This window comes from Hyphomonas sp. (assembly GCF_041689225.1).
Taxonomy (GTDB): Bacteria; Pseudomonadota; Alphaproteobacteria; order Caulobacterales; family Hyphomonadaceae; genus Hyphomonas.
On sequence record NZ_JBDNGN010000116.1, the window covers coordinates 1 to 55,347 of the forward strand.

General features: G+C 62.2%; 56 protein-coding genes, 3 tRNA genes and 1 pseudogene (1 of these 60 only partly in view). 41 read left to right on the forward strand and 19 right to left on the reverse strand.

The annotated features are described in order from the left end of the window. Positions 1-135 precede the first annotated feature (135 nt). Positions 136-666, reverse strand: coding sequence for a phosphoribosyltransferase (locus ACESNB_RS10970; RefSeq protein ID WP_373007201.1), 531 nt, complete (start codon positions 664-666; stop codon positions 136-138). Beyond that, positions 663-1,400 (reverse strand): MJ0042-type zinc finger domain-containing protein, encoded by a 738-nt coding sequence (locus ACESNB_RS10975; RefSeq protein WP_373007203.1) that lies wholly within the window; start codon positions 1,398-1,400, stop codon positions 663-665. The genes ACESNB_RS10970 and ACESNB_RS10975 overlap by 4 nt, the downstream gene beginning before the upstream one ends. Before the next feature lie 63 nt (positions 1,401-1,463). Between ACESNB_RS10975 and ftsE the strand changes: the two genes are divergently transcribed. From ftsE to ACESNB_RS11010, 7 genes are all read left to right on the forward strand, one after another. Next, on the forward strand, positions 1,464-2,213 hold the full coding sequence (gene ftsE / locus ACESNB_RS10980) for a cell division ATP-binding protein FtsE (protein ID WP_373007205.1): 750 nt from the start codon (positions 1,464-1,466) through the stop codon (positions 2,211-2,213). 1 nt (position 2,214) lies between these two features. Beyond that, positions 2,215-3,084 (forward strand): cell division protein FtsX, encoded by an 870-nt coding sequence (locus ACESNB_RS10985; RefSeq protein ID WP_373007207.1) that lies wholly within the window; start codon positions 2,215-2,217, stop codon positions 3,082-3,084. Next, positions 3,081-3,671 carry a YdcF family protein gene (locus ACESNB_RS10990; protein WP_373007209.1) on the forward strand — a complete coding sequence of 197 codons (591 nt, stop codon included), beginning with the start codon at positions 3,081-3,083 and terminating at the stop codon, positions 3,669-3,671. The genes ACESNB_RS10985 and ACESNB_RS10990 overlap by 4 nt, the downstream gene beginning before the upstream one ends. A gap of 20 nt (positions 3,672-3,691) precedes the next feature. Then, the gene (locus ACESNB_RS10995) at positions 3,692-4,453 is read left to right on the forward strand and encodes a lysophospholipid acyltransferase family protein (protein ID WP_373007211.1); all 762 of its coding nucleotides are present in this window, start codon (positions 3,692-3,694) and stop codon (positions 4,451-4,453) included. Then, entirely contained in the window at positions 4,450-5,496 is a 1,047-nt protein-coding gene (locus tag ACESNB_RS11000; protein ID WP_373007213.1) for a DUF2125 domain-containing protein, read from the forward strand. Before ACESNB_RS10995 ends, ACESNB_RS11000 begins: the two co-directional genes overlap by 4 nt. After that, positions 5,493-6,134 carry a DNA-3-methyladenine glycosylase gene (locus ACESNB_RS11005; RefSeq protein WP_373007215.1) on the forward strand — a complete coding sequence of 214 codons (642 nt, stop codon included), beginning with the start codon at positions 5,493-5,495 and terminating at the stop codon, positions 6,132-6,134. Before ACESNB_RS11000 ends, ACESNB_RS11005 begins: the two co-directional genes overlap by 4 nt. Before the next feature lie 140 nt (positions 6,135-6,274). Further along, complete coding sequence (locus tag ACESNB_RS11010) at positions 6,275-6,838, forward strand: HNH endonuclease (RefSeq protein ID WP_373007217.1); 564 nt, start codon at positions 6,275-6,277, stop codon at positions 6,836-6,838. Between the two features lie 9 nt (positions 6,839-6,847). Here ACESNB_RS11010 and ACESNB_RS11015 read toward each other — a convergent pair whose 3' ends face one another. Then, the gene (locus tag ACESNB_RS11015) at positions 6,848-7,378 is read right to left on the reverse strand and encodes a YdeI family protein (protein ID WP_373007219.1); all 531 of its coding nucleotides are present in this window, start codon (positions 7,376-7,378) and stop codon (positions 6,848-6,850) included. Between the two features lie 187 nt (positions 7,379-7,565). Here ACESNB_RS11015 and ACESNB_RS11020 point away from each other — a divergent pair, with 187 nt between their 5' ends. Beyond that, positions 7,566-8,381 (forward strand): UDP-2,3-diacylglucosamine diphosphatase, encoded by an 816-nt coding sequence (locus ACESNB_RS11020; RefSeq protein WP_373007221.1) that lies wholly within the window; start codon positions 7,566-7,568, stop codon positions 8,379-8,381. 7 nt (positions 8,382-8,388) lie between these two features. Here the strand turns inward: ACESNB_RS11020 and ACESNB_RS11025 are convergent, their stop codons facing one another. Both ACESNB_RS11025 and ACESNB_RS11030 read right to left on the reverse strand, forming a co-directional pair. Further along, positions 8,389-8,697 (reverse strand): winged helix-turn-helix domain-containing protein, encoded by a 309-nt coding sequence (locus ACESNB_RS11025; RefSeq protein ID WP_373007223.1) that lies wholly within the window; start codon positions 8,695-8,697, stop codon positions 8,389-8,391. Between the two features lie 5 nt (positions 8,698-8,702). Beyond that, positions 8,703-9,335, reverse strand: coding sequence for a hypothetical protein (locus ACESNB_RS11030; protein WP_373007225.1), 633 nt, complete (start codon positions 9,333-9,335; stop codon positions 8,703-8,705). Positions 9,336-9,619: 284 nt separating this feature from the next. On the opposite strand from ACESNB_RS11030, the pseudogene ACESNB_RS11035 reads away from it, so the two are divergent. The 6 genes and pseudogenes from ACESNB_RS11035 (at position 9,620) to ACESNB_RS11060 (ending at position 15,253) form a co-directional block, all read left to right on the forward strand. Continuing rightward, a pseudogene (locus ACESNB_RS11035) lies at positions 9,620-10,166 on the forward strand (DUF1993 family protein). Positions 10,167-10,569: 403 nt separating this feature from the next. After that, positions 10,570-13,281, forward strand: coding sequence for a helicase-related protein (locus tag ACESNB_RS11040; protein WP_373007227.1), 2,712 nt, complete (start codon positions 10,570-10,572; stop codon positions 13,279-13,281). Next, positions 13,278-13,565 (forward strand): RNA-binding S4 domain-containing protein, encoded by a 288-nt coding sequence (locus ACESNB_RS11045; RefSeq protein WP_373007229.1) that lies wholly within the window; start codon positions 13,278-13,280, stop codon positions 13,563-13,565. The genes ACESNB_RS11040 and ACESNB_RS11045 overlap by 4 nt, the downstream gene beginning before the upstream one ends. Continuing rightward, positions 13,562-14,008 (forward strand): TerB family tellurite resistance protein, encoded by a 447-nt coding sequence (locus ACESNB_RS11050; protein ID WP_373007231.1) that lies wholly within the window; start codon positions 13,562-13,564, stop codon positions 14,006-14,008. The genes ACESNB_RS11045 and ACESNB_RS11050 overlap by 4 nt, the downstream gene beginning before the upstream one ends. A gap of 97 nt (positions 14,009-14,105) precedes the next feature. Next, positions 14,106-14,447 carry a ferredoxin FdxA gene (gene fdxA, locus ACESNB_RS11055; RefSeq protein WP_373007233.1) on the forward strand — a complete coding sequence of 114 codons (342 nt, stop codon included), beginning with the start codon at positions 14,106-14,108 and terminating at the stop codon, positions 14,445-14,447. 248 nt (positions 14,448-14,695) lie between these two features. Continuing rightward, positions 14,696-15,253, forward strand: a complete 558-nt coding sequence (locus ACESNB_RS11060; RefSeq protein WP_373007235.1) for a CarD family transcriptional regulator — start codon at positions 14,696-14,698, stop codon at positions 15,251-15,253. 68 nt (positions 15,254-15,321) lie between these two features. Here the strand turns inward: ACESNB_RS11060 and ACESNB_RS11065 are convergent, their stop codons facing one another. Further along, positions 15,322-16,890, reverse strand: coding sequence for a long-chain-fatty-acid--CoA ligase (locus ACESNB_RS11065; RefSeq protein ID WP_373007237.1), 1,569 nt, complete (start codon positions 16,888-16,890; stop codon positions 15,322-15,324). 167 nt (positions 16,891-17,057) lie between these two features. Between ACESNB_RS11065 and ACESNB_RS11070 the strand changes: the two genes are divergently transcribed. The 4 genes from ACESNB_RS11070 (at position 17,058) to ACESNB_RS11085 (ending at position 20,754) form a co-directional block, all read left to right on the forward strand. Then, positions 17,058-18,344, forward strand: a complete 1,287-nt coding sequence (locus tag ACESNB_RS11070; protein WP_373007239.1) for a glutamate-5-semialdehyde dehydrogenase — start codon at positions 17,058-17,060, stop codon at positions 18,342-18,344. Beyond that, a complete protein-coding gene (locus ACESNB_RS11075; protein ID WP_373007241.1) occupies positions 18,341-18,934 on the forward strand; it encodes a nicotinate-nucleotide adenylyltransferase in 594 nt (197 codons plus the stop codon). The genes ACESNB_RS11070 and ACESNB_RS11075 overlap by 4 nt, the downstream gene beginning before the upstream one ends. Then, positions 18,931-19,668: a ThiF family adenylyltransferase gene (locus ACESNB_RS11080; RefSeq protein WP_373007243.1), complete on the forward strand. Its 738-nt coding sequence runs from the start codon at positions 18,931-18,933 to the stop codon at positions 19,666-19,668. The genes ACESNB_RS11075 and ACESNB_RS11080 overlap by 4 nt, the downstream gene beginning before the upstream one ends. An 81-nt stretch (positions 19,669-19,749) precedes the next feature. Beyond that, a complete protein-coding gene (locus ACESNB_RS11085) occupies positions 19,750-20,754 on the forward strand; it encodes an alpha/beta fold hydrolase (protein ID WP_373007245.1) in 1,005 nt (334 codons plus the stop codon). Between the two features lie 15 nt (positions 20,755-20,769). Here ACESNB_RS11085 and ACESNB_RS11090 read toward each other — a convergent pair whose 3' ends face one another. The 4 genes from ACESNB_RS11090 to sdhC are packed head-to-tail and all read right to left on the reverse strand — an operon-like array spanning position 20,770 to position 24,180. Beyond that, positions 20,770-21,552, reverse strand: coding sequence for a succinate dehydrogenase iron-sulfur subunit (locus tag ACESNB_RS11090; protein WP_373007247.1), 783 nt, complete (start codon positions 21,550-21,552; stop codon positions 20,770-20,772). Positions 21,553-21,562: 10 nt separating this feature from the next. Continuing rightward, positions 21,563-23,350, reverse strand: a complete 1,788-nt coding sequence (gene sdhA / locus ACESNB_RS11095; protein WP_373007249.1) for a succinate dehydrogenase flavoprotein subunit — start codon at positions 23,348-23,350, stop codon at positions 21,563-21,565. A 23-nt stretch (positions 23,351-23,373) separates the two neighbouring features. After that, a complete protein-coding gene (gene sdhD, locus ACESNB_RS11100) occupies positions 23,374-23,769 on the reverse strand; it encodes a succinate dehydrogenase, hydrophobic membrane anchor protein (RefSeq protein WP_373007251.1) in 396 nt (131 codons plus the stop codon). 12 nt (positions 23,770-23,781) lie between these two features. Beyond that, positions 23,782-24,180, reverse strand: a complete 399-nt coding sequence (gene sdhC, locus ACESNB_RS11105) for a succinate dehydrogenase, cytochrome b556 subunit (protein ID WP_373007253.1) — start codon at positions 24,178-24,180, stop codon at positions 23,782-23,784. Positions 24,181-24,272: 92 nt separating this feature from the next. On the opposite strand from sdhC, the gene ACESNB_RS11110 reads away from it, so the two are divergent. The 8 genes from ACESNB_RS11110 to ACESNB_RS11145 all read left to right on the forward strand — a co-directional run bounded on the left by ACESNB_RS11110 (position 24,273) and on the right by ACESNB_RS11145 (position 32,757). Then, complete coding sequence (locus ACESNB_RS11110) at positions 24,273-26,021, forward strand: DUF885 family protein (protein WP_373007255.1); 1,749 nt, start codon at positions 24,273-24,275, stop codon at positions 26,019-26,021. Then, the gene (locus ACESNB_RS11115) at positions 26,018-26,731 is read left to right on the forward strand and encodes a type 1 glutamine amidotransferase (RefSeq protein ID WP_373007257.1); all 714 of its coding nucleotides are present in this window, start codon (positions 26,018-26,020) and stop codon (positions 26,729-26,731) included. Before ACESNB_RS11110 ends, ACESNB_RS11115 begins: the two co-directional genes overlap by 4 nt. A 108-nt stretch (positions 26,732-26,839) precedes the next feature. Next, complete coding sequence (locus ACESNB_RS11120; RefSeq protein WP_373007442.1) at positions 26,840-28,354, forward strand: phosphomannomutase/phosphoglucomutase; 1,515 nt, start codon at positions 26,840-26,842, stop codon at positions 28,352-28,354. 5 nt (positions 28,355-28,359) lie between these two features. Beyond that, positions 28,360-28,788, forward strand: coding sequence for a hypothetical protein (locus tag ACESNB_RS11125; protein WP_373007260.1), 429 nt, complete (start codon positions 28,360-28,362; stop codon positions 28,786-28,788). Positions 28,789-28,884: 96 nt separating this feature from the next. Beyond that, the gene (locus tag ACESNB_RS11130; RefSeq protein WP_373007262.1) at positions 28,885-30,189 is read left to right on the forward strand and encodes a UDP-glucose/GDP-mannose dehydrogenase family protein; all 1,305 of its coding nucleotides are present in this window, start codon (positions 28,885-28,887) and stop codon (positions 30,187-30,189) included. A 34-nt stretch (positions 30,190-30,223) separates the two neighbouring features. Then, positions 30,224-30,874 (forward strand): fructose-6-phosphate aldolase, encoded by a 651-nt coding sequence (fsa, locus tag ACESNB_RS11135; RefSeq protein WP_373007264.1) that lies wholly within the window; start codon positions 30,224-30,226, stop codon positions 30,872-30,874. 8 nt (positions 30,875-30,882) lie between these two features. Then, positions 30,883-31,698 carry a bifunctional hydroxymethylpyrimidine kinase/phosphomethylpyrimidine kinase gene (gene thiD / locus ACESNB_RS11140; protein WP_373007266.1) on the forward strand — a complete coding sequence of 272 codons (816 nt, stop codon included), beginning with the start codon at positions 30,883-30,885 and terminating at the stop codon, positions 31,696-31,698. 240 nt (positions 31,699-31,938) lie between these two features. Continuing rightward, the gene (locus ACESNB_RS11145; RefSeq protein ID WP_373007268.1) at positions 31,939-32,757 is read left to right on the forward strand and encodes a PhzF family phenazine biosynthesis protein; all 819 of its coding nucleotides are present in this window, start codon (positions 31,939-31,941) and stop codon (positions 32,755-32,757) included. Positions 32,758-32,759: 2 nt separating this feature from the next. On the opposite strand, the gene ACESNB_RS11150 is transcribed toward ACESNB_RS11145, so the two are convergent. Continuing rightward, positions 32,760-33,950, reverse strand: a complete 1,191-nt coding sequence (locus ACESNB_RS11150; RefSeq protein WP_373007270.1) for an acyltransferase family protein — start codon at positions 33,948-33,950, stop codon at positions 32,760-32,762. A 166-nt stretch (positions 33,951-34,116) separates the two neighbouring features. Between ACESNB_RS11150 and ACESNB_RS11155 the strand changes: the two genes are divergently transcribed. From ACESNB_RS11155 to ACESNB_RS11175, 5 genes are all read left to right on the forward strand, one after another. Then, positions 34,117-34,893 (forward strand): polysaccharide deacetylase family protein, encoded by a 777-nt coding sequence (locus tag ACESNB_RS11155; RefSeq protein WP_373007272.1) that lies wholly within the window; start codon positions 34,117-34,119, stop codon positions 34,891-34,893. A gap of 222 nt (positions 34,894-35,115) precedes the next feature. Further along, a complete protein-coding gene (locus ACESNB_RS11160; protein WP_373007274.1) occupies positions 35,116-36,084 on the forward strand; it encodes a hypothetical protein in 969 nt (322 codons plus the stop codon). Beyond that, a complete protein-coding gene (locus ACESNB_RS11165) occupies positions 36,071-37,483 on the forward strand; it encodes an MBOAT family protein (protein ID WP_373007276.1) in 1,413 nt (470 codons plus the stop codon). Before ACESNB_RS11160 ends, ACESNB_RS11165 begins: the two co-directional genes overlap by 14 nt. 200 nt (positions 37,484-37,683) lie before the next feature. Next, the gene (locus tag ACESNB_RS11170) at positions 37,684-38,145 is read left to right on the forward strand and encodes a TonB-dependent receptor plug domain-containing protein (protein ID WP_373007278.1); all 462 of its coding nucleotides are present in this window, start codon (positions 37,684-37,686) and stop codon (positions 38,143-38,145) included. Between the two features lie 51 nt (positions 38,146-38,196). After that, positions 38,197-40,140: a TonB-dependent receptor plug domain-containing protein gene (locus ACESNB_RS11175; RefSeq protein WP_373007280.1), complete on the forward strand. Its 1,944-nt coding sequence runs from the start codon at positions 38,197-38,199 to the stop codon at positions 40,138-40,140. A gap of 169 nt (positions 40,141-40,309) precedes the next feature. Here ACESNB_RS11175 and ACESNB_RS11180 read toward each other — a convergent pair. Next, positions 40,310-40,396: transfer RNA gene (locus ACESNB_RS11180), tRNA-Leu, on the reverse strand. A gap of 89 nt (positions 40,397-40,485) precedes the next feature. Here ACESNB_RS11180 and ACESNB_RS11185 point away from each other — a divergent pair. Both ACESNB_RS11185 and ACESNB_RS11190 read left to right on the forward strand, forming a co-directional pair. After that, on the forward strand, positions 40,486-41,094 hold the full coding sequence (locus tag ACESNB_RS11185) for an exopolysaccharide biosynthesis protein (RefSeq protein WP_373007282.1): 609 nt from the start codon (positions 40,486-40,488) through the stop codon (positions 41,092-41,094). Between the two features lie 47 nt (positions 41,095-41,141). Next, the gene (locus ACESNB_RS11190) at positions 41,142-41,648 is read left to right on the forward strand and encodes a disulfide bond formation protein B (protein WP_373007284.1); all 507 of its coding nucleotides are present in this window, start codon (positions 41,142-41,144) and stop codon (positions 41,646-41,648) included. On the opposite strand, the gene ACESNB_RS11195 is transcribed toward ACESNB_RS11190, so the two are convergent. Both ACESNB_RS11195 and ACESNB_RS11200 read right to left on the reverse strand, forming a co-directional pair. Next, positions 41,645-42,829, reverse strand: coding sequence for an acyl-CoA dehydrogenase family protein (locus tag ACESNB_RS11195; protein ID WP_373007286.1), 1,185 nt, complete (start codon positions 42,827-42,829; stop codon positions 41,645-41,647). The genes ACESNB_RS11190 and ACESNB_RS11195 overlap by 4 nt on opposite strands. Positions 42,830-42,907: 78 nt before the next feature. Then, positions 42,908-44,797, reverse strand: coding sequence for a DUF885 family protein (locus tag ACESNB_RS11200; protein WP_373007288.1), 1,890 nt, complete (start codon positions 44,795-44,797; stop codon positions 42,908-42,910). Positions 44,798-44,905: 108 nt separating this feature from the next. On the opposite strand from ACESNB_RS11200, the gene hemC reads away from it, so the two are divergent. The 5 genes from hemC to ACESNB_RS11225 all read left to right on the forward strand — a co-directional run bounded on the left by hemC (position 44,906) and on the right by ACESNB_RS11225 (position 49,472). Next, positions 44,906-45,889: a hydroxymethylbilane synthase gene (hemC, locus tag ACESNB_RS11205; RefSeq protein ID WP_373007290.1), complete on the forward strand. Its 984-nt coding sequence runs from the start codon at positions 44,906-44,908 to the stop codon at positions 45,887-45,889. Further along, entirely contained in the window at positions 45,886-46,599 is a 714-nt protein-coding gene (locus ACESNB_RS11210) for a uroporphyrinogen-III synthase (RefSeq protein ID WP_373007292.1), read from the forward strand. The genes hemC and ACESNB_RS11210 overlap by 4 nt, the downstream gene beginning before the upstream one ends. Positions 46,600-46,673: 74 nt before the next feature. Continuing rightward, positions 46,674-47,876 carry a hypothetical protein gene (locus ACESNB_RS11215; RefSeq protein WP_373007294.1) on the forward strand — a complete coding sequence of 401 codons (1,203 nt, stop codon included), beginning with the start codon at positions 46,674-46,676 and terminating at the stop codon, positions 47,874-47,876. Beyond that, positions 47,876-49,315 carry a heme biosynthesis protein HemY gene (locus tag ACESNB_RS11220; protein ID WP_373007296.1) on the forward strand — a complete coding sequence of 480 codons (1,440 nt, stop codon included), beginning with the start codon at positions 47,876-47,878 and terminating at the stop codon, positions 49,313-49,315. The genes ACESNB_RS11215 and ACESNB_RS11220 overlap by 1 nt, the downstream gene beginning before the upstream one ends. An 81-nt stretch (positions 49,316-49,396) precedes the next feature. Further along, a tRNA-Thr gene (locus tag ACESNB_RS11225) sits at positions 49,397-49,472 on the forward strand. A gap of 124 nt (positions 49,473-49,596) precedes the next feature. On the opposite strand, the gene ACESNB_RS11230 is transcribed toward ACESNB_RS11225, so the two are convergent. The 3 genes from ACESNB_RS11230 to ACESNB_RS11240 form a co-directional block, all read right to left on the reverse strand. Next, positions 49,597-49,681: transfer RNA gene (locus ACESNB_RS11230), tRNA-Leu, on the reverse strand. Positions 49,682-49,841: 160 nt separating this feature from the next. Further along, positions 49,842-50,210 carry an EamA family transporter gene (locus tag ACESNB_RS11235; RefSeq protein WP_373007298.1) on the reverse strand — a complete coding sequence of 123 codons (369 nt, stop codon included), beginning with the start codon at positions 50,208-50,210 and terminating at the stop codon, positions 49,842-49,844. Further along, the gene (locus ACESNB_RS11240; protein WP_373007300.1) at positions 50,207-51,241 is read right to left on the reverse strand and encodes a glycosyltransferase; all 1,035 of its coding nucleotides are present in this window, start codon (positions 51,239-51,241) and stop codon (positions 50,207-50,209) included. Before ACESNB_RS11240 ends, ACESNB_RS11235 begins: the two co-directional genes overlap by 4 nt. Positions 51,242-51,330: 89 nt before the next feature. On the opposite strand from ACESNB_RS11240, the gene ACESNB_RS11245 reads away from it, so the two are divergent. Continuing rightward, positions 51,331-53,091, forward strand: coding sequence for a hypothetical protein (locus ACESNB_RS11245; protein WP_373007302.1), 1,761 nt, complete (start codon positions 51,331-51,333; stop codon positions 53,089-53,091). A gap of 9 nt (positions 53,092-53,100) precedes the next feature. On the opposite strand, the gene thpR is transcribed toward ACESNB_RS11245, so the two are convergent. Together thpR and ACESNB_RS11255 are read right to left on the reverse strand one after the other, a co-directional pair. Further along, a complete protein-coding gene (gene thpR / locus ACESNB_RS11250) occupies positions 53,101-53,637 on the reverse strand; it encodes an RNA 2',3'-cyclic phosphodiesterase (RefSeq protein ID WP_373007304.1) in 537 nt (178 codons plus the stop codon). A gap of 85 nt (positions 53,638-53,722) precedes the next feature. Next, positions 53,723-54,055, reverse strand: a complete 333-nt coding sequence (locus tag ACESNB_RS11255; RefSeq protein ID WP_373007306.1) for a DUF2853 family protein — start codon at positions 54,053-54,055, stop codon at positions 53,723-53,725. A 362-nt stretch (positions 54,056-54,417) separates the two neighbouring features. On the opposite strand from ACESNB_RS11255, the gene ACESNB_RS11260 reads away from it, so the two are divergent. Together ACESNB_RS11260 and mdh are read left to right on the forward strand one after the other, a co-directional pair. Then, positions 54,418-55,167, forward strand: a complete 750-nt coding sequence (locus ACESNB_RS11260) for a Bax inhibitor-1/YccA family protein (protein WP_373007308.1) — start codon at positions 54,418-54,420, stop codon at positions 55,165-55,167. A gap of 141 nt (positions 55,168-55,308) precedes the next feature. Beyond that, positions 55,309-55,347, forward strand: partial view of a malate dehydrogenase gene (mdh, locus tag ACESNB_RS11265; RefSeq protein WP_373007310.1) — the 5' portion only. The gene runs 924 nt beyond the window's last position; the window shows 39 of its 963 coding nt (coding positions 1-39); its start codon is at positions 55,309-55,311; its stop codon lies beyond the right edge, outside the window.

The following is a 55,347-nucleotide window of genomic DNA, read 5'->3' on the forward strand; positions in this document are numbered from 1 at the left end:
CCGCCACGGCACGTTCGCGAAGATCAACGGAATAGTACTTGCCCATGGTGATAAACCTCCTCTTCCAGTCCGGAAACTGAATCAGAGTTCGAAGTGTCTGGGAATCCGTCCGATTCTGTCAAAGACAGAACCGCTCTAGTCCAGCGCGCCGATATAGGGCAGGCCGCGATACTTGCCCGCATCGTCCATGCCATAGCCGACAAGGTAGCGGCCCGGGGAATCGAAGGCGCAGAAATCGACGCCATCTTCCCCTCGGGGCGCCCAGGGCTTCTGCGTCAGCGCGCAGGTGACAACTTCGCGTGCGCCCTTGGACAACAAGTGGTTCTTGGCAAAGGCGAGCGTGCGCCCGGTGTCGTAGACATCGTCCAGCAACAGGACGCCGCGTCCCTCGACTGACCGGCCAAGATCGGCCCGCACCACGACGCGGCCGGAACTCTCTCGGGCATCGCGGTAGCTTTCGAGCCAGATCACATCGAGGATCGGATGCACGCCACGCCGGGCCAGCGCTTTCATCAGGTCGGAGGTGAACGGTGTCGCGCCGATCAGGATCGACACCGCCGTCCAGTCGCCCGGCAGGCGCGGCACAAGTGCGTCGGCCAGCGTATCGATACGCGCCATCAGTTCTTTCTCGGTGACGAGGACTTCGATCTTCGGCATGTCTGTCATTCAATCGGGCTTTCAGTCTCGGACCCGGCCGTTTCCGGCGCTGGCTCGTCGGTTACAGTCTCCGTCCCGGCTTCGGGTTCCGGCTCTCGCGGAACATTGTCGCGGTCGACGAAGGACAGTTCGATCTCGAAACTTTCCATCGGTGCCTGCTCAAGCACGATCTTGAACGTCCCGGTGTCGCCTGCGTCGAGTTCGCCGGGCGTGATGGTCCCGAATTTCTGTGCGACCTGCTTGCCGCGCTCGTCCATCAGGCTGACGCGCACGGCGGGCGTTTCGACGGTGCTGCGGGCGACGTTCACGGCCTTGCCCGACACTGTGACGACGGGGATCGTGTCATTGAAGGTGCGGCTGCGCTCGATATTCCCGAACTCGAGGCCGAACCGGTTGACGGAAAAACCGGCCCGTTTGTAGGCCGTGGCCGATTCCGGCCAGAATTTCACAACATCGTTGCGGAAGATGATCGCGGCCAGGCCCAGCGTAAAGAAGACGGCAGCGGTAACGATCCACGAGACCAGCGCGGCGAACCGGCTCTTGCGTCGGCGCTGTTCGCGCACGCGTTCACGGTAGACTTCATGGGCTGCGGGTGCCGCGGCGTGCTCATGCCCGGCCACGCCTTCAGGCCGCACGAACCAGCTATGTCCGCAGGTTGCGCACTTCACAGTTCGCCCGCTTTCACCGATTGTTGAGTCATCGGCGAAATACTGGGTCTCACATGAGGGACAGGTGAGGATCATGACTTGGTCTTTCCCGCAATTCGCCCCATTGAATCAATAGCCTGAGCTGCCAGGCAGGAGCCCATGACGTATCCACGACACGACCTCTTTGACGACGTCGCCGTTCGCCTCGATTCGGTATCGCTCCGCTATGATACCTCAGAGGACATACTTAGCGATATTGATCTTGTCCTGAAACCCGGCTCGTTCAGCTTCCTGACGGGTGCGTCGGGCGCTGGCAAGACAAGTCTGCTGAAACTCCTCTACCTGGCGCTGAAGCCAAGCCGGGGCGAAGTCAGCCTGTTCGGCCGCCCCACCAGCAATCTGACGCGAGACCAGCTCTCGGCCCTGCGCCGCAGGGTGGGCGTGGTTTTCCAGGAGTTCCGGCTGCTCGAACACCTGTCGGCCTACGAGAATGTGGCGCTGCCGCTGCGGGTGTTGGGCCGCCGCGAGTCCGATTACCGCGCCGATGTCGAGGAATTGCTCGCCTGGGTGGGCCTCGGCCAGCGCCTTCATGCCAAGCCGCCGACGCTGTCGGGCGGTGAACAGCAGCGTGTTGCCATCGCCCGCGCCGTCGTGACGCAGCCCGATATCCTCATTGCGGACGAGCCAACCGGCAACGTCGATCCGGAAATGGGCACGCGGCTGATGCGCCTCTTCCTCGAGCTCAACAAGCGGCGTGGGACGACCGTGATCATCGCCACGCACGACCTTGGCCTGGTGCGCCAGGTCGAAGCGCCGGTCTACCGGCTCACCAATCGTCTCCTGGTGCAGGATGTGGAGTTTGGCGGCGAAGCGGCCCGGCGGCGCACGGATCCGGGCCTGGAGGGTTAGGATGGCAAAGGAAACACCACTTCTTCCGGTCGAGGATGTTCGCGAAGCCGCCCTGTTCTTCGTCGTCGGGGCGCTCTGCTTCCTGGCCGCGCTCGCTGCGCTGTCGGCCAAGTCGACCTATGGCGCCGCCAAGAGCTGGACAGCCGAAGTGCAGGGCGAACTCACGGTCAGCCTGCCGGATGTCGACCGGCGCGGCGCCGACGAAGCGCGCAAGATCATCGAGCAAACGCAAGGCGTCCGCACGGCCCGTGTCCTGTCCAAGGAGGAAATCGATGCCCTGCTCGAACCGAATTTCGGCAGCCGTGGCCTGCCCGACAGCCTGCCATTGCCACAGTTGGTCGCGGTCGAGGCCGATCCGGCCGTGCCCGACATGGGGCTGACCATTGCCCGCAATCTCTCGGAAGCCGGCATTGCCAGCGCCGTGGACGAACATGCTGACTGGGCCGGCGATGTGCGCCGTGTCCTCGGGGTGGCGCGCCTGACGGCGCTGATCGCCGTTGCCCTGCTGGCATCGACGGCTGTTGCGGTGATCGCCTTTGCCACCCATGCGGCGCTTCTGGCCCGGCGCGACATTGTTGACGTCCTCCACCTGGCCGGGGCCCGTGACCGGTTCATTGCAGGCCTGTTCGAGCGGCGTTTCTGGGTCCTCGGCCTGCGGGCCGGTGCAGTTGGTGCGCTGATGGCGCTTGGTGCAGCCGCGCTGATGATCTTCACCGTGCAGGTCCATGGGTCCCGCGCGGGCCTCCTGCCCGAACTCAGCCTCGACTTCCTCGATCTCGTCATCCTTGTCGTCACACCTGTCATCGCCGGCTTCGCAGCGCGTCTCGCGGCCCGGATGACGGTGATCCGGGCGCTGAAAGGCATGATGTGAAGCCTGATCGCTCCCTCTCGCGTCGCGGCTTCGGCTTTTTCCCGGCGGTGGTTCTGGTCGTGCTCGCCCTTGTGGCGTTCGATTTCCTGATGTTTGCGCGCCGCGCATCCGAATCGGTCCCGGCGACGGCGCGTCAGGCGGACGCAATCGTGGCCCTGACGGGCGGTTCGGGGCTGCGCATTGCCGCTGGCATCGATCTCATGTCGGCCGGGCGCGGGCAGAGACTGCTGATTTCCGGCGTCAATCCGGACGTGGACATGGACGACCTGATTGCCCTCGCAGGCGGCTCGCCGGATATCTATGCCTGCTGCGTCGATATCGGCTACCGCGCCGAAACCACGATCGGCAACGCCGAAGAGACCGCTGCCTGGGCCTATGAACGCGGCTATACGCACCTGATCATCGTCACATCCGACTATCATATGGCGCGCAGCCTGCTGCTGTTGCAGCGTGCCATGCCCGATATCACGCTCCAGCCCTATCCGGTCCGGACGGTGGTCGATCCCTCGGCGGTGCTGGGCGATTCCAAATCGTTTCGCGGCGTGCTGACAGAATGGGCAAAGTGGCGGGTGACGGCCCTCGGTTGAGCGGCTAAACGTGCTGGCCGATGATGCAGCTTCGCTCCCTCCTGTTTGTTGCCTACCTCTATGGCACGATGGCCCTGATGGGCTCGGTCTTCGTGATCGGGCTGGTCCTGCCGCGCCGGTTCATCATGTGGGGAATCAAGACCTATGCCGGTGCGCTGCGCTGGGGCATGCGGGTCATCGCGGGCATGGAGACCGAAATCCGCGGCCTCGAACACCTGCCTGACGGCCCCTTCCTCTATGTCGGCAAGCACCAGTGCATGTTCGACATTTTCGTGCCCTTCGTCGTGACACCGGATCCTGCCATCGTCATGAAGCGCGAACTGCTCTGGTATCCGTTCCTCGGCTGGTATGCGCTGAAAAGCGACATGATCCCGATCGACCGGGCCGGGACCACCAGGACGCTGCGCCGCATGGTTTCGGCAGCGAAAGATCGCGCCGCCATTGGCCGGCAGATCGTCATCTTTCCGGAGGGCACGCGCAAGACGCCGGGCGATGCGCCCCAATACCATGCCGCCGGAGTCGTTGCGCTCTACAAGGCGCTGGACGTGCCCATCGTGCCGGTCGCGACCAATGCGGGCCTGTGCTGGCCCGCTCACGGAACGCTGCGCCGGCCGGGCCGTATCGTCTATGAAATCCTGCCACCCATCCCGGCGGGCCTGGACCGCAAAGAGATGATGAAGCGCCTTGAAAGCGAGATGGAAACAGCGGTTGATGCCCTTCTCAAGGAGGGTCTCGCCGTCCAGGGCCGGATCCAAGCCGCACAGGAACCACAGAGCATATGAGCAATTATTGGAACAATTCGGGCCTTGTAAAGCCGCTGGCCGAGCGCCGGCGCTCCCGCTTCTGGCTGTTCTTCCCCTTCCTGCTTCTGGTCGCCCTGGTCGGCGCCTATTCGGCTTACTGGATCTATGCCCGCGCCGAGATCGGGCTGGGTGTCGACAAATGGGTCGCCGAGCAACGTGCCGGCGGCGCAGTCGTCGAATATGAGTCGCGCAAGATCGGCGGCTATCCGTTCCGCTTCGAACTCGACGTCGTCGCCCCGCACTACCAGCCGCCCAACATGGCCAGCTGGCAAGGCGAACGCCTCCAGGTCGTGATGCAGCCGTGGAACTGGCACCATATTATCGGCCGCGCGCCCGGCCACAGCGTGCTGACCGACCGGCTCGGCATCCGCCACACGTTCGATCTTGACCGCAAATCCGTCGGCAGCCTGTCCTGGACCGAAGCGGGCGTGCACCGCGCCGCGATTGAACTCCATGATGCATCGGCCCTGATCGACGGCCATATCTACACGGCGAAGGACTTCTCGCTGAATCTCGCCCCGCGTCCGGAAGCCGCCGACGACCTGCTCGTGGCCCTGCAATGGGAGGCGCTGACGCTCGATGCCGCCCCGATCGCAGCGCCGTGGCTTGGCACCGAACTCCAGGAAAGCCGCCTGATTGCGGAAGTGGACAATTTCTATCCGGCTTGGATCCGCAGCGGCGGCAATCCGGAACGCCTCTATGACTCGCTCCTCGAAACAGGCGGCGGCGTGGAACTCGGGCAGGCGCTCCTCAACTGGGGCCCCCTCAAATTCGGCGCCAAGGGCACGATCGCGATCGAAAACGGTCTCGCTAACGGATCGTTCGGTGTGCGCATCGACGATCCCGAAGGCCTCAAGGAGGCGCTCAAGGCCACAGGCAACTGGCGCCTGCAGGAACAGGCGACCGTGGCGACGCTTGAAATCGCCTCGGTGAATGGCGGCTTCCTGATGTTCACGCTGAAAGACAACCAGGTCATGGTCGGCACCGTCGTGGTGGGCCAGCTTCCCGGTCCGGCCCTGTGACAGCCCCGTCGCAGGCCCGGCTCGAAGCCGCCTGCGAGACGCTTTCCCGCGCCGATCCAGCCCTTGCCATTGCCTATGATGTCACCGGCCTGCCGGTCTGGCGCGCGGGCGAGCCGACTTATGCCATGCTCGCCCGCATGATCACGCACCAGCAGATTTCCCTCGGCGCAGCCGCCGCCATATGGGCCCGCACCGAGGCGTTGCTGGGCGAGGTTGCGCCCGAAGCGGTGCTCGCCGCCGATCCGGATGCTTTGCGTGCCTGCGGCCAGTCGCGCCCCAAGGTCGGCCACCTAACATCCATCGCGGAATCGCTCGTCACCGGCACGCTCAGCCTGCCGCGCGTCTGCACTGCGCCACTGGACGACGCGCGTCGGGAACTCATCGCGGTGAAGGGGATCGGCCCCTGGACCGCAGAATTGTTCCTGCTTTACGCGACCGGCGCGATGGACGCGTTCCCGGTGGGCGATGTCGGGCTGATGGAGGCGCACAGGCTGCTTGCCGCCCATGAAACCCGTATGGATATCAAGGCGTTCACGCAGCACGCGGAGGCCTGGCGCCCCAATCGGGGCGTGGCTGCCCACCTGCTCTGGGCATGGCTGCACAGCCACCGGGGCGACGCCGCGCCCGGTACGACCTGAGCCTCAAGAGTTGCAATCGGTCCTGACTGTCATAATCTCATGATCAGAATCGCCTAACAGACGGGCGAGCGTGCAAAGGAGTGCTGCCTTCAGCGGGTTCAAACAGGTTACAAGTCTTCTCGTGCCGCATGGGGGTCACCATGGCTGAGATCATTACTGCGCCGCCCAATGGACGGCCTGCCCTTGTTCTGAACGCTGATTTCAGGCCGCTCTCGTATTATCCGTTGTCACTGTGGCCGTGGCAGGAAGTGGTGAAAGCCGTCTTTCTTGACCGGGTCGATATCGTTGCAGAATACGATTATGTCGTGCGCTCTCCGAGCACGGAATTCCGCCTGCCCTCCGTCATCGCCCTGCGCGACTTCGTGCGCCAGGACCGCCCCCCGGCCTTCACCCGCTTCAACGTCTTCCTGCGTGACGGTTTCCAGTGCGCCTATTGCGGCACGCACGAGAACCTCACCTTCGATCACGTCATCCCGCGCTCGAAGGGCGGGCGTACGACATGGGAAAACATCGTCGCCGCCTGCAGCCCGTGCAATTTGCGCAAGGGCGGCAAGATGCTGCGCGATTGTGACGTGCAATTGCAGCACAAGCCGATCCGCCCGAACAATTACCAGCTGCAGGCCATCGGCCGCAAATTCCCGCCCCACCACCTCCACGATACGTGGATGGACTATCTCTACTGGGATGTGGAACTGGAGACGTAAGCGCCGGGCTTACCGGTCGTGCATGCCCTTGCCGTCGAGGATGCGCGGGCTTGCCTTCGCGATCCGCGACACGCGCGTTGCCGCCTGCTTTGGCTGGGAGACGTGCAGAACCCATCCGCGCTGACGGCCGGGCGTCGGCGCTTCGAACGCGTCTCTCAGGTCTGCATCGGCGTCCAGTGTGTCGATCAATTCCTCTGGACACACCAGATCGTCCTTCGCGAAGTCCACCTTCAGGCCGGCTTTTTCCACCTCCACGGCCTCGCATACATAGGCCGTCAGGGTCGGCTCCATTCGCCCTATATCCGCGACGCTGGTGAACTTCATCATCCGCACCGAGCGCGAATTCGCCCCCGGTGCCACAAGAATTCCCTCGGGGTCCTTCAGCAGCACGCCCTTGAAGAATGACAAGGCGCAATTTGCCTTGAGACCCCAGGCGGTCGCCACATTGCCGCCGCCTGCCGTATAGACGGGCGAGCGCCACTTGAACGTCTCCGTCACAGGGCACGCGAGCAGTATCTCCCGCAGCGCGCCAACTGCCACGGGCCTGGTTTCGCGAAGAACGCTTCGACCTTCGGGTTCTCCTTGCTCATCGCCTGCCTCGCATGCCGCCTGTCGCCCACGATTTTTGCGCAGGCCCGGTTGCCTGTCCAGCGTCACTGCGCCTGTCATAAATCTGCAGGCAATCTGTCATAAAAGCCTTTTCAAATGCGCGTATGGGGCGAACGTGATGACACATGCCCGGCCAAAATATCGCGCGATCTTCATCTCCGACGTCCATCTGGGCTCGCGCGGCAGCCAGGCCGAATCCCTGTGCACCTTCCTCAAGGCCAATACGAGCGAGCAGCTCTACCTTGTCGGCGACATCATCGATGGCTGGCGCCTCAAGAAGAAATGGTACTGGCCGCAGGCCCACACAAACGTCATCCGCCGTATCCTGACGGCTGCCAAGCGCGGCACGGATGTTACCTATATCATCGGCAACCATGACGAGTTCCTGCGAGCCTTCATGCATTTCCGCGTCAGCTTCGGCGACATCCATGTGCGCAACCGCGCGGTCCATCTGGGGGCGGACGGCAAGCGCTACCTCGTCGTGCATGGCGACATGTTCGACGGCATGATGCGCGCCGACCGCAAATGGATCATGCACCTTGGCGATCACGCCTATAATGGCCTGCTCTGGGTCAATACCAACCTGAACAGCGCGCGCCGCCTGTTCGGTCTGCCTTACTGGTCGCTGTCGGCGGCCCTGAAAAAGCGCACCAAGCGTGCCCTCAATTATATCCACAATTTCGAAGACCACGTCGCCGCCTATTGCCACCGCAAGGATTTCCACGGTGCCATATGTGGCCACATCCATGTCGCCGAGATGCGCGACATTGACGGCATCAAATACATGAATGACGGCGACTGGGTTGAAAGCTGCACCGCCCTCGTCGAACACCATGACGGGACTTGGGAACTCCTCGACTGCCGCCCCGACGCGGTGCGCACCTCGGAGCCCGTGGTGACGGCCGCGCCGGTCGGCGAGCTCGAACTGGCTTAGCCCGCCGTCACGTCTTCAGTTGGCCGCCGAGCACGCCTGAGAGGGCTTCGAGATAGGCCACAAACGCCGCGCGGCCTTCCGGGGTGATCCTGACCGTGGTGAGCGACTTGCGCCCCACGATGGCCTTGTCGATGGCAATGTAGCCGGCGTCCTCGAGCTTGCGCATCTGGATCGAGAGGTTTCCCTGGGTGACGTCGAGGACGGCCTTGAGCTCGGTGAGCGAGGCCGCCTCCGCATTGGCGAGATAGGCCATGACACCCAGCCGCAGCCGGCCATGGATGATCTCGCTGATTTTTTCGATACCACTGTCCGACATGGAGGTTACGCCGTTGCCCGGGTCTGCGCGGGCGATCGGATCATGATGTATCCGGGCAGCGCCATGCAGATGATCAGGGCCACGCCGAGTGCCAGTAGATAGGTCTGCGTCTGGTCGATCAGCAGGCCCAGGCAGGCAGCGGCCGCAAACCAGCCGATGGCCGTCGCGCCCTGCCACGTCCGGCGCCGCAGCGTGACAACCGTGAACCAGATCGCGCCCTGCAGCGCGCAGACGACGACCGGGTAGAGGAACCAGATTGACCAGTTCTGCCGCTGGTAGGCGACCCAGCCGAAGACGAGCGCCATGACAATGGTGGCGATGCCGGCCTCGGTGAACGCGGCCTTCACGGCGCGGCTGGTCGTGCCTGCGCCGGCAGATCTGATGCGCTTCCGCCAGCCTTGATAGAAGATCACGGCCATGAACAGGGCCGTCGGCACGATGCCGATCAGCATCCAGGCGAAGTCGGCAACCGCGATCGTGCCGCTGAGGAGGGCGCTGTTGAGGAGGCATTGCAGGCCATAGAGCGCGCCTGCGGACATGTAGATGATGCCAAAGCTACCAGTGTCGGAGCCCTGATCGTGCATCAGCGCCTTCATGAAGGCGAGGTCGTCTTCCGCTTGTCTCGGTTGATTTGTCATCTCGGTTCCTTTGCCGTGTCGTCTGTGTGTGCGTCCGCTGTGTCCCAGGATTGAGGAGTGCCCATCAAGCAGGTGGTTTACAATGCAAACAAGTTTATATTCAGCTTTGTGCGTAGGTCGATGCCATCGGATGCCCGCGCCGTGTGGACAGCCGAACCGCGCTCCACCGGGGTCCAGTCCGTTTCCGGCGGGTCGCCATTGGAAGATGTTGATCGGCGCAGGCGCGCCGGGCATTACGCAATGATACACGCCATGCTGAAGCCAAAGTCTTCGAGAGGATTCCCATGACGCTCACCGGGCTGTTGATACCCACCTACCGGCAGATGCTGCAGGCGCTCGCCGTCTGGCTTCGCAAGCCAGAGGCACAGGTGCCAAACGCCGACGCGCTGATGGCCGCCCGGCTCGCGCCGGACATGTTTCCGCTGTCGACCCAAATTCGCTTCGCCTGTGTGCTAGCCTACGAAGGCGGTTACCGCCTGCGCCATGAACCCTTGCCCCCCCGCGCTTGAGGCGCTGCTCGACGAAGGGCGCAATGGCGGCGAGCGACCCGGCACGATGGCTGCGGCGCTGACCCGCATCGACGAGGCGCTCGCCTTCCTTGACGGCTTGGCACCCGATGCGCTGGACAATCGCGCTGGGCGCCCCCTCGCGCTGGAGCTTCCCGTGGGCATCGCCTTTGATCTGGACGGCTACGGCTACGCCCGCGACTGGGCGCTGTCGCAATTCTACTTCCACATCATGACGACCTACGCGATCCTGCGAAACCAGGGTGTCGAACTCGGCAAGGCCGACTACGTCCAGCACATGTTCGCCTATCTGCGAAAACCTTGAAGCCCCCTCTCCCTCGAGGGAGAGGGGGTTGGGGGTGAAGGAGTGCGGATTATCCTGTCGAAAATCTGATCTCCAGCCGCGCCGCCATGCCCCCTCACCCCTTCCCCTCTCCCCAAGGGGAGAGGGGAGCGCCCTCATTGAGCAATACGACGGAAGCTGGAAACGCCTCGACTGCCGCCCCGACACGGTGCATCCGCCGGAGCCGGTGGCGAAGGCAGAGCCTGTGAGCGAACTGGAACTGGCTTAGGCCTCAACACCTTCGCCCCCCCTCCGTCAGACGACCGTCCCCCTTTGTCCTCCCCCGCCTGCGGGGGAGGTGGCTGGACGCGCAGCGGCCAGACGGAGGGGGGTCTATCCGCCACTCCCGCTTGACACCCCCTCCCATCCCTATCACCTGCGCCCGATGACTTCCTCCCTGAAGGCCATTCTCGGCCCCACCAATACCGGCAAGACGCATTACGCCATCGAGCGCATGATGGGCCACGGCACCGGCATGATCGGCCTGCCGCTGCGCCTGCTCGCGCGCGAGGTCTATGACCGCGTTGTCGCCGCCAAGGGCGCGTCCCATGCCGCGCTGATCACTGGCGAGGAACGCATCATCCCGCCGAACGCGCGCTATTTCATCTGCACCGTGGAATCCATGCCGGTCGACGTGCGCGCAGACTTCGTCGCCATCGACGAAGTCCAGCTCGCTGAGGACGAAGACCGCGGCCATGTCTTCACCGATCGCATCCTCCACATGCGCGGGACATCCGAAACGCTGCTGCTCGGCGCCGACACGATGCGCCCGCTTCTGCGCACGTTGAATCTCGGCATAGAGACCGACACGCGCGAACGTTTCTCCGAGCTGCGCTATACCGGCAAGACCAAGATCACAAAGCTGCTCAAGCGCACCGCCATCGTCGCCTTCAGTTCGGAAGAGGTCTACGCGATAGCCGAATTGCTCCGTCGGCAGAAGGGCGGCGCTGCCGTCGTCATGGGCGCGCTCAGTCCGCGCACGCGCAACGCGCAGGTCGCCATGTACCAGTCCGGCGAGGTCGATTACATCGTCGCCACGGACGCCATCGGCATGGGCCTCAATCTCGATGTCGACCGCGTCGTCTTCGCCTCGCGCACCAAGTTTGACGGGCGCCGCCACCGCGCGCTGACACCCGCCGAGTGCGGCCAGATTGCAGGCCGGGCAGGGCGCTTCCGCACCGATGGCGAATTTGGCGAGACCAGCGACTGCCCGCCTTTCGAGGAAGAAGTCTGGAAACGGATCGAACAGCACCGGTTCGATCCGGTCGATCATATCCAGTGGCGCAATTCGGCGCTCGACTATGCCTCGCTGAAATCCCTGATCCGCAGCCTTGAGCGCCCGTCCGGTAATCCGGTCCTGATCCACAATCCGAACGCGCTGGATGAATGGGTGCTGCGCCGCATGGGCGAGGACAGCGCCATCGGCCCGAACGTGACCGGACAGGCCAAGGTGCGCCGCCTGTGGGATCTGGCCCGCCTGCCGGATTTCCGCAAGGCCGGCCCCGAAGGCCATGCCCGCCTCGTGCTCGGCCTCGCCGAAACGCTCGCCGATCCGGACGCGCGCCTCTCCGATGCCGGTCTCGAACGACGCCTGGACGACCTCAGCGGCGCCGGCGGCGGGATCGCCAAATTGCAGCAACAGCTTGCCAATATCCGCACATGGACCTATGCGGCGCACCGGCCTGACTGGCTTGAAAACCCCGCAAGGTGGCAGGATCGAACGCGCGAGATTGAAGACTCCCTGTCTGATGCGCTACACACTGCCCTGACCGCACGGTTTGTGGATCGACGTACGACGGCCCTCTTGGCCAGCCTGAAGAAGGAAGACGCCCTCGTGACTGACCTGACGCCGGATGGCGACGTGACCGTAGAAGGCCATCTCGTCGGCCGCTTGAAGGGCCTCACCTTCGAACCTGTGCTCGATACCCGCACGCTTGAAGGCAAGGCCGTGCGCGGTGCCGCGCTCGCCGCGATCCGCCCCATGCTGGTCGAGCGCCTCGGCCAGATTGCCGGCGCGCCGTCCGATGCGTTCAAGCTGAACGATGAAGGCGACGTGGAATTCGGCGGCAATGTCATCGCCCGCCTTGCCAAGGGCCCGGACTGGATGAGCCCCGGCGTCGACCTTGTCGGTGCCTCCGAAGTCGAGCCATCAGACCGCGACTCGGCCCGCGCCCGAGTTGCCGACTGGCTTGCTGCCGAGATGACCCGCATCCTGTCGACGCACTGGAAACTGCGCCACGAGAAAGCCGGCGACACGCTCGAGGGCCTCGCCCGGGGCCTCGCCTTCCGCATTCTCGAAAGCGGCGCCAGCGTCGACCTGCGCCAGGACGATCCCGGCGGCCGTCTGACACCGGAACAACGTGAATCCCTCAAAGCCCTCGGCCTGCGCGCTGGCCGGGTTGCAGCCCATGCGCCTGACGCCCAGAAACCTGCGGCCCAGCGCATGATCGCCATCCTGCGTGCCGTACAGGCCGGCTCGCCTTTCCCGCTTGCACCGGAAGGTGCCGGTTCCTTCCCGCTCGATGGCACCTGGCCGGAAGAGGCGCTCGCCGCCAATGGCTATCTCCGCTTCGGCCGCCGCGCCGTGCGCGCCGATCTTGCCGAACGTTTGGGCTGGGAAATCGCCAAGCGCCGCAAGGATGCCGACAAGAACGCCTTCGCCATCTCGATCGACCTCGCCTCTGTCGTCTCCTGCCCGTCCGATGACTGGCCCGCCGTGCTGAAAGGCTTCGGCCTTGCACCCGCCGAGAAGGACAAGGAGACCGAGGCCGTCCTGCTCTGGCGCTATGCCGCCCGCTCGCGGCCTGACGCGCGTCCGGCCGCCCCGCGCGAGGATCGGCCCAAGGGTCGACAGGGCAAGCCGGGAGAGCGTCCGCCCCGCGTCAATGGCGGCGGTTCGCGCCCGCCGCGCACGGACGCACCACGCCCTCGCCACACCCCTGCCGCCCGCAAGGTAGACCCTGACAGCCCCTTTGCCGCCCTCGCAGCGCTCCTGCCGCCGACCCCGCCGCCGCGGGACAATCCCCGGCGCAAACGCAAGCCGAAGGGGGGAGAGGGCAAGGCCACTCCAGCCTTCGCGTACACGCCTTTCCAGTGAACGAGCCGGAGGCTGTCAGGCTGGATATCTGGCTCTGGCGGGCGCGCTTTTTTCGCACCCGCACCCTCGCCACCGATCACCTGAAGAGGAAAGGCGCCCGCATCTCCCGCAGCGGCCAGACCCGCCGCACCGACAAGCCGGGTGTAACGATTTCCGTAGGTGACATTGTGACTTTCGGCCGGGGAGAGCATATACGGACCGTGGAAATCCTCGACCTCGGCGAACGCCGCGGTCCGGCAGAAGAAGCGCGGAACCTGTATCGCCTATTGGAAATTGAGCCATGATGAATTCGGTTAAGCGCTTCTTTGCGCTCAAAACACCCGCTTTGAAGGCGATGGATCCGCAAGTTGCCGCTGCAGCGCTGATGGTCGAAGCCGCGCTGATTGACGGTGTCTACGTCAATATCGAGAGCGACATGATCGCCGAGATCCTGCTTGAGGCCTTCGGATTCGACGCCGACAAGGCCGATTCCGTGCTCGCCGAGGGCGAAGCGCTGGCTGAGGAGGCGGTCGATTCCTACCAGTTTACCCGCCACGTCAAGAAACTCGGCATGGCCGAGCGTGTCTCGATCATCGAAGGCCTCTACCGCGTCGCGCTGTCGGATGGCGAGAAGAGCCCGATCGAAGAGGCCTATATCCGGCACGTCGCCTCGCTGCTCTATGTCGACGACGTGTCCCGCGCCGGGGCGCGCCAGCGCGCCGAAGCCCGGATCGCCGGAACGACCTGACCTGTCCTAAACGCACGGCGCAGCTTGTCTCATTGACACACCGCCGCCCGAAGGCCATCTCGAGTTCATCACACCCGTTCAAGAGGCCCTCCCGATCATGACCTATATCGTCATCGATGCCTGCATCCGCTGCAAATATATGGATTGCGTCGAAGTCTGCCCGGTGGACTGCTTCTACGAGGGCGAAAACATGCTCGTCATCGACCCCGATGAGTGCATTGATTGCGGTGTGTGCGAGCCCGAATGCCCGGTTGAGGCGATCAAGCCCGACACCGAGGACGATCCGGACGGCAAATGGCTGAAGCTGAACAGCGAATTCGCCAAGACCTGGCCGAACATCACCCGATTGAAAGAGCCGCCTGCGGACCGCGAAAAATTTGCGCAGGAAACGGGCAAGTTGGAAAAATATTTCAATCCTGCGCCCGGCACCGGTGACTGAGCCTGCGCTCAATGCCGCCTGCAACGGCTATTGCAGGGACCGCCAAAGGTTAACGAACGCATTGATTTTACTGGGCGCGCGTGCCCGGCCAATATGCCGTACCCTGTTGTAAAACCTGCACGATTGTGATAGTCTTACGTCTTGAGCAATAATTGAACCAGAGCTGAAAAGTCTCCTCTCAGGCCGTGATGTACGGACTGGGCAAAGACTGATTGGCTCTGAATGCGTAGAAAAGGGCGATAAACTTCATGGCTAAAAAAGCAGACACCGCAGCACTCGCATTCGGAGTTGGTCAGAGCGTCGTATATCCTGCGCATGGTGTAGGAAAGATTACCAGCGTTGAAAAACAGACCGTCGCTGGCATGGAACTCGAAGTTTATGTCGTCGCATTCGACCAGGACAAGATGATCCTGCGCGTGCCGACCAATCGCGCCGAAGCCTCGGGCATGCGCGCCCTTGCGGGCTCGAAGCTTGTCGAAGACGCGCTGAAAACGCTCGGTGGACGCGCCCGGGTCAAGCGCACCATGTGGTCGCGCCGCGCTCAGGAATACGAAGCCAAGATCAATTCCGGCGACCTGATCTCCATTGCGGAAGTCGTTCGCGACCTGCACCGCGGCGAAGACCAGCCAGAGCAGTCCTATTCAGAGCGCCAGCTGTATGAAAGCGCGCTCGACCGGATGGCCCGTGAGCTGGCTGCCGTTGAGAGCATCGACAAGGCAACCGCCATGGAGAAGCTGGCAAAAGGCCTGGCCGCCAAGAAAAAAGTGGTTTCGGCCGCTGCAGCAGCAGCGGCGGCTGCCGCATAGCAAATACTGCTTCAGACAACAGAAAAACCCCGCACCGAAAGGCGCGGGGTTTTTTTTGTGCTTGAATGTCAACCGACCCGGCGTGTCTGCCCGGCCCAATAGGGCTCGCGCAGGTCCTTGCGCAGGATCTTGCCTGACGGATTGCGGGGCAGGACCTCGACGAAATCGACCGTTTTCGGGCATTTGTACCCGGCGATGCGTTCCTTCGCCCAGGCGATGATGTCGTCAGCCGTGGGAGTCTCGCCGGGCTTCGGAACGACGATGGCCTTCACCGACTCGCCCCATTTCTCGTCCGGCACGCCGATCACTGCGACATCGGCCACGCACGGATGCCCGAACACGGCGTTCTCGACCTCGGCCGGGTAGACATTCTCGCCGCCGGACACGATCATGTCCTTCACCCGGTCATGGATATAGAGAAAGCCGTCCTCGTCGAAATAGCCGGCATCGCCCGTGTAGAAGAATCCGCCACGTATCGCCTCTTCTGTGGCCTCAGGCCGGTTCCAGTAGCCCTTCATCACGAAGCCCGCCTTGATCGCTATCTCGCCGACCTCGCCCGTCGGCACCACATTGCCCGCAGCATCGAGGCAGCGCACCACGGCGCCCGGCCATGGCACGCCACAGCTGCGCAGCTTGCCCCAGGCCGGGTCATGCGCCTGCGGCGGCAGATAGGTGCCCGCGCCAACGGTTTCGGTCAGGCCGTACAGCTGGTTGAACCCGGCATTCATGATCCGCTTGGCATCCAGCAGCAGGCTCTCGGCAATCGGCGAGGCGCCGTAGGAGACAAGCTTGAGTGAGGAGAAATCTGTCGCGCCTACATCCTTGTGCTGCACCAGCATCATGATCACGGCCGGCACCCAGAAGGCATGTGCAATTTTGTGCTCCGGGATCAGTTTCAGGATCGCGGTCGGGTCGATCTCGCGCAGCACGACGGTCTTTGCCCCCTGCGCAGCGGCGAGGACGCCGACATTCACCCCGGCGACATGGAACAACGGCATCGCGTTCATCACGGCTTCGCCGGCGGCATAGCTCGACCAGTCGAGCATGGCGGCCTGGCGGAAGAAGGCATGGTAATTGGCATTGGTCAGCTGCACGCCCTTGGGCTTGCCGGTCGTGCCTGACGTGTACAGCTGGATGACATCGTCATCGGGCAAGGACGTCAGACCCGGCGCCGACGCAGGCTTGGAATTGCGCCAACTCGGATGATAATCCCATTCCTCACGGTCGCCGTCGATCGTGATGACGCGCATCAGGTCCGGCAGGTCGCCCCGGATCTGGTCGATGATGGAATAGAATTCCTTGCCGACAAACAGGACCCTGGCCTTGGAGTCGGCCAGGATGAACTGGATCTCGGGCGCAGCGAGGCGGGTGTTGACGCCGGTCATCACGGCCCGTGCCTTGGCGCAGCCGAACAGCATTTCGTAATAGGCGTCGGTATTCTTGGCGAGATAGGCAACCCGGTCGCCGGGCTCGACGCCATGACCGATCAGGCCGTTGGCAACCTGGTTTGACCGCGTCTCCAGTTCGCCGAAACTGGTCGACTGGCCTTCAAACCAGAATGCCGTTTCGCCGGCGCGCCGTTCGGCCTGCACGCGCGGAATATCAGCGATAAAAGGCATGGCCTGAACGTCAATCATGGTGTCCTCCGGTATTTTTCGTTTCTACCATCAACTTAAGGCTTTCTGCGTCAGAGTCAGCCAGCGAATGCGTGCAGGCGAAAGAAGTGCGCTTCAGCCCTGCTCCAACTGCCCGCCAGCCCTGCCCGGGGCTTGCAGCAGGCCAGTGTTTCCGGCACCACTGGCGCATGACTGTACAAACCCCATCGTCCGATGCCGCCCTCACCGAAACCATGCTGGATATGGGTGCTCGCGCCCGTGCCGCATCCCGCGCCCTGGGCCGCCTCGGCCCGGATGATCGCACGCGTGGCCTGAAGGCTATTGCCGTCGCCATTCGGGCTGCCGCGCCGGCCATTCTGGCGGCCAACAAGCAGGACATGGACGCGGCCCGGAAAAAGGGCCTCAGCCACGCCATGCTCGACCGCCTCGCCCTCGATGCGGCGCGTGTCGACGGCATCGCGTCCGGCGTTGATGCCATTGCTGACCTGCCCGATCCGCTTGGCCGGGAACTGGCACGCTGGCAGCAGCCGAACGGATTGGACTTTGCCCGTGTGGCCGTACCGCTGGGCGTCATCGGAATCATCTATGAAAGCCGCCCGAATGTCACCGCAGATGCGGGCACGCTCTGCCTGCGCTCTGGCAATGCCGCCATCCTGCGCTGCGGCTCGGAAAGCACGCATTCTTCGCACGCCCTCGTCGATGCCATGCGCGCGGCGCTTGAGGCGGAAGGCCTGCCTGCGGATGCGATCCAGCTTGTCGGCACCACAGACCGTGCCGCTGTCGGCCAGATGTTATCCGGCCTTGATGGGCAGGTCGATGTCATCGTGCCGCGTGGTGGCCGCAGCCTGGTCGAACGCGTCCAGAAGGATGCCCGCGTGCCTGTGATCGGGCACCTCGAAGGCCTCTGTCACATGTATGTCGATGGGGCCGCTGATCCGCAGAAGGCCGTGGACCTCGTGGTCAATGCCAAGATGCGCCGCACCGGTGTCTGCGGCTCGCTGGAAACGCTGCTGATTGATACCGCTGTGGCCGACACGTTGCTGCCAAGGATTGCGTCTGCGCTTGTCGACGCTGGCTGCGAGCTGCGCGGCGATGCGCGTGCCCGCGTGATCGTGCCTGGCATGAAGACCGCGACCGAGGACGACTGGGGTACGGAATACCTTGCGCCAATCCTGGCAATCGCCTTGGTTGATGGCCTCGACGGCGCCCTTGCGCACATTGAACACTGGTCCTCGGGCCATACGGATTCAATCGTCACCGAGGATAAGGACGTGGCCGAACGCTTCCTCGCCCGGGTCGACAGCGCCATCGTGCTGCACAATGCATCAACCCAGTTTGCCGACGGCGGCGAGTTCGGATTCGGAGCCGAGATCGGCATCGCAACCGGCCGCATCCATGCGCGTGGACCTGTCGGCGCCGAACAACTCACGATCTACAAATATGTCGTGAGAGGCACGGGGCAGACGCGTCCTTGACCCACCTGACGCTTCCGGGACCGACACTTGGCCTGCGCATCGGCCTGTTTGGCGGAAGCTTCAATCCGGCGCATTCCGGTCACCTTCACGTTGCCGAAACGGCGATGAAGCGGCTCCAGCTCGACTGGGTCTGGTGGATCGTCGCGCGCGGTAATCCGCTCAAGGCCGCACACGGCGATTTTGCCGAGCGCCTCGCCTCGGCCCGCGCGGTTGCGCAAAATCCGCGCATGATCGTCACCGACATCGAAGCCCGCCTCGGCCTGACCTATACGTCCGACACGCTGGATGCGATTGTCGCGCGCGCACCGGAGGCACACTTCGTCTGGTTGATGGGCGCAGACAATATGATCGGCTTTCATCATTGGGAAAACTGGCAGGGGATTGCCGAAATGCTGCCCATCGCTGTCATCGCGCGGCCGGGGGTGGGTCCGGGCGCGCGCAATTCGCCTTTCGCGCGGCGGTTTGCAAAGAGCCGGATTCCCTCCGCCGCCGCCCGCACCCTTGCCACCACCCCGCCACCTGCCTGGACCTACCTCACCGCCCCCCTCGACCCCTCATCCTCCACCGCCCTGCGGGCCGCCCGTTCATGACCCTCACACCCACCGATATCGACCGTCACCAACGCCATATCATGCTAAAGGAAATCGGTGGTCCGGGCGTGCAGAAACTGCGCGCGGCCTCGGTCTCCATCGTCGGGGCAGGCGCACTGGGTGGCCCCTGCGCGCTCTATCTCGCGGCAGCCGGGATCGGCCAAATCGAAATATGGGACGATGATCTGGTCGACCGCTCGAACCTGCAGCGACAGATACAATTTGGCGAGGCCGATGTTGGCCGCCCAAAGGCCGAAATCCTGGCTGCCCGCCTCCACGAGGCGCACCCTGACTCCTATATCCGTTGGCACCAGCACCGCTGGAGCGAAAGCCACCTGCTAGCGGGTGAGATACTGGTCGACGCCTCGGACAATTACCCGACACGCTACGCCGTCAACGCCATCGCGCACGCGACCCACCGCCCGATGGTGCATGGCGCCGCCGCCGGCTGGACAGGGCAGGTCAGCGTCTTTGCCTCAGGCGTGCAGGCGGACGCGCCCTGCTATCGCTGCTGGGTTCCCGAGACGCCGCCAGATGCTCAGGCTTGCGATGAAGTCGGCGTCGTCGGCGCGCTGACCGGGATTGTCGGCTCGGCCATGGCGCTGGAGGTCGTGAAGCTCGTGACCGGCGCCGGAACGCCGCTGGTCGGCCGGCTTCTGCTCATAGACGGCCTTGCAGGCACCCCAAGAACGGTCGGATTGAAAAAAGATGCAACCTGTAGGGACTGCAACTGATCTGACGCCGATTGACACGCGCCGCCGGGTCGACCCTATTGCGGCCTGAAAATGAATCAGATCCGGGGAGGGACCTATTCAATGCTGCGACGCCTGATGGCTATTTTTGTGACGGTTGCGATTATTCTGGGGGCGGGGTGGTTCGTGATGCGCCGGTCGGATATCGGCTATGACCGGCTGGAATCCATGTATGCCAATACAGACAGCCGGTTCATGCCGATGGGCGGGGACATGCGGGTCCATTACCGTGATGTCGGCCCGCGCAATGCGCCCGTCCTGGTCCTGGTGCATGGCTTCTCGGCCTCGCTGCACACGTGGGAGCCCTGGGTCCAGGGACTGCGCAAGGACTATCGCGTCGTCTCGCTCGACCTGCCGGGCCACGGCCTGTCGCGTTGCCTCGATGTCTCGGAGACGGGCATCCCCCAATTCGTCGACACGATTGATCGTGTGACGCGGGAACTCGGCATTGAACATTTCACGCTCGCCGGCAGCTCGATGGGCGGCCACACCGCCTGGAACTATGCGCTGGCCCACCCGGACAGGCTCGACGGCCTGGTCCTGGTCGATGCGTCCGGCTGGCCCAAATCCGGGGACGAGGCTCAATCAACACCGCTAGTCTTCAAACTGCTGGCCAATCCGCTGGCGCGTAGCGTCATGAAGGATCTCGACATGACGGGCATGATCCGGGGCGGGCTCGAGGACAGTTTCGTCAACCAGTCGCTGGTGACGGAAGAGATGGTCCAGCGCTATGCCGCGCTCGGACGGGCCCCCTGCCATCGCGACGCGATTCTCAACCTGATGACAGACCGGAACGGGAGAGCCGAAGCGAATGCCGGGACGCTCGCAGCGATTGCGGTGCCGACTCTGATCCTGCAAGGCGAGCAAGACAATCTCGTCCCCGCCTCGCATGGCGAGAAGTTCAATGCCGCGATCTCGGGCTCGGTGTTGAAGCTGTATCCGAATGTCGGCCACGTGCCGCAGGAAGAAGTTCCCGCCCAGTCGCTTGCCGACCTCAGGGACTTCCTGTCGACGCAGGTCTATGTCGCGTCGGAAGACGTGGCGCCGACCGAGGAAGCGGTCGACTAGCGAACGCGCCGGCGATCAGGAAACGCGTTCAACCATCATGTGCTTGATCTTCGCGATGGCCTTGGCCGGGTTCAGGCCTTTCGGGCAGACCTGCGCGCAGTTCATGATCGTGTGGCAGCGATACAACTTGAACGGGTCTTCCAGGTCGTCAAGCCGCTCGCCGGTGGCTTCGTCGCGGCTGTCGATCAGCCAGCGATAGGCCTGCAGCAGGGCGGCAGGGCCGAGATACTTGTCGCCATTCCACCAATAGGACGGGCACGAGGTCGAGCAGCAAGCGCACAGGATGCACTCGTAAAGCCCGTCGAGTTCGTTGCGGTCCTCTTCCGACTGCTTCCATTCCTTCTCGGGACTGGGCGTGACGGTCTTCAGGAAGGGCTGCACATAGGCGTGCTGGGCATAGAAGTTCGTCAGGTCCGGGATCAGGTCCTTGACCACGGGCAGGTGGGGCAGGGGCGAGATCGAGATGACGCCGCCGGGCAGTTCGTCAAAGCCCTTGGTGCAGGCGATCGTGTTGCTGCCGGCAATGTTCATGGCGCATGATCCGCACACGCCTTCACGGCATGAGCGGCGAAACGCGAGCGTCGGATCCACATTGTTCTTGATGTAGAGCAGGACGTCCAGGATCATCGTCCCGGCCCTGTCCATGTCGACCCAATACAGGTCCCAGCGCGGATTGCCGCCTTCTTCCGGGCTGTAGCGATAGATGCGGAACTGGCGCAGGTTCGTGGCGCCCTGCGGCTTCGGCCAGGTCTTGCCCTTGCCGACTCTGGAGTTCTTCGGAAGCGTTAGCTGGACCATGTGTAAACTCCTAGTAAACCCGTGCTTTTGGTTCGATATAGGCAATCTCGTTCGACATCGTGTAATCGTGCACACCGCGATAATCGATTGTTACCTTGCCGGCGTCGGAGAGCCAGGCGAGCGTGTGCTTCATCCATTTCGCGTCATTGCGCTCGGAGAAGTCCTCGCGCGCATGCGCGCCGCGGCTTTCTTCGCGATTGGCCGCTGAATTCACCGTGACGGCGGCCTGCGCGATCAGATTGTCGAATTCGAGCGCTTCGAGAAGGTCTGTATTCCAGACCAGGCCGCGATCCTTCACGTCTAGGCCCGGCAGCTTCTTGTAGACCTCGTCGATAGCCTCGACGCCTTCACGCAGCACGTCGCCGGTGCGGAACACCGCGCAATTGCCCTGCATCGCTTTCTGCATTTCAAGGCGCAGCTTGGCGACGGGCTGGTCGCCGGTTGCGTTGCGCATCCTGTCGAAGCGGGCGAGGTGGCTGTCAGTTGCGCCCTTGGGAAGCGACGGCTGCGTTGCGCCGGCGTCCGTGGTGGCGCCGCAGCGCAGGCCTGCCGCGCGGCCAAACACGACAAGGTCGATCAGCGAGTTGGAGCCGAGGCGGTTGGCGCCGTGAACCGACACGCAGGCCGCTTCGCCGACGGCCATCAGGCCGGATACAACCGAGTCGGCATCGCCATTCTTCTTAGTCAGGACTTCGCCATGATAATTGGTCGGGATACCGCCCATATTATAATGGACGGTCGGCAGGACCGGGATCGGTTCCTTGGTGACATCGACGCCGGCGAAGATGCGGGCCGTCTCGGAAATACCGGGCAGGCGTTCGGCGAGAACCGCCGCGCCAAGGTGTTCGAGGTGAAGGTAGATGTGGTCTTTTTCCGGACCCACACCACGGCCCTCGCGGATTTCTACCGTCATGGCGCGGGAGACAACGTCACGAGACGCGAGGTCTTTCGCGCTTGGCGCATAACGCTCCATGAAGCGTTCGCCTTCGGAATTGCTCAGGTAACCGCCTTCGCCGCGCGAGCCTTCGGTGATCAGGCAGCCCGAGCCGTAGATGCCGGTCGGGTGGAACTGGACGAATTCCATGTCCTGTAGCGGCAGGCCGGCGCGCAGCACCATGGCATTGCCGTCACCGGTACAGGTGTGGGCCGAGGTGCACGAGAAGAAGGCGCGGCCATAGCCGCCCGTCGCAAGGATCGTCTTCTGCGCGCGGAAACGGTGCAGCGTGCCGTCGTCAAGCTTCCAGGCGGTCACCCCGCGGCAGACGCCGTTATCGTCCATGATCAGGTCGAGCGCGATATATTCGATGAAGAATTCGGTCTCTTCGCGAACGCACTGGCCGTAGAGCGTGTGAAGCATGGCGTGACCGGTCCGGTCCGCTGCGGCGCACGTGCGCTGCACCGGGCCCTCGCCGAAGTCCCGCGTCATGCCGCCAAAGGCGCGCTGGTAGATCTTGCCTTCGTCTGTCCGGCTAAAGGGCATGCCCCAGTGCTCGAGTTCGTACACGGCAGCGGGCGCTTCGCGGCAGAGATATTCGATGGCGTCCTGGTCTCCGAGCCAGTCGGATCCCTTGACGGTGTCATACATGTGCCAGCGCCAGTTATCTTCGCCCATGTTGCCGAGCGATGCGGCGATGCCGCCCTGCGCTGCAACCGTGTGAGAGCGGGTCGGGAAAACCTTGGTGATACAGGCGGTCTTCAGGCCAGCCTGCGCGGCACCCAGCGCGGCCCGAAGGCCTGAGCCGCCCGCGCCGACAACGACGACGTCATAGGTATGGTCAATGAATTTATATTCGGTCATCTTGGTTTCTCCCGCGGCCGTCATCAGGCGCCAGCGCCAATCCAGAGTTTCAGCACAGACAGGGCCACTGTCACGAACAGGGCGATCACCGCGAAACTGTTCAGGATCAGCAGCGCCGAACGCGTGCTCGTCTTACTGATATAGTCCTCGATGACGATCTGCATACCAATCCGCATGTGATAGAACGCCGCGCCGGCCGTCAGGATCAGCAGGATGGCGTTCCACGGCTTGCCGGCCCACTCGGCGGCCCCGGCATAGCCGATCGATGACGCGTCGATCACCGAGTACAGGAACCACGGAACCAGGAAAACGAGTGCGATCGCGGTGACGCGCTGGCGGATATGGTCGGTGGTTCCGGACTTGGCTGAACCAAGGCCGCGCGTGATCTTTGCGGGGGTGATGAATTCGTTGTTTGCCATTTTGAAGACTCCTTAAAGCCAGAGAACAGCGGCCCAGATGGCCACCGATCCCAGAACGGCAAAGACATAGAGAAAGACGGAGACGGTGCTGGCCGTCTTTGGCTCGAACCCGGCATGCGGGCCGTCCCAGAGGAGGAAGCGTATCCCGCCCGCGGCGTGGAAAAGCACCGCCACGGTCCAGACAAACAGGATGATTTGGGCCGGGAGACAGGAAATCACCGCCTCGGCCTGCGCGTAGGTCTCAGGTCCGGTCGCAAGTGCAATCAGCCAGGCCGCGATCAGGAATGTTCCGAAATAGAGGCCCATGCCGGTAATACGGTGCGTGATCGACGCGAACATGGTTGCGTGGGGTCGCCAAATTTGCAGGTGGGGCGACAGGGGGCGGGAATCGGCCCGGTTGGTGCCTGACATGAAAGCTTACCTCACCTGTAATGAAATGCTTGGCTTCGCGTTCTAGGCGCCTCTATGGTCCTGTCAACGTGGAGGGCCGTAGGAGCGACAAAATGAAACCGCTGATTTTTGGTCTAGGCCTGCTGGTGATGTCGCTTGGGGCTCATGCAGAGACTGCGCCGGACCCGATGGATGCGCTCGTCGCCGAATATGAAACCTATGTTCGCGCGGTCAATCCTGACCAGGCGGCACACGACGATGGCACCGCAGCGCGCCAGTGGCGCGACGTCAGCCCGGATGCGGTAGCGGCCCAGGCTACCACGGCGCAGGACATTTTGCAGCGAATCGAGTCGGCCGAGACCTCGCGCGCGGTCGACAAGGCGATACTCCAACGGCTCCTGCGATCAGACCTCGATGATGCGCAATATGACGCGGCACGCATCCCGTTCACCGGCGACTGGGGCTTTCAGGCCGAGCCGATCTTTGCGGCAATGCAGACCAAGCTCGACTCGCAGGAAGATGCCGAAGCCTGGATCGCCCGGCTTAATGACGTTCCCCGCTATTTCGCCGAGAATATCGAAAATATGCGCCGGGGCATCGCAACCGGCTGGACGGCAAATGCCGATCCGCTCGGTACGATGACCGACCAGATTCGCGAGCAGATCGTGACGGATCCGGCAGACAGCAGCCTGTTCACGCCATTCGCCAGCCTGCCGGCGGACCTGGACCCCGAGACGGCTGAGCGTCTTCGCGCGGACGGACTTGGGGCGGTTTTCCATGCCGTAAAGGCCTACCAGGACACGTTGCGCTTCATCGTCACGGAATATGCGCCGCGTGCGCGGCCGGGCGCGGGCATTGCTGCGCTGCCGGGCGGCAGGGAAATCTATACGGCGCTGGTCGAGCACCACACCGCCGGTGCGGGCTATACGCCGGTCGAGATCCATGAACTTGGCCATCGCGAAGTCTCGCGTATCCGGGCCGAAATGGAAGACATCATTGCGGAGATCGGCTTCGACGGCAGCTTTGCCGACTTCCTCGCCTTCCTGCGCTCCGACCCGCAATTCTATGCCAGGTCTGACAAGGACCTGATGACAAAAGCCAAGGCAGTTGCCGCGCGGATGGATGCGATGCTGACGGACTATTTCGGCCGCCTGCCCAAACTTGCCTATGATGTTGAGCCTGTGCCGGATGCCATCGCGCCGGGTTACACGTCGGCCCGCTATGTCGAGGGCGATCCGGCCGAAGGGCGCCACGGCATCTATTGGGTCAACACATACGCCCTTGAACAACGACCGCTGTACGAGCTTCCGGCCCTGACGGCCCATGAGGCCGTCCCCGGCCACCACCTTCAGATCGCACTCGCACAGGAAATGAGCGACCAGCCGAAATTCCGCCAGGACTATTACGCCACCGCCTTCGGTGAGGGCTGGGGCCTGTATTCCGAGCACCTTGCCGGTGAGGCAGGCATGTATGAGACGCCCTATGAGCGCTTTGGCGGCCTGTCGATGGAGATGTGGCGGGCCTGCCGCCTTGTCGCGGATACGGGCCTGCACTGGTATGGCTGGACGCGGGAAGAGGCCGAGGCCTGTTTCAAGGACAATAGCGCGCTCGCCCCGCTCAATATCGAGATCGAAGTGACGCGCTATATCGGCTGGCCGGGCCAGGCGGTCGCCTACAAGATGGGCGAGCTGAAAATCCGCCAATTGCGGGCCGAGGCTAAAGAGGCACTGGGCGAGCAATTCGACATCAGGGCGTTCCATGACGCCGTGCTGGAGGAAGGCGCCGTGCCGCTTGATGTGCTCGATGCGCATATCAAGGCCTGGGTTGCCGGGCAGCTGCCAGAGGCGCCGCCCGCTCCATGAAACTGACGATCGTTGAGACCGGCCTCGTTCCGGAGCCTATCCGGACAGCGTTCGTGGATTATCCGGGCATGTTTCGTGCACTTATTCGTGCATCCGATCCGGCCATGGATTTTGAAACCGTATCCATGATCAAGGGCGAGACGTTGCCGGATCCGGCCTCGCTGGAGGCCATCCTGATCACCGGTTCGCCAGCTGGCGTCTATGATAACGATCCGTGGATCGGCCCCCTGATGGACTTCGCCCGCGCAGCCGCTGCTGCAGCTGTGCCGCAGGTCGGTATCTGTTTCGGGCACCAGCTCCTCGCCGAAGCGCTGGGTGGCAAGGTGATCAAATCCCCCAAGGGCTGGGGTGTCGGGCGTCACACCTATGACGTGCGGGCCTGTCCCGGCCTTGTCGCAAAAAATTGTCCAAAAACAATCTCTGTCGCGGTCAGCCATCAGGACCAGGTTGTCACCCTGCCGACGGGCGCCGAGGTGATCGCGCGGTCGGACTTTACGCCCTATGCGGGGCTCCATTATGCGAATGGTCCCGCTATCAGTTTCCAGTGCCATCCGGAGTTCGACGATCCCTATTCTGCAGCGCTCTATACAGCACGCGAGGACCGTCTCGGCCCTGCCGCAGCGCAGGCCGTCGCGTCCCTCGCCGCCCCGGGCGACAATGCCCTTGTGGGCGAATGGATTGCCGACTTCCTGAAAAGCCATGCCCGCTGAGCGATTTGGTGATTAACATGTCGCCTCTGGTGCGAAACCTGCATCCTGTTGCCAGAAACGCCAGACTTGTGTTGAACACCTGCTGAAACCCGGAGACAGCCTGCCATGATGCCGAAGCCGCTCGCCCATATTGACGACAATACGCTGGAATTCGAGATCCTGCCCCTGGTGAAGCCAACAGGCTTTCGCGAATACGATGCGCGCTGGTGGTTTAATGGCATTGGCCACGCAAAGGCTCCGGAACTGAACTATACTGGCGTCCAGGCCCTCGGCCTCGGCATGGCGACCCTGTTCCATGAGATGGGCGTGACGCTGAAAGTCGTGACCGGACACGATTTCCGCTCAATCAGCCAGCCGATCAAGAATGCGCTGATCCTGGGCATGGTGCAGGGGGGCTGCGAAGTGCTGGACGTTGGCCTCGCGCTCTCGCCAATGGTCTACTGGAGCCAGTTCGAGCTGGATGCCGCCTGCTGCGCCATGGTCACCGCGAGCCATAACGAGAATGGCTGGACCGGCGTGAAGATGGGCGCAGACCGTCCGCTGACTTTCGGGCCGGTCGAGATGGGCCGCCTCAAGGAAATCGTCATGGGCGGCCATTTCACCCCGCGTGCCGGCGGGGCGCACTATCGCGTTGACGGTATGCGCGAGAAATATATCGCCTCGGTGGCTGACGGCGTGAAACTGTCGCGTCCGATAAAGGTGATCGCGGCCTGCGGCAACGGTACGGCGGGCGCCTTTGCGCCGGACGCCCTGCGGGCGATGGGCGCTGAAGTGATCGAGATGGACTGCAATCTCGACAACACGTTCCCGAAATACAACCCGAACCCCGAAGACGCCGAAATGCTGCACGAAATGTCGAAAGCCGTGAAGGAACTCGGCGCCGATGTCGTGCTCGGCTTTGATGGCGACGGCGACCGCTGCGGCGTCGTCGACAATACGGGCGAGGAAATCTATGCCGACAAGATTGGCCTGATGCTGGCCCGCGACCTGTCGAAAAACTACAAGAACGCGACCTTCGTCGTCGATGTGAAGTCCACGGGCCTCTACAAGACCGATCCGATCCTCAAGGAAAACGGTGCGACGGTCGATTATTACAAGACCGGCCACTCCTACATCAAGCGCCGCACCAATGAACTCGGCGCGCTGGCCGGCTTCGAGAAGTCCGGCCACTTCTTCTTCCGTCCGCCCATCGGGCTTGGCTATGACTGCGCCCTGACGGCCGCAAAGGCGATCCTCGAAATGCTCGATCGCAACCCCGGAAAGACCATGGCCGACCTCCGAGACGAACTCGGCGTCGCCTTTACATCGCTGACCATGTCGCCGCATTGCGGAGATGAAGTGAAGTATGACGTGGTCGACAAGATGGTCGCCGAATACAAGGCCCTCAACGGCACTGAAATTCTCGGTCGCAAAGTGATCGACGTGAACACTGTCAACGGCGCGCGTGTGACGCTGGACGATGGCAGCTGGGTGCTTGTGCGCGCTTCGTCGAACAAGCCCGAACTGGTCGTGGTTGTCGAATCCATGGCGAGCAATGACGACATGCGCGATCTCTTCCACAAGGAAGTCAAACCCCGCCTCGGCAAGCATACCGAAGTCGGAGCCTACAACCAGGAGATCTGAGACGCATGTCGCTCAATCCGAACTATGCAGCCGTATCCGGTCGCCAGCAGGTCACCGACCGATGGGCCCTGACCCTGCCGGGTCGGTTCAATCGACGCGAAGAGGATGCCGGTCTCTGTTTCTGGCGTCCGGGCCTGACGATGTGGCTGACGGCGTATGGCGCCGAAGACGGCATGTCGGTCGACGACCGGATGCAGCGCGATCGCGCGAACGCATCGGCAGCGGCGACGGACATTTCCGAAAGCGTCGAAGGCGGCGTCAGCCGTCTTGCCTATCGTCTCTCGGAGACCCGCGCCGACAGCGTGATTGTGAACGGGCTCTACAGTTTCGCCCATGGCAGCGACGGCCAAGCGATGTTGGCCGCCTATTTCGACGATGATTCCGAACTGGAAACGGCACGTCTTGTGTCTGCTTCCCTATCCTATATCGCTTGACGGCGCCGCAGATCTGGCACGCTGACTTGACCTGGTGGCACAAAAATCGCACCCGTCGCCCGATTGGCGTCAGGGGCTTTCGAAAAGGACTATTCCATGCGCGTTGCGATGATCGGCACTGGCTATGTTGGACTGGTATCGGGAGCCTGCTTTGCAGACTTCGGTCATGTCGTGACCTGCGTTGACAAGGACGCCTCGAAAATCGAGCGCCTGAAAAATGGCATCATGCCGATTTTCGAACCGGGCCTCGACGCGCTGGTCGCGAGCAATGTCGAGGAAGAGCGCCTGTTCTTCACCACCGATGCCGCTGACGCGATCAAGGACGCCGACGCCGTTTTCATCGCGGTTGGCACGCCCTCGCGGCGCGGTGACGGCCACGCAGACCTGTCCTATGTCTACGCCGCCGCCAAGGAGATTGCCGGATTGATGGATGGCTTTACGGTCATCGTGACCAAGTCGACGGTTCCGGTCGGTACAGGCGATGAAGTCGAACAGATCATGCGCGATGCCAGCCCTGATGGCGACTTTGCGGTCGTGTCCAACCCGGAATTCCTGCGCGAGGGCGCTGCGATCAAGGATTTCAAGATTCCGGACCGTATTGTCGTCGGTACGGAAGACGAGCGCGCCCGCCAGCTGATGCGCGAACTCTACCGCCCGCTATTCCTCAACGAAACGCCCATCCTGTTTACAGACCGGCGCACGTCGGAGCTGATCAAGTATGCGGCGAACGCCTTCCTCGCAGTCAAGATCACCTTCATCAACGAGATGGCAGACCTGTGTGAGAAGGTGGGGGCGAATGTGCAGGAAGTCTCTCGTGGAATAGGGCTGGATAACCGGATCGGTCGCAAGTTCCTGAATGCCGGACCGGGCTATGGCGGCAGCTGTTTCCCGAAAGATACGCTGGCCCTGACCAAGACGGCAAACGATGCTGGCGCGCCAGTGCGGATCATCGATACGGTCGTTGAAGTCAACGCCGCGCGCAAAAAGGCCATGGCCGACAAGATCATCCGCGCCATGGGCGGCGATGTGACAGGCAAGACGATCGGTGTGCTGGGCCTCGCATTCAAACAGAATACCGACGACATGCGCGATGCGCCGAGCCTCGACATCCTGCCGGCCCTGATTGCGGCCGGCGCCAAGATTCGCGCCTACGATCCCGAAGCCATGACAGAGGCGGCGCACCTGCTCGACGGCGTCCAATTCGCCACGGGCCCATATGAGGCGATCAAGGGTGCCGACGCGATGGTGATCATTACAGAATGGGACCAGTTCCGCGCGCTTGATTTCGACCGGGTAAAGGCTGCGCTCAATAGCAATATCGTGATAGACTTGCGCAATATCTATTCGCCCGAAGACATGGCGGCCCACGGGTTTGCCTATACGTCCATTGGGCGGCCATAGTTTTTCCAAACCCCTTCAAGACCGGATCCCAGACATGAAATTCTTCGTCGACACCGCAGACACCAAGGATATTGCCGAACTCGCCGCAACCGGCCTGATCGATGGTGTCACGACCAATCCCTCCCTGATCGCAAAATCCGGTCGCCCTTTTGCGGAAGTGATCAAGGAGATTTGTGGCCTGACAGATGGTCCGGTCAGCGCCGAAGTCGTCGCGACAGATGTCGAAGGCATGTTGCGCGAAGGGCGCAAGCTCGCCAAGATCGCCGAGAACGTGGCCGTGAAGCTGCCGCTGACCTGGGACGGGCTCAAGGCCTGTCGCACCTTGTCGGACGAAGGGACAGCGGTGAATGTGACGCTCTGCTTCTCGGCAAACCAGGCATTGCTCGCCGCCAAAGCGGGCGCGGCATTCATCTCGCCATTCATCGGACGCCTCGACGATATCAATGTCGATGGCATGGAACTGATCAGCGATATTCGCCAGATTTATGACAACTATCTTTTCGATACCGAGATCCTGGCTGCGTCGATCCGCACGCCGAACCACGTCAAACTGTCGGCCCTGGCCGGCGCTGACGTTGCAACCATGCCGCCAAGCGTGATCAAGAGCCTGGTCAACCATCCGCTGACGGACAAGGGTCTTGAAACCTTCCTTGCCGACGCGAAGAAGGCGGACATCAAGGTCTGACGCGTCCCATGAAAAAGGCCGAAGGCCCCGAGGGCCGGGTCCTCATCATCGCCGGGTCGGACTCAGGCGGCGGTGCCGGCATTCAGGCGGACATCAAGACGGTAACGATGCTGGGTGGTTACGCCATGACAGCCATTACCGCGATCACCGTACAGGATACCAAAGGTGTGCACAGCGTTTGGCCGGTGCCTGTGGACGCTGTCATCGGGCAGATTCAGGTGACGCTGGCCGATATTGGCGCCGATGTGATCAAGACAGGCATGTTGGGCTCGGCGGCGCTGGTCGAGGCGATTGCCGAGTGCCTGGCAGAGGCGGCGTCAATGGCGCCGCGCGTGATCGATCCGGTCATGGTTGCGACATCTGGCGATCGGCTGGTTGATGCCAAGGCGGTTGAGGCGATCCGGTCCGAACTGGTGCCGCGCGCGCGTCTCGTCACGCCGAATGCGCCCGAGGCGGAAGTGCTGACAGGGAAGGTCGTCGAGACGGTGGACGGTCAGCGCCGGGCCGCTGAGCGCCTGTTGGAACTCGGCGCGCACGGCGCGCTGGTAAAGGGCGGGCACATTGGGGGCAACAAGATCACGGACGTGCTGCAGACAACAACGGGGGAGTGGATATTCGAAAGTCCCCGCATCGTGACGATGTCGACACACGGCACGGGCTGCACCCTCGCGTCGGCGATTGCCGCCCACCTGGCGCAAGGTGCAAGCGTCCCTGACGCAGTGGAGCGTGGCCGCGATTATTTGATCGGCGCAATTCGTTCAGCCAAGGGGTTCGGCAAGGGCCATGGCCCCGTCAATCATGGCTGGTCGTTGGACAGCGAATGAAGTGCACCATTGAAGAAAGAGCGTGCCAGGGGTGTGACCAAGGCATTTGACCGTGAGAGTCGGGAAGGCGGGCCAACCTCTGTCATCCAATGATGCGCTCCAAGAATAGCGCGTCAGGCGATGAACGGAGGCCGAACGTGCCGAGAAGCGATAGAAAAGCTGAATGCCCCGTTATTAATTCTGGTTTTTCCCGGACGCGGGACTGTGCGAGAGAGAGTGATCGCCAACGGAGATCACCCGATGCCTGCGCTGCCATTCTACCAGGTCGACGCCTTTGCTTCCCGCGCCTTCGAGGGAAACCAGGCCTGCATCATGCCGCTCGAGTCCTTTCTCACTGACGATGTCATGTTGGCGATTGCCGCGGAAAACAATGTGGCCGAGACGGCCTATATCGTTCGCACGAGCGAAACGAGTTGGAACCTGCGCTGGTTCACTCCGGCCGTTGAAGTGCCGCTGTGCGGCCATGCGACACTCGCTGCCGCCCATATTCTGTTCACGCACGAAGGCTTTACCGGAGACGCTATTGCCTTCGATACTGTCAAATCCGGTCGCTTGACGGTGCGCAAGCTGGAGGATGGGCGCCTGGAGATGGATTTCCCCTCGGCCCCTGTGAACGAAATCGTGGTGACCGATGACGTGGCCGTCGCGCTTGGCGCAAGGCCTGTCCAGGCCTGGGGCGGCATGTTCTATGCGGCCATGTTCGAGACGCCCGAGGCGGTCCGCGCGCTGGTGCCTGATCTCAAGGCGCTGAAGTCCCTCGGCGCGCCGGGTGGCGATTGGGATCGTGGCAATTTCGGCTGTTTTGCGCCGGGTGGCGATGGCGTCGACGTCACGAGCCGCTTTTTCGCGCCGGGTAGCGGCATCGACGAGGATCCGGCCACGGGTAGCTGGCACACGATGCTGGCGCGTGTCATGTCCGAACGATTCGGCAAGGATGGGCTTGGCTGCTTCCAGGCCTATCCGGGGCGGGGCGCGCGTATCGATACCGTATTAGGAGGCGGCCGCGTGAAGCTCATCGGGCGCGCGGTCACCACGATCGAGGGCCGGTTCTTCCTTTAGCCTCAGTCGGCAATGCCACCCGGGCGCGCCAGTGCCCGCCCACCCGGCAGACGCAAGAGTTGCACCTCTGCCTTGTTGAGCATCTCGCGAAGCCAGGCGCCAATGACGGGCTCTGCAATCCAGGCGATTAGCCACGCAAGCGCGATGACTGCCGCAGGCGCAAATACCAAGGCCACATAAGGCCTCATGCCAGCCTGGATGAGGATATGCATCAAGCCCGCGCCAACCACATTGTGGACAAGATACAGCGGGTAGGTTGCCTGCCCGAGTTTGCGGGTCAGGGCGCACGTCCGCAACGAGCTTGGGCGGAACGCGCCCGGCCAACGGGTGAACGTGAACATGAAGGCGAGAATGACCAACCAGACAATCATCGGCTCTTCAATCGAGAATCCTGAAGCGGCGGGTGCCTCGACCAACTGGAGCGACTCGGCTCGCAGGCCGATGCCGATCAACGCCACCCCGATCGCCGTCCCGAGGCCGATATAGTCCGGGATCAGATTACGCCGGCCACTGGATTTCCACATCCAGATTCCGATCGCGAAAAGGGGGCCGTGTTGCAGTAAAAGGACATCGGAATGGAGCCATACCCATCCGGAATCCGGCAGCACCCCAAAGCTGATTGCACCAAGATAAGCGCCGCTGAGCAGCGTCAAAACCCAAGCGTACAGAGTGAGGTGCTTGAATTGCTGGAAAACCAGCAAAAGGAAGATTGTGGCGTAGAAGCAGACTTCGACGGCCAGCGACCAGTACACACCGTCGATCCAGTTTGGCAGGGGCCAGAGTGCCATGGCGTGGAAATAGGGGCCCATGAGTTCCGACGGCGGACGGTGCGCGATGGCGAGCCACGCAATCAGCGTGATCGTCGCGCAAATCCATGCGGCAGGGTACAAGCGTAGCGCCCGGCTTTTAAGGAAGGAGATCGGCGACGCCCCATTGGCTGAATTCGCAATCACGAAACCGGATATCACGAAGAAGACGTTTACGCCGATCCAGCCGAACCAGGTGACCGATGCCAGTTTCGGTAGGGCATCGACGTGCGCAAAGATACGTGACGTTGAAGAGGTTTCCGAGGCCCAGGAATAGAAGCCGAGATGGAACAGGGCGACGGAAAGCGCTGCCACAAAGCGAATGGCATCTAGCGGGTAGTGGTGGGTGCGATCCTTCCCCTCAGGTCTCCGGCACCTTCGGAACACGCGTCGAAGGCTGCGTCCGAATGTTAGGACCCGGAATTAACCAAATACAAGAATGTTCGCGTGTCGGGAGTCTTCTCCCGGTCTCCTCGGTGCGGTTTGCGGAGATCGCCAAAGCCGGATAATACTCGAACTTGCCGACGTCGGCATCTCTATTGGATTGTTTTACATGAAAATTCGTCAGGGAATGCGTGCGTGGCAACAGGCCGGAATATTGATTGTGTGCGCCTTGGCGATCGCGGCCTGTTCCGACGCAGCGCCGACCGACCCGGCGGTGATCGCGTGCGATAATACCAAGCTCGGCGTTGAGCGGACGATCACCGTGACGGCGGATACCGGATCGATTGAAACCCTTTTGAATGACCGGGAAGTTGTCCTCACATTTGACGACGGTCCTGACCCGAGACGCACACTGCCCGTGCTCGACCAGCTCGACCTCCAATGCACCAAGGCGACATTCTTTTTGCTGGGAGGTCAGGCGGACCGGTATCCGGACATGGTTCGCGAGATCGCCAAGCGGGGTCATTCACTGGGCGGACATTCCTGGTCGCATGCCAACCTGACAACACTGACGGCTGACGCGGCGCATGACGAGGTATCCATGGGCATGGATGCGGTTAACGCTGCTCTCGCCGAAACAGGTGCGAAGGCGATCATGTTCCGATTTCCCTTCGTTGCGACGAATGCTGAACTGTCCGCCGATGTGCGCGAAATGGGATTGCTTGAAGTTGGCGTCACAGCAGACGGAGCCGATTGGACCAAAAACCGCCCGGAGGCCTCCGTGGACATGATCCTCCAAAAGCTGGACTTGGCCGGCAGGAAAGGGGTCATTCTTCTCCACGACCCGTTCGATAAATCGGATGAGCGGGTCAACCTGTTGCTGTCCCGGCTGAAACGGGATGGATACAGGATTGTGGCGCTCGGCTCGGCAGAAACCGGCCAGTAACCATTCCCACCCCATGGCATGATATGTGCAACCGGAACCGGGAATCCGGCGCCATGCCCGGTCGCGACTTTTCGCCCTGCAGCCATAGGGGAGGGCTTCTTTTTGTCGGAACGCGGAAATCTCGCGCAGGTGCGCGTTGCGTTAGTGCCGACATTGCTGATGTCGGTCACGTTTGCGTTGGTCGCCAGCGGATTCTGACTGTTTCTGCGCCATCAGGCGCCCGTGCCCGACATGAATGTGCTGAGCCCCAAACTGGCAGCCTACCACGTACATGCCGACGCATACGATACGGTGTTCATCGGCACCTCCCGCACGTTCTACCATATCGTGCCTGATGAAGTGGAAGCTGCAGTGGAATCCGCGGGTTGCCCGCGCCCCAGCGTTTTCAATTTCGGCGTCTTCGGCCTGACCGGCGCTGAGCAGGACTGGCTTGTCGATCAGGTGCTCGACGCAGGCGAAGGCACGCTTCGCACGGTCGTCATTGAGGACCCGCTTCCAGGGGCCCGGGCCCTCGACAATGCCACGAACGAACGCGCGCGGTTTTTCCATGGACCGGCCGAATACGGGCCGACGGTAAAAAGCATTACCTCCTTTCCAGAGTCCGCCCCGAAGAAGATATTCAGGCTCGGCATTTTCGGCGCCGGCGCCGCTTATGATCTTTCGGGTGTCGGGCGCGCTGCGGCGCTGTTCTTCCCGGCCCCGGAAAAGCCGGACCTGTTCAAGCTCGACATGGGGTTCGACGGGTTCGAGATCCTTGGGTCCCATCCGACGCCGGACATTGATGCGCGCAGGCAGGACTTCCTTGATCATCCTGCCAAGTTCGATGCCGCAATGGCGCGCTATGGCGCGGCGAGCGACGAGAAAGTTGCCGCTCGCGCGGTCTATCTAGAAGACCGCTTGCGGCGCATCCGGTCGCTCGGGATCAATTCAGCGTTGTTCATTTCTCCGGACCCTGAAGAACTGGACCGCACGCCGCGTGTCGGCGTGGAGCTTGCGCGCATCGCCCCAGACCTGCCGGTGTTGAATTTCAATCGGCCTGACGCCTATCCGGACCTTTTTGAACGCGGCCTGTGGTTTGATCACAGCCATTATGGCGAATTCGGCGCCCGGGCGCTCAGCCGAGTCTTGGGCGCTGAATTGTGCAGCGAACTGAAACGGTCCGATGCGGGAGCGCAGCATGCTATTCGTTGAGCCGCGCTTTTTCCTGTTCTTCGGTATCGTATTCGCGCTGTCCTGGGCGCTGCGCAGCAATCTCTGGCGCAAGCGGGTTCTGACGCTTGCGTCCTATGTCTTCTATGGCGCGTGGGATTGGCGCTTTCTCGGCCTGATCCTTTTAATTACGGTGATCAGCTATCTCGTCGGCGTGGCAGCAAACCGCTATCCACCGGGGGACAGGATCCGAAAACTTGCGCTGGCTGCTGGGATCACGGCGTCGCTCAGCGTGCTTGGTGTGTTCAAGTATTTCAACTTCTTTGCCGACAGCTTTGTCGATTTTGCCGGCCTCATGGGTTTCAGCGCCGGGTCCGTGACGCTGAACCTGGTCCTGCCGGTCGGCATCAGTTTCTATACGTTCCAGGCCATTTCCTACATGGTCGACACGCACCGCGGCGATATCGGCGCGCGGCGCTCGTTTCTGGATGTCGCCTTCTACATCGCCTTCTTTCCGCAACTCGTCGCAGGCCCGATCGTGCGGGCCTCCGAATTTATTCCGCAAATGGATACGGCGCGCAAATGGGCGGATGTCAGCGTCAGGGCGTGCCTCACACTGTTCCTGATTGGTTTCATCAAGAAGGCCTGCATCTCAGATAATATCGCGCAATATGTCGACGTCATCTTCGCCGACCCGTCATCGTTTGCCGCCTCGCAGGTTGTCGCTGGCGTACTGCTCTACGGCATCCAGATCTATTGCGATTTCTCGGGCTACTCAGACATGGCGATCGCGTGCGCTGGCCTGCTTGGGTACAAGTTTCCGGCGAACTTCGACTCGCCCTACCTGTCGCCGGACATACAGGACTTCTGGCGCCGCTGGCATATCAGCTTGTCATCCTGGTTGCGCGACTACCTCTACATTCCGCTGGGCGGCAATCGGCGCGGCAATGCGCGGAGGGACGTCAACCTGATGACGACAATGGTGCTGGGCGGTTTGTGGCACGGCGCCTCGTTCAATTTCGTGATCTGGGGGTTTCTGCACGGCATCGCCGTGATCGTGCAACGTGGCTGGAACAACCTCGTCGCTGGCCGCGTGCCGGCAATGGGTCTCATTGGCGGCTTCATTGGTGGGGCGGTGACGTATTACTGGGTGAACCTAGCCTGGATTTTCTTCCGCGCGGCCGACCTTGGCGAAGCTCTGGCGATTTCGCGTACTTATCTGACCTGGTCGTCGCCAGGCGGCAATCTATTGCCAATCGCGGTCTGGCCACTTCTGGCGGGCCTAGGCCTGGTACACTGGCTGTCGCACCGTTTCGGCGCGCAGGAAATGATCGAGCGCCTCGGGCCGAACCGTTTTGCTGTGACATATGGCGCCATCGCAGCCATCGCCATTGCCTTCGTGCCGCTTGGCTACCGTCCCTTCATCTACTTCCAGTTCTGATGAAAACGCCCTCGGCGGGAAAGGCTTGAAATGAATAATTCTCAAACACCTGTCTTCGATGCGCCTTTGTTTGTGGTCGCATGAATTTTACTTATTGCAACAAGAAATAGAATGGCCTGTCGCGTTTCTTTCACGCGAGCCTCGCAGAGAGATCACTAGCGGTCAGTCAGGCCGCTTGATTTTCTTATGGGGTAGCATTTATGCGGTATACAGTAAGTTTTCGGGCACTCACGTGTTCGCTTGGGGTCGTAGCGCTTTCGTCGGGCATGATCGCTTTTGCCGACGACTCGGCAGAGAGTGTTTCGGTCCAGGAGACGGTTGTCGTGACTGGCTCGCGAGGCGCACCAAGGTCGGTTTTTGACAGTCTTTCCCCGATCGATGTGATCTCCGACGAGGCGATTGAAAGCACACCGTCCGGTGAGCTTGTCGAAGCGATGGCTACGCTTGTCCCATCGTTCAGTGTGCAGACGCTTCCTGCGCTCGATGGGACGATATTCGTTCGCCCAGCACGTCTGCGCAACCTATCCCCAGATCAGACCCTTGTCTTGTTGAACGGCAAGCGCATGCACCGGTCTGCCATGATGATGAACCCCAGCTATGGCTCGGCTTTCCAGGCACCGGACCTTGACCAGGTGGCCCCTTCGGCCCTCAAGTCGATCTAGGTCCTGCGGGATGGCGCAGCTGCGCAGTATGGCTCTGATGCGATCGCTGGTGTGATCAACCTCAATCTCTCCGACAGCGACGAATTCAAGGCATTTGCCCAATGGGGATCACGTTTCGCAGGTGATGGCGATGGCGTTCGCATTGGTCTGCAGGGTGGTTATCGCACCGACTATGCATTCATTACGATTTCTGGTGAAACGATCAGCTCGAATCCGACATCGCGTTCCCAGAAAAGCTCGAATGTGATAGCGTCAGAAGCAGCCTATCCAGATGTCGAATTTCCTGAGGTCGCGGTACGCTGGGGGCTTGCAGAGCGGGAGGCATTCCGTATCGCTGTAAACTCTGGTCTCGGTGTCAACGGGATCAACCTTTACGCCTTTGGCACCTATGGCAAAGGTTCGGGCTCTGGTGACTTTAACTATCGCGGACCCGCGGGCTCATATGCCAGCATATTCGACACGAATCCAGCCTTTCCAGGCTGGTCGGCGCTGGACCTGTACCCTGCGGGCTTCACCCCCATCTTCCAATCAGATGATGAGGATTCGTCGGCAGTCATTGGTGCGAAGAAGGAATTCGGCAGCGGCCTGACTCTGGATCTTTCAACGGGATATGGCAGCAGCCGCATCGACTACTCGATGCGCAATTCCATAAATGCTTCGCTTGGCCCGAACAGCCCGACCTCGTTCTATGACGGTTCCGTCGAACAGATCGAAAAGAGCGTCAATCTGGATGCCTCTTATCCAGTGTCCATCGGACTGTACGAGGCTGCGACTCTGGCGGGTGGACTGGAACACCGTTCGGAGGAGTACAGCATCATTCCCGGTGACCAAGCATCATGGGAAATTGGACCGGGCTCACCTGGCCTGCCATGCTGTTCAAACGGCTTTCCGGGCTATGCACCTGTAAATTCAGGTACATACAGCCAGGACAGCCACGCGGCCTATGCAGACCTTCTCCTGCCCTTAACGGAGTCCTTCAGCACAGACTTGGCCGTTCGATATGAAGACTTCTCCACATTTGGCGAGTCTTTCACGTACAAGCTTTCGAGCCGGTATGAGCTCACACCCTCGTTTGCGGTTCGAGGCAGTCTCGGAACAGGTTTCCGTGCGCCCACGCCTGCCCAGACCTATTCCGAAGGTATCGCGCAATTCCTGCCTTCGGCAAGCGCTACCATCACGACGGCTGGGCGGTTCAGCCCGATCGGTCTAGTGGCGCAATTGTTGAACAACAGGGACGGCGTCAATATCGAAGCGCTGAAGGCCGAAAAGTCCAGGAACTATTCTTTGGGCCTCGTCTGGAACACGGATTTCGGTCTTTCAACGACGGTTGATATCTATGAAATAGTTATCAAGGATCGGCTCAGCACCACACCATACTACGTGCTGACAGCAGATGAGAACGCGGCTCTGAGCGCCCTGAACATTCCTAATCTTCAGGCGATCTACTATGCCAACTTCCTACAGAACGACTACGATACCAAGACCAAAGGCATTGACATCGTTTCGACCTACCAGCGTGAGATGGGCGCCGGAACGGCTGCATTCTCTGCGGCCGTGAGCTATATCGATACGTCGATCACTGGCGGTTCGCGGTCAACCAATCCCTATTCCAAGCGTTTGACGGAAGATGCGCTTCCGAAAGCACGCGCCACGATCTCAGCCGACTACAATATTGGCGGTTGGGGTTTCACGACACGGGCTCGCTATTATGGAGAATGGTCCTACTGGCAGGACACGTTCCCGAACACAGCAACGCCCGGCGCCGCTTATCCGAAATACGACCCGCAGGTTTTCGGCGACATCGTCTTCTTCGATATTTCCGCAAAATATGATGTGACCGAAAAGATGTCGGTCCGCGTGGGGGCCGACAACGTCTTCGACACCTATCCGGATCGTGCGCGGTGGCAAACTTTCCGCGGGCTCGTCTATTCGCGCAACACACCCTACAGCACTGACGGCGGCTATTACTATGCGCGGGTTGATTATGCCTTCTAGGCTTTGCCAGCTTTAGCCTGGCGCAAGCGATTTGCAAGGATGGCCGGCACTGCGCAAGCGGGGTCGGCCATTTTCAATATGCAGAGGTAAAGTTGACTGTGCGGAGCGGTGCGCTTGGCCTCAGGCGCGCGTTCAAAACAAACGCGCTCGACAAGCGTGGATATTGCATTGGTACCTCTGGCCGGACTCGAACCGGCACTCTGTCACCAGAAACGGATTTTGAATCCGTCGCGTCTACCAGTTCCGCCACAGAGGCCCTTTGCAGGGAAGGCTTCTCCTGCCGCATGGCGGCATGTGCTGTCAATCGTCTCGACGCCGCTAGCAAAGATCGGTAACACGGCGTGCATGACTCCTGCTTCGATTCCCGCCCAACGCACCCTGCTGCAAACCTTGGAAGCCATGGCTGCGCTCGCTCCGGAAGACGGGTTCACGCTGCACGAAATCATGGACCAACTCGACGAGAGTGCATTCGGGGCCGGCCTCTTCTTTCTGGCGCTGCCCTGCTGCATCCCGTTCCTCTATGGTGTGCCGCAAGTCGTGTCGCTGCCGATGATGGCGCTGGCCGGCCAGATGGCCCTCGGGCGGGAGCAGCCCTGGATGCCGGAGAAGTTCGGGCATCGAAAGATCGACCGGAAAGGCCTCACGCAGATGGCGACCGGCGGGCGTAAATGGCTCGGCTGGATCGAAACCTTTGCCAAGCCGCGCCTGACCGGGATAACGGGCAAGAAGTCTGAACGGGTGATCGGCTTCTTCCTCTGCCTGTTCAGCGCCTCGATATTGGTGCCCCTGCCGATGACCAATACGGTGCCCGGTTTCGGCGTGGCGCTCGCCAGCTTCGGCCTGATGCAGAAAGATGGCCTGATGGTAATTGGCGGAATGGTCATCGGCTCCGCCTGGATCATGGGCCTTCTGACTGCTGTTGCGCTCGGCCTGAGCACGCTCACCGGATCGTGACGCTGCGCCGCATTGTGGGCGGCAGGCTAAGCGGTGTTAGTGGCGCCATGTCGAAACTGGAAATGCTCCTCAAGGACTGGACTTGGCCCGTGGCTGCGACGGTCATATCCGCGCTTATGATCGCGATCGCTCATGCGTTTGAGCAATTTGGCGGCCTTCCTCCCTGCCCATTGTGCCTGCGCCAGCGTGAGGTCTACTGGGCCCTGATCGCAATGACCCTGACAGGTCTCGCCATCTGGAAAATTTGGCCGAAGCTGCGCTTCCTCGTTGCGCTTAACGTCTTGATTGGATTGGTTTTTGGCGTTGGAGCTGTAGTGGCGGCGTATCATGCGGGGGTGGAATGGAAGATCTTTCCGCCGCCAGCTGGATGTGCTGCCGCCGCGATCATCGATCCGTTCGCCGTGAGGGATTTGAGCCAGTCTTTCCACGTGGCAGACTGCACGGCGGCACCCTTCTACATTCTCGGCCTGTCGATGGCAGGCTGGAACGGCGTCGTGTCGCTGGTCCTGTCGGCAGCCAGCTTTTTCGCTGCAGCGGCTACAGTTCGGCGCTAAAGCCCCAGGACTTTACGGGCGATGATGGTGCGCTGGATTTCGTTCGTGCCGCCATAGATGGACTGCGCGCGCCCGGCGAAATAGGACGACACGTCCTTTGCGGCATGGAGAGGCAGGCCAATATCCGACGCATTGGCACCGAAGCCCGGCTGGGCAAAGGCGGCGGCCGTGTCGAGGAAAAGCTCGGTGATCTGCTGATGGGTCTGGGTCGCCAGGATCTTGATTGTCGAGGCTTCGTTGCCCGGAGATCCGCCCGAAGAAAGCCCGGACAAAACACGAAACACCGTCATTTCGAGGCCGTCGACGGCCATTTCGGCGTCGGTCAGCTTCCGGGCGAAGGCCGGATCGTCAATCAGGCGATGATTGCCGCCAACGGGCATGGCCGTGGCCAGCTCGCGCGCATGGCGGAGCATGGCGCGCTTGCCACCGATACGGGCATAGGACGTGCGCTCGAAGCCGAGCAGGTATTGGGAATAGGTCCAGCCCTTGCCCTCTTCGCCGATCCGGTAATCTTCCGGCACTTTCACATTGTCGAACAGGACTTCGTTGAGGACATGCTTGCCATCAATCGTGATGATCGGGATGAGCGTGACGCCGGGCGCATCCATCGGGCAGCAGATGAATGTGATGCCCTCCTGTTTCTTGCCTTCATCACTGGTTCGCGCGAGGAGGAAGATCCAGTCGGCATGCTGGGCCGCTGACGTCCATATCTTGTGTCCGTTCAAAGTGTACGTTCCGTTCTCCAGAACGGCGCTGAACTGCAACGAGGCGAGATCGGAGCCGGAGCCCGGTTCGGAATAGCCCTGGGCCCAGCCGACCGAGCCGTCGCGGATGCCCGGCAGCCATTTGGCTTTCTGGTCCTCAGAGGCGAATGTGTAGAGCACCGGACCGACATAGACGACGCCCATCGGCGTGACCGTCGGAACGCCAGCGCGCTCAAGCTCTTCATCGAACACGTATTGCTCTTCAACCGACCAGCCCGGACCACCATACTCTTCAGGCCACGCGCTGGCGAGCCAGCCCTTGGCGCCAAGGGCCATTTCAGAGCGGCGGACGTCTTCGGTTTTGGGCGCTTTGCCTGCCCGGTTCTTCGCAATGATGTCTGCGGGAAACTCGGTTTCGAAGAATTGCCGCACCTTGGCACGGAAAATCTCGGTCTCAGGGCTGAAAGTCAGGTTCATTTGGGCGCTCCCTTTTCAGGGGCAAGCGTAGGGCAGGCCCGGCCCATGGCAAGGCCTGCCCCGGCGTCTGGTTTGGCCTCAGGCGGCCTTCTGCGTCTCGATCCAGGCGTCGACCTTGCGCTCGAGCAAATCGAGCGGCATGGCGCCGCCGCCGAGCACGGTGTCGTGGAAGCCACGAATGTCGAACGTGTCACCCAGTTCGGTTTCGGCCTTCGCGCGCAGTTCCTGGATCTTGATCATGCCGATCTTGTAGGCGGTCGCCTGACCCGGCATCACGATATAGCGCTGCACTTCCGACCGGGCCTGCGTTTCGGTGATCGCGGCGTTTTCGAGGAAATACACGACGGCCTGCTCTTCCGTCCAGCCTTTCGAGTGGAGGCCGGTATCGATGACGAGGCGGATCGCGCGCCAGATTTCGGAGCCGAGGCGACCGAAGTCGGAATACGGATCAGCATAAGTGCCCGGCATTTCCTTGGCGAGCCATTCGGCATAGAGGCCCCAGCCTTCGGCATAAGCGGTGAAGTTCGCCTGCGTCCGGAACTGCGGCACGCCGTTCAGTTCCTGCGCAATCGCGATCTGCATGTGGTGGCCCGGAATGCCTTCATGATAGGCGATGACTTCCAGTTCGCGCTTCGGCATGGCGGTCATGTCCGACAGGTGGGCATAGTAGATACCAGGGCGGCTGCCATCTGGCGTACCGGGGAAATAGTGCTGGGCGGCGCCGTCCTGTTCGCGGAACGCTTCAACCCGCTTCACGACAAGGTCAGCTTTCGGCAGGATACCGAAATAGTTGGGCAGTTCCGCCTTGATCCGGTCGATATCGGCTGTTGCATCGGTGATATAGGCGAGGCGGCCTTCATCGGTGTTTGGATAGTAGAAGCGCTCATCGTCCTTGCTGTCGCGCAGCATGGTGAAGAACTCATTCAGCGTGCCTTCGAACCCGACGGATGCCTTGATGGCCTCCATGTCGCCGCGGATGCGCGCGACTTCTACCAGACCCAGCTCATGGATCTGGTCAGCAGTCATGGCGGTCGTTGTCTGGGTTTTCAGACGGTAATTGTAGTAGTCCGCGCCATCGGGCTGCAGGAACACCCCGACAGGCTGGGTCGAGACCGGCGAATTTGCCATGTCTGCCGTCGCGAAAGCGATCACGTCATTATAGGCGCCGAGGAAGTCGCCCTTGAGGGCTTCTTCGGCCTCGGCAAGGAAGACGCCGGCCTGAACGTCGTCAATGCTGCCTGCGTCGACGAGCGACTGAATGTCGGACTTGATGTCGGCAAGGATGGCGCTGTCTTCGCCGTCAGTGAAAGGTGCGCCAGTGATGATTTTCTTCGACTGGTCGATCACGCCTTCATAGGCGAATTTAGGCGCATGGACGCCGCGATCGGCAGACTCCTGCGCGACGTCAATGCCTTCGCGCAATGCCCGGGCGCCTGCGCTGATCCGCTTGATATAAGCCGCCATGTCATCCGGGGTGTCGACGGCGTGGAAGCTGATCAGGAAGGTCGGCAGGAAGTTCTGGATGCCGCTCATCTGGTCGAAAACGAAACCGTTATACCGATACGCGGCGCCTTCGGCGGCCTGATCGTATTGGTACTTCCAGAGGTCATAGGACATCTTGTCGTCAGCGGAGAGCGCGTCGTAATCGAATGACGCTTCCATTTCCTCTGTCGCGGCCTTTTGCCAGGCCAGCTGTTCGTCCTGGCAGGCGAACGTCATGCAGTCGATCTCGTCATTCCTGTCCTTGCGTCCCTGAAAGGACAGTCCGATCGGGCTGAATTGCAGCTGCTCTTCATATTTCGCATCGAACCATGTGTTCAGGCGTGCGCTCAATTCTTCAGCGGTCTTCGCTGGCGCTTCGACGGCGGCAACCGTCTCGGCAGGGGTGAGGGTGTCGACGGGGACGCTTTGGCTGGCACAGGCGGAGAGGACAAAAGCGAGGGCGAAGGCAGATACTGAGCTGCGCATGACGAGGGAACTCCCAGATATTATTTTCGATTAACGATAAGGCGACGTATCGCCCTCTGCGGCGCGCTGTCAATTGGCAAGCAGGTGGATGGCGGCTAGAGGAGTGTGATGACAGACCCACGCCGTTCTCCCGACAATGCTGCCCGCAGCGATCAGAAAATCGTACGCATCGGTACGCGCGGATCTCCTCTCGCGCTGGTGCAGGCACGCCAGATTGCAGCCTCGCTTGAAGTGAGTTCCGGTGGCGCGCTGCGCGGTGAAATTGTCCCGTTCACGACCAGCGGCGACCAGTTGACGACGGAGCGCCTGATTAATGCCGGGGGCAAGGGACTTTTTACGCGTGAGCTCGATACGGCGTTGGATCGTGGCGAGGTGGATATCACCGTCCACAGCCTGAAGGACGTGCCGGTCCTCTTGCCAGACGGCCAGATATTCGCGGCCTATCCACAGCGTGAGGATCCGCGCGAAGGGTTCCTGTCGCCAAAGGCGGATCGTCTGTCAGACCTGCCGCCCGGTGCGAAGGTCGGCACGGCCTCGCTGCGGCGCGAGTCGCAGACGCTGGCACTGCGACCCGATGTCGAGATCGTGACGTTCCGGGGCAATGTGGCAACGCGAATGCGCAAGCTGGAAGAGGGTCTGGCAGACGCCACTTATCTGGCGATGGCGGGACTGACGCGGCTCGGGCTGGCGCACCTGGCGACGCCGATAGCGGCGGACGAGATGCTGCCGTCAGCGGGGCAGGGAATCATCTGCGTCGTGACGCGCGCGGATGGCCGGGCAGATGTGCGTGAGGCGCTCAGCCTGATCGATCATGCCGAGACGCGCGCTGCCGCGACAGCCGAGCGTGCCTGTCTGGCGGCCCTCGATGGCAGTTGCCGGACGCCGATTGCGGCGCACCTGTTTGACAGGGGTGAGGCCTGGCAGCTGGTCGGCGAAGTCTTGGCGCTGGACGGGCGGCAGCGCTGGCGGGCCGACGGGACGTGCCGCAAGGGGGCTAGCGAGGCGCAGCTGGTGGCGCTGGGGCGCGCCGTGGGCGCAGACATCCGCACTGCAGCAGGCGGAAAGCTGCCTGCTTTCGTGGGGGATTGGTGAGCCTTCCTGTCATTGTGACCCGGGCCGAACCCGCTGCGGCCGATACAGTCGCGCGCCTGAAAGCGGCCGGGTACGATGCGATCCTTTCCCCGGCCCTGACGCTGGAAAACCTGCCGGATGCTGCACTGGAGATGGAGGGTGTGCACCACCTGATTTTCACCAGTGCCAATGGCGCGCGCTCCTTCCTGCAGCGCCGCGCTGTGGGGGCGCAGACGGTGTGGTGTGTGGGTGAGGCGACCGCGGCAGCGGTGCGGGAGGTGGGTGGTGAGGACGTGCGGGAAGGCGATGGAAACGCCGCCGATCTCGCCGCGATGATCCTCGCCGCGCCTGAGGTGCAGACGGGTGCGCTGCTGCATATTGCGAATGCGGCGGCGGCGGGAGACCTGGTGGCTACCCTCAAAAACGCAGGACTCGATGCGCGGTTTGCCGCGCTCTACCGGACCGTGCCGGTCAAGGACCTCAGCCCCGAAGCCGTCAGCGCGCTGGATAAGGCGCCGCGTGTGGTGGTGCTGGTTCATTCCGCAAAGGGCGCGGCCGCCTTCCGCGCCGCGGCGCGGGGACGCGATCTGTCGCGGGTTGTCTTCGTCGCCATTTCGCCCGCTGCCAGCCAGCCGCTGGCCGGGTGCGGCGCCCGGGCCGTGGTCAATGCAGCCCATCCGAACGAGACGGCCCTGATGGACGCGCTGGATACAGCTGTGCTGGCCCTCTGAGGGCGACCTTTGATCGACGATGACGTATATGTCAGTGTGATTCCAAATCCCGCCTGCGAGGAGCAGACAGACAGATGAGCGACGATCCCGAGGACGACGCCCCGGTTACCTCCACCGAGCCGATCGATGCCGATTTCGAACCGGCTTTTGATGACGCGGCTGATGCGCCTGCCGACGGCGCGGACGGTTCCGGCCCGGGTTGGCTGGGTGTGGCCGTGGCGGCCCTGATCGCGGCCGGTATCGGTGGCGCCATTGGCATCATTGCGACCATGGCGATTCCGGACAAGGGCGACAGTGGCGACGTTGCGGCACTGACGGCGGAACTCGACGCGTTGAAGGCGGGCCAGGAGGCGGCCGACCTGGAGCGCAACAAGGTGATCCGGGATGCTGCCGAAATGGAGTCGCGACTGAACACGGGCCTGAATTCGGCGGCCTCCGGTAGCCCGGACCTAAGTCCCCTGCAGGCTGAACTTGATGCCCTTTCAAGGCGGCTCGATGCGGCATTGGCGGCAGACAGCGGAGACGCGCTGGCGAACCTGTCCACGCGTCTCGATGCCCTTGAGGCGGTCGATACGAGCGGCGAAGCAACAGCGGCGGAACTTGCCCGCTCGCTTGGCGCGCTATCGGAACGGGTTACGGCGCTCGAAACACGGCTCGCCAGCCTTCAGTCCGACATGCTGCGCAGCAGCGGCGACACGACTGAACTGACCAGCCTGATCGAGCGGATGCGGAACGATGAGGCGGCGGTGCGGGCGAAGGCGGAAGCGTCCGAGATCAATGCGGACGCCGCGCTGGCCCTGTCTGCGATAGAGGCGGCGTCGCGCCGGGGCGGTTCCTTCGAATCCGATTATCGCAAGCTGCGGGCCGTGATGCCGAAATCGGCGACGGTGCGGACGCTGGGAGAAGCTGCGACAAACGGCGCGCCGACCCTGGCCGAATTGCAGCAGAGCTTCGGCCCGGCAAGCGCCAAGGCGCGCGCGGCGGTGCCTGCCGAGCGGCAAGGCGCGCTGGGCTGGCTGAACAATATGTTCGGCGATGCCGTGACAGTGCGCGGCGCCGAGGGCGAGGAAGATGGCGCAACCGTGACGCTGTCGCGCGCGAAGACGGCGCTGGATGCAGGTGACCTGGAGGGCGCTGTCAGCGCGCTCGGTACCCTGTCGGGCGAACCGGCGGCGGCCATGGCTGACTGGACCGGATCGGCAAACCGGCGCATCACACTCGAAGCGGGCCTCGAAGCCCTTCGGCTGAACATGATCGATGGGGAGGGCCAGAACTGATGAACCGGATATTCCTCTTCATCGTCATTCTCGTGATCATTGTCGGCGGTGCCCTGGTCGGATTCTGGGCCGTAACGCTGCCGGGCAGTGTGGTGATCAATGACAGCCGCGGCGAGCTGGTGTCGCTGCATTCCGGTGTCGCCGCCATAGCGCTGATCGTCTTTGGCGGTCTTGTCGCGGCGGCCTGGTGGGTGATCAGCGGCCTGTTCGTGTTGCCAGGCAAGATTGGCCGCTCGCGCCAGTCGAACCGCGCCCGCAAGGCCAACATGGCGCTGGCCGAGGGCCTGCTGGCGGCCGAGGCCGGTGATTCCACGCATGCGCTGAGACTCGCCCGCAAGGCGGTGAAACATGCCGAGGACGAGCGCCTGAAACTGCTGCTGGAGGCGCGCGCCGCCGAAGCCAATGATGACTGGGCCGGCGCCGAGCGCGCCTGGGGCCAGCTGGCACGCCTGCCCGGCGGGCACCTGGCCGGCCTGCGCGGATCGGCGATGGCCGCCGCAGAGCGCGGCGACCATGCGACGGCGGAAGCGCGCGCACTGGAGGCGCTGGGCCTTAAGTCAAACGCCGACTGGCCGTTCAACTCGCTGTTCGACTTGCAGGTCGCGCGCGGGGAATGGGACAAGGCGCTCGAGACTCTGGCGATTGGCGAGAAGCGCGGCCTGATTTCGGGCGACAGCCTGAGGCGGCGCCGCGCCGTGCTGCTGACAGCGCGGGCTGTTGGCTTGCCGGAAGACCGCAAGCAGGAGGCCCAGAAGGCGCTGGCGGAAGCGATCCGCGCGGCGCCCGGCCTGCCGCCAGCGGCCTGGCATGGCGCACGCCAGCTGATGATCGACGACAAAGCGAAGGCCGCGCAAGGCGTGCTGGAGCTGGCCTGGAAGGCGCGGCCCCACCCGGCGCTGGCGCAATTGTCGCGCCGTCTGGTGCCGCAGGACAGCCGCGAGAATATTGCGGCGCGCCTGAGGGGCTTGGTCGCGGTCCTGCCGAACCACCGCGAAAGCCGCATCCTGGCGGGTGAACTGGCGATGGATGAGGGCGACTGGGTCGGCGCGGTGAAGACGCTCGCGCTGCTGGTCGAGGAGAACCCGACGGCGCGCCTGTGCCTGCTTATGGAGCGGGCGCTGAAGGGCTATGGCGATACGGACGAGGCCCAGCGCTGGGGGCGGATGGCGGCGTCTGCGTCGCGCGAGGCTGACTGGTCGGATATTGATCCCAAGGGCAACGCCTTCGATTTCGCCCAGCGCGACTGGAGCCGGCTGGTCTATGCCTTTGGCGATGTCGGCGACTTGGTGCACCCGCGCTATGAATCCTATGGCCGCGAACTGGAGGCTGGACGCGTGCTGGCGATTGCCGGGCCCGACGACGAGGACAAGGTGGCCCCGCCCAAGGCACCGACGGGCCGGCTGACGCCGCCGCTCGACTATGTCTCCGATGACGACTGACCGGCGAACGCGCAAACAGGCAAAAGCGTCTTGCGCGCGGCCGCCCGTATGGCTATTCAGGCCTGACGCTCCCTGGAGCAGGCCGCTATAGCTCAGCTGGTAGAGCATCGCATTCGTAATGCGGGGGTCAGGTGTTCAAGTCACCTTAGCGGCACCATTCCCCAATCCCATCAGGCCCCGGTTCCGCACACGCGCGGACATTCGCCTCGCAGGCCTGCCGTGCCTGCAAGCCTAGCGACGCCCTGCCGGACCTCGGGACCTTCGCGATTAAATGGATCCTGTGGTGCAGAAGAGGACTCGAACCTCCACGACCTTGCGATAACTACGACCTGAACGTAGCGCGTCTACCAATTCCGCCATCTGAGCACGGGGTAGGAAGGCGGTCGGATACGTGCCGATGCGCCGGGCGTCAACGGGGAATGCAGCGGTGCCGGCCCTGTCGCGCCATAAAATCACTATCTGCCGTGTCGGCGGGCCTGTTGGACGGCGATTCGGCCTTCGATGTGGCTGCAATCCGCCCGCTGGTTCAGGACTGGACGACGAAGAGGCCGGCGATGATCAGGCAGGCGCCGATGGCGTATTTCACGGTCAGCGGCTCTTTGAGGAAAAAGGCGGCCATCAGCGGCACCAGCACGAAGGTGAGGGCCATGAAGGAATAGGCCATCGAGAGCGGCACCATTTTCAGGACATAGACCCAGGCGAGCGTGGCGATGCCATAGAGGGCGACCGCGACGAGGAAGACCGGGCTGAACAGGATCGAGTAGAAGGGCGCGTCCGGCTTGTCGGCGAGCTCGATCCCGGTCTGCTTGAAGAGGACCTGCCCGAACGCGATGGTCATCGGCGTCAGCACGAGCAGGGCGTAGACCGGCAGCGTGAGGGCTTTCACCGCGCTCATTGGCCGTCGGCGGTCCGCTGGGCCGGCGAGCCGGACGCTGGCAGGTCCTGCCGGCGATCGACAAGCGGCGTTATGCCGGAACGGTAATGCTCTCCCCGCGACGGCGCGATCGAAAGGTAATGGATGCGCTTCTGTTCAGCCCGCCCGCGGGCAACCGAGTCGAGGACCACACCGGCAATGAAGGTCATCATCGCACCGAGCAGGAGCGTCATGGCGAGCATCCATGTCGGGATGCGGTCGACCAGGCCAGTGGCGAGGTAGTCGCGGATCACCGGTGCCATCAGGAAGACAGACGCGGCCAGGAGGAAGGTGGCGACATAGCCGAAGAACAGGAAGGGGCGCGTCTCCTTCATCAGCATGCCCATCATACGCAGGATGCGGAATCCGTCGCGGAAGGTCGAGAGTTTGCTTTCGGAGCCATCCATGCGGCGGCCATAGCTGAACTCGACTTCCGATACTGGCAGGCGCAGCATCGACGCGTGCACGGACATTTCGGTTTCGATCTCGAAGCCGGGGGACGAGGCCGGGAAGCTCTTGGCGAAACGGCGCGTGAAGGCGCGATAGCCTGAGAAGATGTCGGTGAACTCGTTGCCGAAGAGGGCCTTGTACACCGTATTGAACAGGCGGTTGCCAAACGCATGTCCGTTGCGGCCGGCGTCCTGGTGAACATTGCGGCGGGTCCCGACGACCATGTCGACCCGGTCGTCGAGGAGGGTCTGGATCATTTTCGGTGCGGCGGTCGGATCATATGTGCCGTCGCCGTCGGCCATGAGATAGATGTCGACATCAATGTCGGCGAACATCTGGCGCACGACATTGCCTTTTCCCTGGCGGCGTGACGGCACGACCGTGGCACCCGCGAAAAGTGCCTGCTGGGATGTGTCGTCGCTGGAATTATTATCATAGACAAAGATACGGGCACCCGGGAGCGCCTTGCGAAAGCCGAGCACAACGGCGGCAATCGACTTGCCCTCATTGTAGCAAGGTAGAAGTATTGCGATATTCAGGTCGCTGAAAGATATGTCGGTCACGCGTCCACCCATTGCCTCAATTTAGGCATTTCTACACGGGCGAAGGTTAAGGTCGCCTTTCAGGCACGCGACGGGGCAGGGAACGCAAGATGGACAGACCAGCCAGAACAGGAATGGCAGACTTGGTGATTGCGCTGGGGGTCGGCCTGCTGATGGTGGCGTCCCTTCTCGTGGTGAGCGCCGTGTCGGGACTGTTTTCCGCGACCAGCATGGAAGCCGACAATGCGATGCGGCTGGCCGAGATACAGGATTACCTGGGCGGCCAGAGCTGGTTCGATGTCAGCCAGGCGCGGCTCGGCCCCGATGGCGGAACGGCGATGCACTGGTCGCGGCTGGTGGACCTGCCCGTTCTGGCGATCACGTCGCTGCTGGATATCTTCCTGCCATCGGAGGCGGCATTGCATTGGGCGACCTTTGTCTGGCCGCCGATCAGCGTGTTGCTTCTGGTCTGGGCGCTTGTCACGGGCGCGCGTTTCCTTGGCGGGCGCGAGACACTTGTCTTTACCTGCATCATCGCTGCGACGATCCTGTTCCGGCACCAGAACTTCCTGAGCGGCCGTATTGACCACCATAACCTGCAGCTGGGCTTCCTGGCCCTGTCGCTTGCCTTTTCAATCGACCCGCAACGTCGGCCGACAAGTCTCGCGATCGCGGGAGCGGCGCTGGCCTCCTCGGTTGCCATTGGCGCGGAAGTCTACCCGTTCGTGGCGGTGATCTGTGCGTTCCACGCGCTCGACTGGGCCCTGGCCGGACGTGTCGCGCGGCGCGGCGCGATGGCGTTTGGCGTGAGCCTCGCGGTGATGGTGACGGTTTTCTTTGCTGCGTCGGTCGCACCGGCGAAATATGGCGCGGTCTATTGCGACGCGCTGTCGCTTGTGACCGTGAGTGCGGCCCTGCTGGGCGGTGCGGGCCTCGCGCTTGCGGCGGCGAGCCTGTCCAATGCCTCTCGTCCGTGGCGTCTGGCGGCACTGGGCATGATCGGGCTTGCCTGCGCACTGCTCCTGGCATTGCAGGCGCCGCAATGCCTTGCGAATCCGCTGGATGGGCTGCCGTCGATTGTGCGCACGCTCTGGCTGGAGAAGGTCGATGAGGCGCAGCCGCTATTTGCGGCGCGTCCGAACGCCTGGCAGGAAATCCCGTTCATGATCGGGATTTCCCTGGTCGCCGCCATCGTCTCGCTGTTGCAGACCGAGTTGGGGGTCAATCGGCGCGCCCACGTCCTGTTCCTGCTCCTGCTGATGCTGGACCTCGTGCTGACATTTCAGCAGGTGAGATTCTACGCTTTCGGGCACATTTTCGCGATCCTGCCGCTTGGGGCCTGGGTGGCGAGCCTGTTTGCCGGGAGGCCGGACGGCGGCGAGCGGAATGTGGGCTATTTGCTGGCCCTGGCCGTATCGGTGCCGCTGGTCTGGGGCGCGCCGGGGCTGTTCCTGAAATCGGGATCGGGCAGCGGTCCGGCCGTCACAGATGACGCGTGCGCAAGCCCGGACCTGCTGGCGGCGCTCGATGCGCAACCTGTGGGGCTCGTGCTTTCGGTGGCGGACGTGGCGCCGGATATCCTACGATACACGGACCAGCGGGCCCTTCACGGCCATTATCACCGCAATGCGGCCGGGATCGAAATGGCCCTTCGCATTTTCATCTCGCCGCCTGATAAGGCCGCAGACCTGATGCGCGCAGATGGGGTCGAATACGTGCTCGCGTGCCCATCACACGGCGAAATGCAGATGCTGTCCAAAGCGTACCCTGAAGGCCTGGCCGCACGCCTCGCAGCCGGGGACAAGTTGGATTTCCTGACACCCGTGGCGGGCAATGAAAGCGGCGCGGTGGTTTATGCTGTGTCCCGCTGAGGCGCGGGATCAGCCACCGAGCACATAATCGGCCTCGGCGACGTAGCGACTCGGGCCATCGCCCAGATGACTGGAATAGAGGTGGAAACTGTCTGCCCAGACGGTATCGGTGCAATAGGCGTGGCGCGTCTCGGCCCAAGCGGTCGCCTCTTGCAGCGTGGTGCCGTGCAGATAGGCGAGTGTGACGTGCGGTGTGAAATTGCGCCGGTCCGCCGGCAGGCCGAGGCGCCGGGCGGCGCGTTCGCACTGGCTGGCCAGCGAGCGGAGCTCATCGGTCTCGCGCACCCGTGCCCAGACGGCGCTCGGCTCGCGTCGGCCGAACCAGCCGATCCCCTCGAGCCGGACCTCGAGCCCGGGCGCCCTTATCTCTCCAAGCAGGTCGTCAAGGTCGCGGGCGTGCGCGTGGCCGAGGTCGCCGAAGAAGCGGAGCGTGATGTGGAAATTTCGCTCCGGGCGCCAGCTCGCGCCAGCAAGGCCCGTCTGAAGGGCCTTCAAACCCGGAGCGATGTCAGGATCGACAGGAAGGGCGGCGAACAAGCGGTACATGCGGCCAATCTGAAACAGGATTGCGGGCAAAAGAAAACCCGGCGCCACCTGGCCAGGTTCCCAATTTACACACAAATCACAACGTTTAGCTGGCGAGAACGCCGAGTTTGCCGAAATGTTCCGCCAGCAAATAGTAGAACGTCACTCGCGACTTGGTGCCGCCCTCTGGTTGCAGCTTGTCGCAGACGGCCTTGATCGCGGCGTCGAGATCGTTCTTGTTTTGGGCGAGTCCGAGCTTGCCTCGGCACCAGCGCTCACGCACCCGGTCCAGCTCCCCTGAATCTGAGCAAGCAACCATGGAACTGTCCCGGTTACGTAGCGCAATGCCAAGGTGGCCCACGATTTTCTCTGCTGCGGCCTGATTGTAGCCATTTGCATACTTCTGGATGTTTTCGGCGTAAGCCGATGCGTCTGCCATTGTATATCCCCTTAGTTTTCCCGGCGCCCCAACCGTTGGAACTACACCAGATTGGGGAAATTACCCCTTGGTTAATATGAGTCAATGCAAAACGGGAAAGTCCATTCTCTTGGATTCGGACCATAATGGATATTGTTCACTTCATTTCTGTAGTAATATTGAAGCAGAAGAACAGTATAGTTTCTCTTTGCTGAAACTATGCTGGTTCTCATGAACCGTATTCGTGCGAGCGGCGCTGCAGTGGTGATGATCCGATCAAGGCCACACGCGCGGTTCTCCTTGCAGATGACGTCGAGTTTCACCATATTCCATATTAGACTCACGTGTTTACGTGTGGATCCAAACAGAAGGGTATTAAACCTATGAACGAATTCAATCGGGCCTATACGCCAAAAACCGGCGCCGACTCGATGGACACGTCTGTCAATGAAGGGCTTCGGGCCTTCATGCTCGGCGTTTACAACAAGATGGCGCTCGGACTGCTGCTGACGGCAGGTCTCGCCTACGCCTTCGGGGCAATGGTTCCGGAGAACGTGACGCTGACCTTGCTGACCGGACCGATCGGTATGGTCATCATGTTCGCGCCGCTGGCCATCCTGCTCCTGTCCGGCTTCGTCATGAAGAACCCGTCGCCCCTGGCGGCAAACCTCGTCTACTGGTCGGTCGTGTCGCTGATCGGTATCGGCATGGGCGCCATCGTCTATGTCTATGCGCGCCAGCCCGACGGCATGATGATGGTCTCGAAGGCGTTCCTTACGACGGCGATCTCCTTTGGCGGCCTGTCGCTCTACGGCTATACGACCAAACGCGACCTGTCGGGCTTCGGCACGTTCCTGATCATGGGCGTGATCGGCATCATCGTCGCGTCGCTGTTGAACATGTTCATCTTCAAATCGAGCATGATGCACATGGTCATCTCAGTTGTCGGCCTGTTGATTTTTGCCGGCCTGACGGCGTTTGATACGCAGCGTCTGAAGAACATGTATTTCCAGCTCGTCGGCGATTCACGGGCAATGGCCGTGGCCACCACATATGGCGCGCTGAGCCTCTACCTGGATTTCGTGAACATGTTCCAGTTCATGCTGGCAATCATGTCGGGTAATCGCAACTAGGCTGCGCCCCGACAAGTCAAAAGCAAAAAGGCCCCGCCCTCACCGGCGGGGCCTTCCTTTTTGGCGCATTGCGAAATGCCGGCGGCTCGGCTAACCCTCGGGACCAGACATATCCCCAACGCTTTCAGGAGTTTTTGACCCATGGCCCGCAAGAAAATCGCGCTTATAGGATCCGGCATG

Excerpts from the sequence above, each read along its gene's own strand:
- ACESNB_RS11195 (WP_373007286.1), bottom strand. The coding sequence starts at position 42,829 with ATGAACCTGACTTTCAGCCCTGAGACCGAGATTTTCCGTGCCAAGGTG.
- ACESNB_RS11000 (WP_373007213.1), top strand. The coding sequence starts at position 4,450 with ATGAGCAATTATTGGAACAATTCGGGCCTTGTAAAGCCGCTGGCCGAG.
- fdxA (WP_373007233.1), top strand. The coding sequence starts at position 14,106 with ATGACCTATATCGTCATCGATGCCTGCATCCGCTGCAAATATATGGAT.
- ftsE (WP_373007205.1), top strand. The coding sequence starts at position 1,464 with ATGACGTATCCACGACACGACCTCTTTGACGACGTCGCCGTTCGCCTC.
- ACESNB_RS10975 (WP_373007203.1), bottom strand. The coding sequence starts at position 1,400 with ATGATCCTCACCTGTCCCTCATGTGAGACCCAGTATTTCGCCGATGAC.
- ACESNB_RS10970 (WP_373007201.1), bottom strand. The coding sequence starts at position 666 with ATGACAGACATGCCGAAGATCGAAGTCCTCGTCACCGAGAAAGAACTG.
- ACESNB_RS11040 (WP_373007227.1), top strand. The coding sequence starts at position 10,570 with ATGACTTCCTCCCTGAAGGCCATTCTCGGCCCCACCAATACCGGCAAG.
- ACESNB_RS11190 (WP_373007284.1), top strand. The coding sequence starts at position 41,142 with ATGTCGAAACTGGAAATGCTCCTCAAGGACTGGACTTGGCCCGTGGCT.
- sdhC (WP_373007253.1), bottom strand. The coding sequence starts at position 24,180 with ATGTCAGGCACCAACCGGGCCGATTCCCGCCCCCTGTCGCCCCACCTG.
- ACESNB_RS11145 (WP_373007268.1), top strand. The coding sequence starts at position 31,939 with ATGCCTGCGCTGCCATTCTACCAGGTCGACGCCTTTGCTTCCCGCGCC.
- thpR (WP_373007304.1), bottom strand. The coding sequence starts at position 53,637 with ATGTACCGCTTGTTCGCCGCCCTTCCTGTCGATCCTGACATCGCTCCG.
- ACESNB_RS11060 (WP_373007235.1), top strand. The coding sequence starts at position 14,696 with ATGGCTAAAAAAGCAGACACCGCAGCACTCGCATTCGGAGTTGGTCAG.
- sdhD (WP_373007251.1), bottom strand. The coding sequence starts at position 23,769 with ATGGCAAACAACGAATTCATCACCCCCGCAAAGATCACGCGCGGCCTT.
- ACESNB_RS11260 (WP_373007308.1), top strand. The coding sequence starts at position 54,418 with ATGAACGAATTCAATCGGGCCTATACGCCAAAAACCGGCGCCGACTCG.
- ACESNB_RS11255 (WP_373007306.1), bottom strand. The coding sequence starts at position 54,055 with ATGGCAGACGCATCGGCTTACGCCGAAAACATCCAGAAGTATGCAAAT.
- ACESNB_RS11155 (WP_373007272.1), top strand. The coding sequence starts at position 34,117 with ATGAAAATTCGTCAGGGAATGCGTGCGTGGCAACAGGCCGGAATATTG.
- thiD (WP_373007266.1), top strand. The coding sequence starts at position 30,883 with ATGAAAAAGGCCGAAGGCCCCGAGGGCCGGGTCCTCATCATCGCCGGG.
- ACESNB_RS11115 (WP_373007257.1), top strand. The coding sequence starts at position 26,018 with ATGAAACTGACGATCGTTGAGACCGGCCTCGTTCCGGAGCCTATCCGG.
- ACESNB_RS11120 (WP_373007442.1), top strand. The coding sequence starts at position 26,840 with ATGCCGAAGCCGCTCGCCCATATTGACGACAATACGCTGGAATTCGAG.
- ACESNB_RS11110 (WP_373007255.1), top strand. The coding sequence starts at position 24,273 with ATGAAACCGCTGATTTTTGGTCTAGGCCTGCTGGTGATGTCGCTTGGG.
- ACESNB_RS11220 (WP_373007296.1), top strand. The coding sequence starts at position 47,876 with ATGAACCGGATATTCCTCTTCATCGTCATTCTCGTGATCATTGTCGGC.
- ACESNB_RS11090 (WP_373007247.1), bottom strand. The coding sequence starts at position 21,552 with ATGGTCCAGCTAACGCTTCCGAAGAACTCCAGAGTCGGCAAGGGCAAG.
- ACESNB_RS11185 (WP_373007282.1), top strand. The coding sequence starts at position 40,486 with ATGACTCCTGCTTCGATTCCCGCCCAACGCACCCTGCTGCAAACCTTG.
- ACESNB_RS10995 (WP_373007211.1), top strand. The coding sequence starts at position 3,692 with ATGATGCAGCTTCGCTCCCTCCTGTTTGTTGCCTACCTCTATGGCACG.
- ACESNB_RS11130 (WP_373007262.1), top strand. The coding sequence starts at position 28,885 with ATGCGCGTTGCGATGATCGGCACTGGCTATGTTGGACTGGTATCGGGA.
- ACESNB_RS11245 (WP_373007302.1), top strand. The coding sequence starts at position 51,331 with ATGGACAGACCAGCCAGAACAGGAATGGCAGACTTGGTGATTGCGCTG.
- ACESNB_RS11070 (WP_373007239.1), top strand. The coding sequence starts at position 17,058 with ATGACTGTACAAACCCCATCGTCCGATGCCGCCCTCACCGAAACCATG.
- ACESNB_RS11030 (WP_373007225.1), bottom strand. The coding sequence starts at position 9,335 with ATGACAAATCAACCGAGACAAGCGGAAGACGACCTCGCCTTCATGAAG.
- fsa (WP_373007264.1), top strand. The coding sequence starts at position 30,224 with ATGAAATTCTTCGTCGACACCGCAGACACCAAGGATATTGCCGAACTC.
- ACESNB_RS11050 (WP_373007231.1), top strand. The coding sequence starts at position 13,562 with ATGATGAATTCGGTTAAGCGCTTCTTTGCGCTCAAAACACCCGCTTTG.
- ACESNB_RS11170 (WP_373007278.1), top strand. The coding sequence starts at position 37,684 with ATGCGGTATACAGTAAGTTTTCGGGCACTCACGTGTTCGCTTGGGGTC.
- sdhA (WP_373007249.1), bottom strand. The coding sequence starts at position 23,350 with ATGACCGAATATAAATTCATTGACCATACCTATGACGTCGTCGTTGTC.
- ACESNB_RS11010 (WP_373007217.1), top strand. The coding sequence starts at position 6,275 with ATGGCTGAGATCATTACTGCGCCGCCCAATGGACGGCCTGCCCTTGTT.
- ACESNB_RS11085 (WP_373007245.1), top strand. The coding sequence starts at position 19,750 with ATGCTGCGACGCCTGATGGCTATTTTTGTGACGGTTGCGATTATTCTG.
- ACESNB_RS11165 (WP_373007276.1), top strand. The coding sequence starts at position 36,071 with ATGCTATTCGTTGAGCCGCGCTTTTTCCTGTTCTTCGGTATCGTATTC.
- ACESNB_RS11025 (WP_373007223.1), bottom strand. The coding sequence starts at position 8,697 with ATGTCGGACAGTGGTATCGAAAAAATCAGCGAGATCATCCATGGCCGG.
- ACESNB_RS11200 (WP_373007288.1), bottom strand. The coding sequence starts at position 44,797 with ATGCGCAGCTCAGTATCTGCCTTCGCCCTCGCTTTTGTCCTCTCCGCC.
- ACESNB_RS10985 (WP_373007207.1), top strand. The coding sequence starts at position 2,215 with ATGGCAAAGGAAACACCACTTCTTCCGGTCGAGGATGTTCGCGAAGCC.
- ACESNB_RS11080 (WP_373007243.1), top strand. The coding sequence starts at position 18,931 with ATGACCCTCACACCCACCGATATCGACCGTCACCAACGCCATATCATG.
- hemC (WP_373007290.1), top strand. The coding sequence starts at position 44,906 with ATGACAGACCCACGCCGTTCTCCCGACAATGCTGCCCGCAGCGATCAG.
- ACESNB_RS11235 (WP_373007298.1), bottom strand. The coding sequence starts at position 50,210 with ATGAGCGCGGTGAAAGCCCTCACGCTGCCGGTCTACGCCCTGCTCGTG.
- ACESNB_RS11125 (WP_373007260.1), top strand. The coding sequence starts at position 28,360 with ATGTCGCTCAATCCGAACTATGCAGCCGTATCCGGTCGCCAGCAGGTC.
- ACESNB_RS11020 (WP_373007221.1), top strand. The coding sequence starts at position 7,566 with ATGACACATGCCCGGCCAAAATATCGCGCGATCTTCATCTCCGACGTC.
- ACESNB_RS11065 (WP_373007237.1), bottom strand. The coding sequence starts at position 16,890 with ATGATTGACGTTCAGGCCATGCCTTTTATCGCTGATATTCCGCGCGTG.
- ACESNB_RS11215 (WP_373007294.1), top strand. The coding sequence starts at position 46,674 with ATGAGCGACGATCCCGAGGACGACGCCCCGGTTACCTCCACCGAGCCG.